48 protein-coding genes, 1 tRNA gene and 3 rRNA genes (2 of these 52 cut by a window edge) are annotated in these 57,671 nt (G+C 59.6%); 32 read left to right on the forward strand and 20 right to left on the reverse strand.

The genetic code is table 11. The features are described 5' to 3' along the window. The 6 genes from murJ to ispH form a co-directional block, all read left to right on the forward strand. Positions 1-315, forward strand: the 3' end of a protein-coding gene (gene murJ, locus FBAL_RS04025) for a murein biosynthesis integral membrane protein MurJ (protein ID WP_041251177.1). The gene continues 1,242 nt to the left of window position 1, outside the view; the window shows 315 of its 1,557 coding nt (coding positions 1,243-1,557); its start codon lies off the left edge, out of view; it ends in the stop codon at positions 313-315. Positions 316-376: 61 nt separating this feature from the next. Beyond that, on the forward strand, positions 377-1,324 hold the full coding sequence (ribF, locus tag FBAL_RS04030) for a bifunctional riboflavin kinase/FAD synthetase (RefSeq protein WP_013344297.1): 948 nt from the start codon (positions 377-379) through the stop codon (positions 1,322-1,324). A 14-nt stretch (positions 1,325-1,338) separates the two neighbouring features. Beyond that, a complete protein-coding gene (ileS, locus tag FBAL_RS04035; RefSeq protein WP_013344298.1) occupies positions 1,339-4,161 on the forward strand; it encodes an isoleucine--tRNA ligase in 2,823 nt (940 codons plus the stop codon). Then, on the forward strand, positions 4,154-4,678 hold the full coding sequence (gene lspA, locus FBAL_RS04040) for a signal peptidase II (RefSeq protein ID WP_013344299.1): 525 nt from the start codon (positions 4,154-4,156) through the stop codon (positions 4,676-4,678). Before ileS ends, lspA begins: the two co-directional genes overlap by 8 nt. Further along, positions 4,675-5,124: an FKBP-type peptidyl-prolyl cis-trans isomerase gene (gene fkpB, locus FBAL_RS04045; protein ID WP_013344300.1), complete on the forward strand. Its 450-nt coding sequence runs from the start codon at positions 4,675-4,677 to the stop codon at positions 5,122-5,124. The genes lspA and fkpB overlap by 4 nt, the downstream gene beginning before the upstream one ends. Beyond that, a complete protein-coding gene (gene ispH / locus FBAL_RS04050) occupies positions 5,124-6,053 on the forward strand; it encodes a 4-hydroxy-3-methylbut-2-enyl diphosphate reductase (RefSeq protein ID WP_013344301.1) in 930 nt (309 codons plus the stop codon). The genes fkpB and ispH overlap by 1 nt, the downstream gene beginning before the upstream one ends. A 54-nt stretch (positions 6,054-6,107) precedes the next feature. On the opposite strand, the gene FBAL_RS19485 is transcribed toward ispH, so the two are convergent. Then, entirely contained in the window at positions 6,108-6,620 is a 513-nt protein-coding gene (locus FBAL_RS19485) for a GspH/FimT family pseudopilin (RefSeq protein ID WP_013344302.1), read from the reverse strand. Between the two features lie 139 nt (positions 6,621-6,759). Between FBAL_RS19485 and pilV the strand changes: the two genes are divergently transcribed. The 11 genes from pilV (at position 6,760) to FBAL_RS04110 (ending at position 20,162) form a co-directional block, all read left to right on the forward strand. Continuing rightward, a complete protein-coding gene (gene pilV, locus FBAL_RS04060) occupies positions 6,760-7,311 on the forward strand; it encodes a type IV pilus modification protein PilV (RefSeq protein WP_013344303.1) in 552 nt (183 codons plus the stop codon). Next, positions 7,308-8,282, forward strand: a complete 975-nt coding sequence (locus FBAL_RS04065; RefSeq protein WP_013344304.1) for a PilW family protein — start codon at positions 7,308-7,310, stop codon at positions 8,280-8,282. Before pilV ends, FBAL_RS04065 begins: the two co-directional genes overlap by 4 nt. After that, positions 8,279-8,725, forward strand: a complete 447-nt coding sequence (locus FBAL_RS04070) for a hypothetical protein (RefSeq protein WP_013344305.1) — start codon at positions 8,279-8,281, stop codon at positions 8,723-8,725. The genes FBAL_RS04065 and FBAL_RS04070 overlap by 4 nt, the downstream gene beginning before the upstream one ends. After that, positions 8,725-12,273 carry a pilus assembly protein gene (locus FBAL_RS04075; protein WP_013344306.1) on the forward strand — a complete coding sequence of 1,183 codons (3,549 nt, stop codon included), beginning with the start codon at positions 8,725-8,727 and terminating at the stop codon, positions 12,271-12,273. Before FBAL_RS04070 ends, FBAL_RS04075 begins: the two co-directional genes overlap by 1 nt. Then, positions 12,273-12,668, forward strand: a complete 396-nt coding sequence (locus tag FBAL_RS04080) for a type IV pilin protein (RefSeq protein WP_013344307.1) — start codon at positions 12,273-12,275, stop codon at positions 12,666-12,668. The genes FBAL_RS04075 and FBAL_RS04080 overlap by 1 nt, the downstream gene beginning before the upstream one ends. Then, positions 12,668-12,961, forward strand: a complete 294-nt coding sequence (locus tag FBAL_RS04085) for a TapY2 family type IVa secretion system protein (protein WP_013344308.1) — start codon at positions 12,668-12,670, stop codon at positions 12,959-12,961. Before FBAL_RS04080 ends, FBAL_RS04085 begins: the two co-directional genes overlap by 1 nt. Before the next feature lie 91 nt (positions 12,962-13,052). Further along, positions 13,053-14,672, forward strand: a complete 1,620-nt coding sequence (locus tag FBAL_RS04090) for an NAD+ synthase (RefSeq protein ID WP_013344309.1) — start codon at positions 13,053-13,055, stop codon at positions 14,670-14,672. Positions 14,673-14,677: 5 nt separating this feature from the next. Next, on the forward strand, positions 14,678-15,016 hold the full coding sequence (locus FBAL_RS04095) for a P-II family nitrogen regulator (protein WP_013344310.1): 339 nt from the start codon (positions 14,678-14,680) through the stop codon (positions 15,014-15,016). Positions 15,017-15,849: 833 nt separating this feature from the next. Continuing rightward, complete coding sequence (locus tag FBAL_RS04100) at positions 15,850-16,296, forward strand: hypothetical protein (RefSeq protein ID WP_013344311.1); 447 nt, start codon at positions 15,850-15,852, stop codon at positions 16,294-16,296. Next, positions 16,296-19,847 carry a pilus assembly protein gene (locus FBAL_RS04105; protein WP_013344312.1) on the forward strand — a complete coding sequence of 1,184 codons (3,552 nt, stop codon included), beginning with the start codon at positions 16,296-16,298 and terminating at the stop codon, positions 19,845-19,847. Before FBAL_RS04100 ends, FBAL_RS04105 begins: the two co-directional genes overlap by 1 nt. 24 nt (positions 19,848-19,871) lie before the next feature. Next, positions 19,872-20,162, forward strand: a complete 291-nt coding sequence (locus FBAL_RS04110; RefSeq protein WP_013344313.1) for a TapY2 family type IVa secretion system protein — start codon at positions 19,872-19,874, stop codon at positions 20,160-20,162. 94 nt (positions 20,163-20,256) lie between these two features. On the opposite strand, the gene FBAL_RS04115 is transcribed toward FBAL_RS04110, so the two are convergent. Next, the gene (locus tag FBAL_RS04115) at positions 20,257-21,027 is read right to left on the reverse strand and encodes an outer membrane protein assembly factor BamD (RefSeq protein ID WP_013344314.1); all 771 of its coding nucleotides are present in this window, start codon (positions 21,025-21,027) and stop codon (positions 20,257-20,259) included. Between the two features lie 121 nt (positions 21,028-21,148). Between FBAL_RS04115 and rluD the strand changes: the two genes are divergently transcribed. The 11 genes from rluD to FBAL_RS04170 all read left to right on the forward strand — a co-directional run bounded on the left by rluD (position 21,149) and on the right by FBAL_RS04170 (position 37,025). Then, the gene (rluD, locus tag FBAL_RS04120) at positions 21,149-22,120 is read left to right on the forward strand and encodes a 23S rRNA pseudouridine(1911/1915/1917) synthase RluD (protein ID WP_013344315.1); all 972 of its coding nucleotides are present in this window, start codon (positions 21,149-21,151) and stop codon (positions 22,118-22,120) included. Then, positions 22,120-22,851 carry a peptidoglycan editing factor PgeF gene (gene pgeF / locus FBAL_RS04125; RefSeq protein ID WP_013344316.1) on the forward strand — a complete coding sequence of 244 codons (732 nt, stop codon included), beginning with the start codon at positions 22,120-22,122 and terminating at the stop codon, positions 22,849-22,851. Before rluD ends, pgeF begins: the two co-directional genes overlap by 1 nt. Positions 22,852-22,925: 74 nt before the next feature. Next, entirely contained in the window at positions 22,926-25,499 is a 2,574-nt protein-coding gene (gene clpB / locus FBAL_RS04130; protein WP_013344317.1) for an ATP-dependent chaperone ClpB, read from the forward strand. A 136-nt stretch (positions 25,500-25,635) separates the two neighbouring features. After that, complete coding sequence (locus tag FBAL_RS04135; protein ID WP_013344318.1) at positions 25,636-25,968, forward strand: hypothetical protein; 333 nt, start codon at positions 25,636-25,638, stop codon at positions 25,966-25,968. Between the two features lie 500 nt (positions 25,969-26,468). Then, positions 26,469-28,021: ribosomal RNA gene (locus FBAL_RS04140) — 16S ribosomal RNA — on the forward strand. 368 nt (positions 28,022-28,389) lie between these two features. Then, a 23S ribosomal RNA gene (locus FBAL_RS04145) occupies positions 28,390-31,278 on the forward strand. Positions 31,279-31,369: 91 nt separating this feature from the next. Further along, positions 31,370-31,484 (forward strand): 5S ribosomal RNA (gene rrf, locus FBAL_RS04150). The 16S, 23S and 5S rRNA genes sit together here with 1 tRNA gene alongside, the layout of an rRNA operon. 357 nt (positions 31,485-31,841) lie before the next feature. Next, positions 31,842-31,918: transfer RNA gene (locus FBAL_RS04155), tRNA-Trp, on the forward strand. A 210-nt stretch (positions 31,919-32,128) separates the two neighbouring features. Further along, on the forward strand, positions 32,129-33,727 hold the full coding sequence (locus FBAL_RS04160) for an arylsulfatase (RefSeq protein ID WP_013344319.1): 1,599 nt from the start codon (positions 32,129-32,131) through the stop codon (positions 33,725-33,727). Positions 33,728-33,790: 63 nt separating this feature from the next. Continuing rightward, the gene (locus FBAL_RS04165) at positions 33,791-34,765 is read left to right on the forward strand and encodes an HAD family hydrolase (protein ID WP_013344320.1); all 975 of its coding nucleotides are present in this window, start codon (positions 33,791-33,793) and stop codon (positions 34,763-34,765) included. Beyond that, positions 34,743-37,025 (forward strand): tetratricopeptide repeat protein, encoded by a 2,283-nt coding sequence (locus tag FBAL_RS04170; RefSeq protein ID WP_013344321.1) that lies wholly within the window; start codon positions 34,743-34,745, stop codon positions 37,023-37,025. Before FBAL_RS04165 ends, FBAL_RS04170 begins: the two co-directional genes overlap by 23 nt. 10 nt (positions 37,026-37,035) lie before the next feature. Here the strand turns inward: FBAL_RS04170 and FBAL_RS04175 are convergent, their stop codons facing one another. The 3 genes from FBAL_RS04175 to FBAL_RS04185 form a co-directional block, all read right to left on the reverse strand. Continuing rightward, on the reverse strand, positions 37,036-37,668 hold the full coding sequence (locus tag FBAL_RS04175) for a c-type cytochrome (protein WP_013344322.1): 633 nt from the start codon (positions 37,666-37,668) through the stop codon (positions 37,036-37,038). Continuing rightward, positions 37,668-38,978, reverse strand: coding sequence for a molybdopterin-dependent oxidoreductase (locus FBAL_RS04180; RefSeq protein WP_013344323.1), 1,311 nt, complete (start codon positions 38,976-38,978; stop codon positions 37,668-37,670). Before FBAL_RS04180 ends, FBAL_RS04175 begins: the two co-directional genes overlap by 1 nt. A 218-nt stretch (positions 38,979-39,196) precedes the next feature. Then, on the reverse strand, positions 39,197-39,646 hold the full coding sequence (locus FBAL_RS04185) for a cupin domain-containing protein (protein ID WP_013344324.1): 450 nt from the start codon (positions 39,644-39,646) through the stop codon (positions 39,197-39,199). 242 nt (positions 39,647-39,888) lie between these two features. Here FBAL_RS04185 and FBAL_RS04190 point away from each other — a divergent pair, with 242 nt between their 5' ends. Together FBAL_RS04190 and rimI are read left to right on the forward strand one after the other, a co-directional pair. Next, a complete protein-coding gene (locus tag FBAL_RS04190; protein WP_013344325.1) occupies positions 39,889-40,227 on the forward strand; it encodes a hypothetical protein in 339 nt (112 codons plus the stop codon). Then, positions 40,218-40,661, forward strand: coding sequence for a ribosomal protein S18-alanine N-acetyltransferase (gene rimI, locus FBAL_RS04195; protein ID WP_013344326.1), 444 nt, complete (start codon positions 40,218-40,220; stop codon positions 40,659-40,661). The genes FBAL_RS04190 and rimI overlap by 10 nt, the downstream gene beginning before the upstream one ends. Here rimI and lipA read toward each other — a convergent pair. The 14 genes from lipA to leuS all read right to left on the reverse strand — a co-directional run bounded on the left by lipA (position 40,654) and on the right by leuS (position 54,419). Next, positions 40,654-41,622 (reverse strand): lipoyl synthase, encoded by a 969-nt coding sequence (gene lipA, locus FBAL_RS04200; protein ID WP_013344327.1) that lies wholly within the window; start codon positions 41,620-41,622, stop codon positions 40,654-40,656. The genes rimI and lipA overlap by 8 nt on opposite strands. Continuing rightward, positions 41,622-42,269 (reverse strand): lipoyl(octanoyl) transferase LipB, encoded by a 648-nt coding sequence (lipB, locus tag FBAL_RS04205; RefSeq protein WP_013344328.1) that lies wholly within the window; start codon positions 42,267-42,269, stop codon positions 41,622-41,624. The genes lipA and lipB overlap by 1 nt, the downstream gene beginning before the upstream one ends. A gap of 76 nt (positions 42,270-42,345) precedes the next feature. Beyond that, entirely contained in the window at positions 42,346-42,609 is a 264-nt protein-coding gene (ybeD, locus tag FBAL_RS04210) for a DUF493 family protein YbeD (protein WP_013344329.1), read from the reverse strand. Positions 42,610-42,725: 116 nt separating this feature from the next. Continuing rightward, positions 42,726-43,889 carry a serine hydrolase gene (locus tag FBAL_RS04215; protein WP_013344330.1) on the reverse strand — a complete coding sequence of 388 codons (1,164 nt, stop codon included), beginning with the start codon at positions 43,887-43,889 and terminating at the stop codon, positions 42,726-42,728. 103 nt (positions 43,890-43,992) lie between these two features. After that, positions 43,993-44,787 (reverse strand): septal ring lytic transglycosylase RlpA family protein, encoded by a 795-nt coding sequence (locus FBAL_RS04220; RefSeq protein ID WP_013344331.1) that lies wholly within the window; start codon positions 44,785-44,787, stop codon positions 43,993-43,995. Continuing rightward, on the reverse strand, positions 44,780-45,739 hold the full coding sequence (mltB, locus tag FBAL_RS04225) for a lytic murein transglycosylase B (RefSeq protein ID WP_013344332.1): 960 nt from the start codon (positions 45,737-45,739) through the stop codon (positions 44,780-44,782). Before mltB ends, FBAL_RS04220 begins: the two co-directional genes overlap by 8 nt. Before the next feature lie 15 nt (positions 45,740-45,754). Then, positions 45,755-46,864: a rod shape-determining protein RodA gene (rodA, locus tag FBAL_RS04230; protein ID WP_013344333.1), complete on the reverse strand. Its 1,110-nt coding sequence runs from the start codon at positions 46,862-46,864 to the stop codon at positions 45,755-45,757. After that, the gene (gene mrdA / locus FBAL_RS04235) at positions 46,864-48,753 is read right to left on the reverse strand and encodes a penicillin-binding protein 2 (protein WP_013344334.1); all 1,890 of its coding nucleotides are present in this window, start codon (positions 48,751-48,753) and stop codon (positions 46,864-46,866) included. The genes rodA and mrdA overlap by 1 nt, the downstream gene beginning before the upstream one ends. After that, positions 48,750-49,217 carry a 23S rRNA (pseudouridine(1915)-N(3))-methyltransferase RlmH gene (gene rlmH / locus FBAL_RS04240; RefSeq protein ID WP_013344335.1) on the reverse strand — a complete coding sequence of 156 codons (468 nt, stop codon included), beginning with the start codon at positions 49,215-49,217 and terminating at the stop codon, positions 48,750-48,752. Before rlmH ends, mrdA begins: the two co-directional genes overlap by 4 nt. After that, complete coding sequence (rsfS, locus tag FBAL_RS04245) at positions 49,218-49,550, reverse strand: ribosome silencing factor (RefSeq protein WP_013344336.1); 333 nt, start codon at positions 49,548-49,550, stop codon at positions 49,218-49,220. Positions 49,551-49,587: 37 nt separating this feature from the next. After that, the gene (gene nadD / locus FBAL_RS04250; protein WP_013344337.1) at positions 49,588-50,256 is read right to left on the reverse strand and encodes a nicotinate-nucleotide adenylyltransferase; all 669 of its coding nucleotides are present in this window, start codon (positions 50,254-50,256) and stop codon (positions 49,588-49,590) included. Further along, the gene (gene holA / locus FBAL_RS04255) at positions 50,253-51,287 is read right to left on the reverse strand and encodes a DNA polymerase III subunit delta (protein WP_013344338.1); all 1,035 of its coding nucleotides are present in this window, start codon (positions 51,285-51,287) and stop codon (positions 50,253-50,255) included. Before holA ends, nadD begins: the two co-directional genes overlap by 4 nt. Next, positions 51,287-51,790 (reverse strand): LPS-assembly lipoprotein LptE, encoded by a 504-nt coding sequence (locus FBAL_RS04260; protein WP_013344339.1) that lies wholly within the window; start codon positions 51,788-51,790, stop codon positions 51,287-51,289. The genes holA and FBAL_RS04260 overlap by 1 nt, the downstream gene beginning before the upstream one ends. Before the next feature lie 49 nt (positions 51,791-51,839). Further along, positions 51,840-54,419, reverse strand: coding sequence for a leucine--tRNA ligase (gene leuS, locus FBAL_RS04265; protein WP_013344340.1), 2,580 nt, complete (start codon positions 54,417-54,419; stop codon positions 51,840-51,842). Positions 54,420-54,843: 424 nt separating this feature from the next. On the opposite strand from leuS, the gene FBAL_RS04270 reads away from it, so the two are divergent. Next, the gene (locus FBAL_RS04270; protein WP_013344341.1) at positions 54,844-55,350 is read left to right on the forward strand and encodes a zinc ribbon-containing protein; all 507 of its coding nucleotides are present in this window, start codon (positions 54,844-54,846) and stop codon (positions 55,348-55,350) included. Between the two features lie 64 nt (positions 55,351-55,414). Here FBAL_RS04270 and ettA read toward each other — a convergent pair whose 3' ends face one another. Further along, positions 55,415-57,079, reverse strand: a complete 1,665-nt coding sequence (gene ettA / locus FBAL_RS04275; protein WP_013344342.1) for an energy-dependent translational throttle protein EttA — start codon at positions 57,077-57,079, stop codon at positions 55,415-55,417. A gap of 343 nt (positions 57,080-57,422) precedes the next feature. Here ettA and FBAL_RS04280 point away from each other — a divergent pair, with 343 nt between their 5' ends. After that, positions 57,423-57,671, forward strand: the beginning of a protein-coding gene (locus tag FBAL_RS04280) for a TonB-dependent hemoglobin/transferrin/lactoferrin family receptor (RefSeq protein ID WP_013344343.1). 2,052 nt of this gene lie beyond the right edge of the window; only the first 249 of its 2,301 coding nucleotides appear in the window; the start codon lies at positions 57,423-57,425; its stop codon lies beyond the right edge, outside the window.

The raw sequence follows: 57,671 nt of genomic DNA on the forward strand, positions 1-57,671 counted from the left end.
GGTTACGTCGGGCTGGCTCTGGCCACCTCCGCGTCGGCCACCCTGAACGCCTTGCTGCTCTACCGTGGCTTGCGCCAGCAGGGGGTGTATCAACTCAGTGGCCAGACGCTGGCGCAGATTGCCCGGATGGCCCTGGCCGGTGGCGTAATGGCAGCGATGTTGCTCTGGTTGTCACCGTCGGAAGCGGGCTGGCTGGCACTGAGCTTCAGTGAGCGGGTGATGACCCTGTTCGGGCTGATTGGTCTGGGGGCGGTCAGTTACGGCGGGAGCCTGCTGTTGTTTGGCTTGCGTCCACGGCAGTTAAAGAGCCTGTGATCTGGCCCCTCGGCTGGGGTATAATCCGGCGATTTTCGAAGCAAAGACAAGCAACAGGTTCATGGAGTTAATTCGCGGGATCCACAACCTGGCCGATCGGCATCGCGACTGCGTGCTGACCATCGGCAATTTTGATGGGGTGCACCGGGGCCATGCTGCGGTGATCAACCGACTGGTGTCGCTGGCCCGACAGTACGGGGTACCGGCGACGGTGATGGTGTTTGAGCCCCAGCCCCAGGAGTATTTCCGTGGCGAGGCGGCCCCGGCGCGCCTCAATCTGTTGCGGGACAAACTGGACCGTCTGGCCGAGCTGGGCGTGGACCGGGTGCTGTGCGTCCGCTTTGACGCGCGCTTTGCCGGCTGGGAAGCGGAGGACTTTGTCCAGCAGTTGCTGGTGGATAAGCTGGCCATCCGTTACCTGGTGGTGGGCGATGATTTCTGCTTTGGCCGGGCGCGTCGTGGTAACTTTGCTTTTCTGCAGGCGGCAGGGGCCAAACATGGCTTTGCCGTGGAAGATACCGCCAGTTGCCGGTTGGGGCAGGAGCGGATCTCCTCTACCCTGATCCGTAATGCACTGGCCAGTGGTGAATTGGCGAGCGCTGAGCGGATGCTGGGCCATCCTTACCAGATAAGTGGCCGGGTGGCGCACGGCGATAAGCTTGGGCGCACCATCGGTTTTCCCACTGCCAATATTCTGCTGAAGCGCACTGTGGTGCCGATCAGCGGTGTATTTGCCGTCAGGGTTCAAACCGAGGACGGCCAGTGGCACGATGGGGTCGCCAATGTGGGCCGTCGGCCCACGGTGTCCGGCCAGCAATGCCGACTGGAAGTCCACCTGTTTGATTTTAACGCTGACCTGTATGGTCAGCATCTGCATGTCCGGCTGCACAGCTGGCTGCGAGACGAACACGCTTTCCCCTCTCTTGAGGCGCTGAAAGCCCAGATCCGACTGGATGCGGAGCGCGCTCAAACCGCCCTGCGTGTCCCGGAATATACTGAAAACCGATGATGGTGTAAGGATCGATGGTCGATTACAAAACTACGCTGAACCTTCCTGAGACCGATTTCCCGATGCGCGGCAACCTTGCCCAGCGGGAGCCGGAAATGTTGAAACAGTGGAATGAGAAGGGGCTGTACAAGGCGATCCGTGCCAGCCGCCAGGGCGCCAAGCCCTTCATTCTGCACGATGGCCCTCCGTACGCGAATGGCGACATTCACATCGGCCACTCGGTCAACAAGATCCTCAAGGACATCATCATTAAGGCCAAGACGCTGTCTGGCTTTGACGCGCCCTACATCCCGGGTTGGGATTGCCACGGCCTGCCGATCGAACTGAAGGTTGAGCAGAAAGTGGGCAAGCCGGGCCAGAAGGTGTCTGCCGCCGAATTCCGTCAGAAATGCCGCGAGTACGCCAAAACTCAGGTGGAAGGCCAGAAAGCCGACTTTATCCGCCTTGGTGTACTGGGTGAGTGGGATAAGCCCTACCTGACCATGGATTTTGGCACCGAAGCCAACATCATTCGCTCCCTGGCCAAGATCATCGACAACGGCCACCTGCACAAAGGTGCGAAGCCGGTGCACTGGTGTACCGATTGTGGTTCCGCCCTGGCGGAAGCCGAGGTGGAGTACGAGGACAAAACCTCTCCGGCCATCGACGTGCGCTTCAAGGCGGACGACGCCAAACTGGTGGCGGACAAGTTTGATTGCGCCGAAGGCCACCAGGGCCAGGGTCCGATCTCAACCGTGATCTGGACCACCACCCCGTGGACGCTGCCGGCCAACCGCGGCATCGCCGTACACCCGCAGGTGCAGTACGCGCTGGTGCAGGTGGAAGGCGACCAGCCTGAGCGCCTGATCCTGGCCGCTGATCTGGTGAAGTCCGTGATGGACCGCGCCGGCATCGAGCACTTCCACAACCTGGGCTACTGCCTGGGTGCCGACCTTGAGCTGCAGCAGTTCCACCATCCGTTCTACGACATGATGGTACCGGTGGTACTGGGCGACCACGTCACCACCGATTCCGGTACCGGTGCCGTGCACACCGCCCCTGGCCACGGTCAGGACGACTTCGTGGTGGGCAACAAGTACAACCTGGAAGTGGCTAACCCGGTCGGCAATAACGGTGTCTACCTGCCGGATACTCCGCTGTTCGCGGGCAAGCACGTTTTCAAAGCTAACGACGACGTGATTGAGGTACTGAAGGAGAAGGGCGCGCTGCTGCACCATGAAGCCCTGCGTCACAGCTACCCGCATTGCTGGCGCCACAAGACCCCCATCATCTTCCGTGCCACCCCGCAGTGGTTTATCTCCATGGATCAGGCTGGCCTGCGCAGCCGCTCCCAGCAGGAGATTGACCAGGTGCAGTGGATTCCGGATTGGGGTCAGGCCCGCATCCAGACCATGGTGGAGAACCGTCCGGACTGGTGTATCTCCCGTCAGCGCACCTGGGGTGTGCCGATCGCCCTGTTCGTCCACAACGAGACCCAGGCCCTGCACCCGCGCAGCGTTGAGCTGATGGAGCTGGTGGCCCAACGGGTGGAAGCCGAAGGCATCCAGGCCTGGTGGGATCTGGACGCAGCGGAACTGCTGGGCGACGAAGCCGAGCACTACAGCAAGGTTCAGGACACCCTCGACGTGTGGTTTGACTCCGGTGTGACTCACCACTCCGTAGTCGACGCCCGTGAAGAGTTCCATGGTCACAGCCCGGATCTCTACCTGGAAGGTTCCGACCAGCACCGCGGCTGGTTTATGTCGTCACTGATCTCTTCCGTGGCGATGAAAGACGCGGCCCCCTACAAGCAGGTGCTGACCCACGGCTTCACCGTGGACGGCAAAGGCCGCAAGATGTCCAAGTCTCTGGGCAACGTGATGAGCCCGCAGCAGGTGGTCAACAAGCTGGGTGCCGACATTCTGCGTCTGTGGGTGGCCTCTACCGATTACACCGGTGAGATGACCGTTTCCGACGAGATCCTCAAGCGTTCCGCGGACGCCTACCGTCGTATCCGTAACACCTCCCGCTTCCTGCTGGCTAACATGAGCGGCTTCAACCCCGCGACTGACATGGTAGCGCTGGAAGAGATGGTGGCGCTGGACCGCTGGATCGTGGCCCGTGCCCACGCCCTGCAGGAAGAGATCGTGGCGGCTTACGAGTCCTACAACTTCCACCAGGTCAGCCAGAAGCTGATGCACTTCTGCTCCATCGAGCTGGGCAGCTTCTACCTCGACATCATCAAAGACCGTCAGTACACCGCCAAGGGCGACAGCCTGGCGCGCCGCTCCTGTCAGAGCGCGTTGTACCTGATCACCGAAGCGATGGTGCGCTGGATGGCGCCGGTAATGAGCTTTACTGCCGACGAGATCTGGCAAGCCCTGCCGGGCGAGCGCGAGCCCTTCGTGTTTACCCAGGTATGGTTTGATGGCCTGGCGCCGATGGCAGAAGACGCTGCGGTCAGCAACGCCCAGTGGGACCAGCTGGTCGAGGTTCTGGCTGAGGTGAATAAACGTCTTGAGCAGGCTAAGTCCGAGGGCATCAAAAACCGCCTGGAAGCGGAAGTGACCCTGTACGCCGATGGTGAGCTGCTGGCGCTGCTGGAGAAACTGGGCGACGAACTGCGCTTCGTTCTGATCACCTCCGAAGCCCGGGTGCGTCCGCTGGCGGAAGCTGGCGATGCCGCAGACACCGCCATCGAAGGCGTTAAGCTGGCTCTGACCAAAACCGAGGCGGCCAAGTGTGAACGCTGCTGGCACCACCGTGCTGAAGTGGGCACCATCGACGCCCACCCGACCCTGTGTGGTCGCTGTGTGAGCAACGTAGACGGCGAAGGAGAGCAGCGTCAGTATGCTTAAAGAACTGTGGGCCAAGCGGCCGCAATCGTGGCAGGCGTCCGGATGTAAGTGGGTGTGGGTCGCCGTGGTGGCTCTGGTGATCGATCAGGTCACCAAGATCTGGGCCAGCACCAGCCTGACCTACATGGATCCGGTGCCGCTGATGCCCTACCTCAACCTCTTCTACGTGCATAACGAAGGGGCCGCGTTCAGCTTCCTGGCCAACGCCGGGGGCTGGCAGCGTTGGGGCTTTGCGGTGTTCGCCCTCGCGGTTTCCGCTGGCCTGCTGTTTATGCTTCGCACTCAGAGTGCGGGGCTGAAGCGACTGAATCTGTCTTACGCCCTGATCCTGGGCGGTGCCATCGGCAACCTGATCGACCGGGTGCTGTACGGCTACGTGATCGACTTTATCGACTTCTACGTCGGTAACTGGCACTGGCCGGCGTTCAATATCGCCGACAGCGCCATCTGTGTGGGGGCGGGCCTGATGATTCTGGACGCCTTCCTGCAGCCGAAACACACGGAGGAGGCCAAATGAGCCAAGTGGTAGTGGGCCCTGGCGCCCAGGTATTTATGCATTTCACCGTTGAGCTGCCGGATGGCAGCGTGGCGGACAGCACCCGTGCGCATGGCAAACCGGCGCGCCTGACCCTGGGCGACGGCAGCCTGAGCCCGGGTATGGAAGCGGAACTGATGGGTCTGAGCAAGGGCGATAAAAAGCGCTTTTCTCTGGCCCCGGAGCACGCCTTTGGCCACGCCAACCCGGACAACATCCAACATCTGGATCGCAGCCAGTTTGCGGCTGATGCGGATCTCTCTGAAGGCACCATCATGGCCTTCACTGCGGCCGATGGTAACCAGTACCCGGGCGTGATTCGGGCAGTGGAAGGTGACTCTGTCACCGTGGATTTCAATCATCCGCTCGCCGGTCAAACCGTGCTGTTCGATGTTGAGATCCTCGACATCGTGTCCAAGGAGGCGTGATGAAAGTCCTGCTGGCTAACCCGCGCGGCTTCTGCGCCGGCGTGGACCGCGCCATCAGCATCGTTGAGCGTGCGCTGGAACTGTTCGAAAAGCCGATCTACGTTCGTCATGAAGTGGTGCACAACCGCTACGTGGTGGATGGCCTGCGCCAACGGGGTGCGGTGTTTGTGGATGAGCTGCACGAAGTGCCGGATAACGCCATCGTGATCTTCAGTGCTCACGGGGTGTCCCAGCAGGTACGGGAAGAGGCCAAAGATCGCGGCCTTAAGGTATTTGACGCCACCTGTCCGCTGGTGACTAAGGTGCACATGCAGGTCACGCGCGCCAGTCGCAAGGGCATCGAGTGTGTTCTGATTGGCCACGCCGGTCACCCTGAGGTGGAGGGCACCATGGGGCAGTACGACAATGCCGATGGCGGCATCTACCTGGTGGAGTCGCCCGAGGATGTGGCGGCGATGCAGGTTAAGGATGAGCGTAACCTGACCTTTGTTACTCAGACCACCCTGTCGATGGACGATACCGCCGAAGTGATCGATGCGCTCAAGCGTCGCTTCCCGGAAGTGGAGGGGCCGCGTAAGGATGACATCTGTTACGCCACCCAGAACCGACAGGATGCGGTGCGTGAACTGGCACTGCAGTGTGATCGGGTGCTGGTGGTGGGGTCGAAAAACTCCTCCAACTCCAACCGTCTGCGCGAGTTGGCTCAGAAGTCCGGTACGCCGGCCTACCTGATTGACGGTGCTGAGGACATTCAGCCGGAGTGGCTGGAAGGCGCAGCCCGAATCGGGGTCACCGCGGGGGCATCCGCTCCTGAGGTGTTGGTTCAGGGGGTGATTGATGCCCTGAAACAGCAGGGCGCCGAAGCGGTGGAAGAGGCCAGTGGCCGGGAAGAGAATGTGGTGTTCCACGTTCCGGCTGAATTGCGCTAACCGCTCTCCTGTCTTGTCTGAAACGCCGCCCTCGAGGGCGGCGTTTTTTTATGTTCAGTCGCAGTCTTCGGTATCGCTGTTGTAGCGGATCTGACCGGTATTGCTGATGCTGAGCTTGAGGCTGTACTCGCTGGTGGGACTGGCGGGGCAGTAGATCATCGAACCGCTATGGGCGGAGAAACCGTCGGCGCTGAAACGCACCTGATTCAGGGAGCTGCTGATCTTAAGGTGGTCTTGGTCATCGATGCCCTGGCGCTGCTGAAGGCGTTCTTCACCCGCATCCAGGGCATTATCTGCGTCGGTGTCGACAAAGATGTCGTAGCCCAGGTTCCACTGGCCGTCGCAGGCGTTTTCGGCATCAAGATGGCAGACCGTCACACTGGTCTGGTAGGCCGCCGCCATCTGGCGGGCGTAATTCAGGTCGGTATACCAGGTCGCGACCGCATCCTGAGCGCGGCTGCGGTTACTCAAGTCGGTCAGGGCAGGAACGCCGATCCCCAGCAGAATGGCGGCAATGACCAGTGCCACCATCAGTTCCACCAAAGTTAATCCTCTATTACGGCGCATTATGACTTCACTCCGTTGTGGTTGCCCAAACTGTCCATAGTGATTTGTAATATTATATATTTGTCGGTTGAAATGTTATCATGGCGTGTCATTTTTGGCCGTTGGGCCAAAGCCGCCAGTGAGCAGGGATGCAACACAGATGCGACGTCAGCAAGGGATTACACTTATTGAAGTGCTGGTTGCTGCGGTGGTGATCACCGTCGGCCTGCTGGGTGTATTTCAATTACATCTGACCGCCAAGCGCGGCAGCTTTGAGTCATACAACTATACCCAGGCCCTATCGCTGGCCAGCGACGTGATTGAACGCATCCGCGTTAACCCCTCCCGTCTCGCCAACTACGCCGCCATCAATTACGGCAGTGGCAGCTACACCCTGCCATCGACCCCCTGCCACGAGAGTGGTGGTGCCATCAATCGCTGCACCCCGGATCAAATGCTGCTGTGGGATCAGTATCTCTGGGATCAGCAGTTACTTGGAACTGATGAGCGAATTGGGGAGCGAAACCTTGGCAGCCCCGCCAATATGACCGGCTGCATCTATGTCTCCGGCAACGATGTTGAAGTCGTGGTGAGCTGGCGCGGGATGAACGCCACCCGTGATGGCGCCGGTGAGGACAGCAGTAACTGCGGTAGCGCCGATAACCACCGCCGTATGGTGCGGGTCGAAACCGTTATCGTGGAGGGGGTATGAATCAGCAACGTGGCTTGACCCTGCCGGAGCTGATGGTGGCGATGGTGATCGGTCTTTTTATCACCGGTGCCAGTCTGTCGGTGTTTGTGATGTCCTCGTCCAGTGTTCAGTCTACCGGCCAGTACAACCAGTTGCAGGAGAGTGCTCGTCTGGCGCTACGCCTGCTGGAAGAGGACATTGCCCAGGCCGGATTCTTCGCGGATCTGACCGGGGTTGACCTGATTGGCGGCGCCAACGTCACCGTGCCCGGTAGTATCGTGGGTACCGATTGCGTCGGTGATGGCCTTAACAACGGCACCTTCCCCAATGGCATGGGCCACTTCCGCACACTGTGGGCCTTTACCAAGGGCAGCGGCGGCAGCCTCACCTGCGAAAACGGGGCCCTGAGTGGCTCCGACGTGATTCAGATTAAACGCCTGGTGGGACCGGAGGTGGTGGGCAGCACCGCCAGCGGGCGCTACTACATGACGCTGAACGTCAATGAGGGCCAGTTTTTTGATGGGGCCGGCACCGCCCCCACCCTGACCAGCGGACGGGTTTACCAGTATCAGCACCGTGTCTACTACGTACGTAATAACGTCGGGGGCATTCCATCGTTGTACCGCCATACCCTGTCGACCGCCGATATGCTGGCAGGCCCTCAATCCTTGGTTGAAGGCATCGAGTCGATGCAGTTCGAGTTCGGGGTCGACTTTGATGAGGACAGCACGGTGGACAGCTACCTGACCTCCTCGCAGGTGACGGATGACATCTGGGACAGCCGCAATGATGTGCGCATTCTGGCGGTTCGGGTTCACCTGTTGCTGCGGGCTCTTGAGTCGGACAGCAGCTATGACACCGGTGACACCGTGCAGTACCGCATGCCCAACGGCACCATCCGTGCCGGGGACGATGGGTTTCGTCGCAAGCGGGTGTCCACCACCATCATGTTGAATAACCCGCTGCTGATCAGCCACCGGAGCGCAGAATGAACCGACAACAGGGCATGGTGCTGGTGGTCAGCATCCTGATACTGCTGGTGTTGACCCTTATCGCGGCAGGATTGGCCAGTCGGGCCACGATGACCACCCAGATGGCATCGGCGTCCAATGCCCGGGGCACCGCACTGCACCTGGCCAATGGTGCGCAGGCCGGCTATGTCGAACAGCAACGGTTGGCTCGGGGAGCCAGTTTGCTGATCACCAATAACGGGGTTAATACCACCGTTGACGCGGGCACCGGTGCCAACAACCAGCTCACTTTTCGGATTGAAACCCAATGTCGTCGTTCTCGCACCGCCACCGCATCCAGTGTGATGGCGTGCCGTCAGAATGAATTGGAAAGTACGGTTAATTTTGGCAAGAACCAGCGCGGCCAACTGTCGGTTGTGGCAGGGGTTGAGCAGCCGGTTCTCTACAGTTCGGGGGGATTGTAATGCTTTGCCAGGGACGGGCAGTGGTGTTGGCCGCCAGCCTCAGTGCGGCCATGGGAATGGCCATCGCGGACGACACTGAGCTTTATGTGGCCGGAGGGTTGGCGACGGGAGCCGGACGTCCTCAGGTCCTTATCATTTTTGATAATTCCGGCTCGATGGACACCGAAGAGGCGGTGGCTGCGGCGCCCTTTGATCCCACTTATGACTACACCGGCGATAATGGCGACCGCATCTATTACATCAAAGGTTCCGCGGATCCGGATGAGTACCCTGACCCCCTCGACAGTGATGAGGAGCGCTACTTCTCACCCCAAATCAACGGCTGTGAAAGCAGCAAGCGGGTGGTGTCCAGTGGCCTGACGGTATTGGAACAAGAGGGTTATTTCACCAGTAACTTCCGCCGCTTCCAATACAACCGTAAGGCCAGCGACTCCGGGCATTACTGGCGTAAGCTGCCCAGCGAATTCAAAGACAACATTCGCGATAAAACCGTCGTGGATTGTCTTGCGGACCTGCAGGCGGGATTGGCTCAGAACGCCCCCAACCACCCCCATTCTGATCTGCGCGGCACCGGTTTCCCGCGTAATGACAGCAAAACTCAGCCCTATGACGGCACCTCCCCATCGGCGTCGCAATCAACGCTGGATGCGGCAGCGGAAAATGCCATGGACGTGACGGCGTTTGGTAATGGCGATGCGGTGACCCTGTTTACCGAGAACTACCTGACCTACCTGCATCACCACAGCAGCAACACCAAGCGGCAGCGCATCGCGATTGCCCGGGACACCATCATCAGCCTGATCAATACCACCCCTGGGGTGGATTTTGGCCTGCAGGTGTTCAACCAGAACACCAATTCCGGCAGCACCATCGGCAGTAATGATGGTGGGCGTATCGTGGCGGGCATCAGGGAGATGACCGACAGCAACCGCAACAGCCTGACCAGCACCGTAGCCAGCCTGACGGCGGACACCTGGACACCATTATGTGAGTCGCTGTTTGAAGCCTACCGCTACTACTCCGGTGGCGCGGTACTGGGGGGCAATAAAGGCGGCAGCCTGACTCCGGCGGCGGACAGTTCGGTGGTCAGTGGCAGCAATTACATCAGCCCGATGTCCTCCTGCCAGCCGCAGTCCTACGTCATTCTGATCACCGATGGTGAACCCACCCGGGACGGCAGCTACAACAGCCTGATTGAAAGCGAATTGGGCCTCGGCAGCGATGACAAGGTGGACAGCAACTACCTGGCCGGCGTGGCGGGATGGATGTACAACAATGACGTCAACGAGACCCTGCAGGGGCGTCAGCGGGTTGCCACTTACACCATCGGCTTCTCCGAGGGGGCGACCGGAGCTGCCGGGTTGCTGGAGCAAACGGCACTGCAGGGCGGTGGCTCCTACTATGCGGCAGCGGATGCGTTAGCGTTGCAAAGCTCGTTGCAGCAGATCTTCAGCGAGATTCTGGCGGTCAACGCCAGCTTTACCTCGCCCTCTATTGCCGCCAACAGCTTTGACCGTACCCAAACCCTGGACGCGGTCTACTACGCCATGTTTCTGCCCTCGGACCGTCCCCGCTGGATGGGCAATCTGAAGAAGCTGAAGATCACCAGCAGTGGCAGCGTGGTGGACCAGAGTTCGGTATCCGCCATTGATGCCCAGGGCAACATCAGCGATCGGGCCTGCACCTACTGGACCAGCGCACAAACCTGCAGTGGCGCATCCAGTGGCGGCGACGGCAATGATGTCACCGTCGGCGGGGCGCTGGAGCAACTGGGATTACAGGCGACCCGACAGGTTCTGACCGACCCGGCAACCGGCGATGGTGCCCTGGTGGCGCTGAACCGTACCAGCCTGGCCAGTGCGGTGGGCAGCGAGGCGGAGCTGGTCAGTCGGATTGGTGCCGCTGGCAGCAATGAGCTTGATGGTTACGTCAGCTGGCTGCAAGGGCTGGACCCGGATGATGAGGATGAAGACGGCGCCAGCAATGACCGTCGGATTGACCTGATTGGCGACCCGCTGCACTCCAAGCCGCTGGCGATCAGCTTTGGTGGCACCAAGGGCGTCCGCATCCTGATGGGCACCAACCAGGGTTACATCCATATGTTCAGGGATGACGATACCCGCATCAGCGAAAGCTGGGCCTACTACCTGCCTGACATGCTGGGCACTCTGGATGAACTGCGCACCAATGCGCAGACCGGCGGCCATACGGTCTACGGCGTTGATGGCGCGCCATCCGCGTATGTCCATGACGTGGACGGAGACGGCAATATCGAAGCGCCCACCGATTCGGTGTACGTCTACTTTGGTTTGCGTCGAGGTGGGCGGGCTTACTACGCCCTGGATGTGTCGGACCCGGATAACCCCCGTCGGTTGTGGAAACTCAGCAACCAATCTCCGGGCATGAGTGAGCTTGGCCAAAGCTGGTCTGAGCCGGTGGTGACCACAATCCCGGCTAATGACGGGAACCCGGTGGTGATCTTTGGCGGTGGCTACGACCTTAATAAAGACAGCAACGGTGTTGGTTCCGCCGACAGCATGGGCCGCGCCATCTACATCGTGGATGCGGCCACCGGTGATCTGGTGCATCGATTTGAAGCTGGAGCGACGGCGGCGGAAGGGGTGACACCGCTGCCAGCCGAGGATGGCATCGCGGCAAAAATCAGTGCGCTGGACAGCGATGGTGACGGCCTGACGGATCGCCTCTATGCGGTGGATACCGGTGCCAACATCTGGCGGGTGGACATGCCGGGTACCGACCGGGATGGCTGGTCGGTTCATCAATTTGCCGAGCTGGGGGGCGATACCCTGGCGGATGATCGCCGATTCTTCGGTGAGGTCAGCGTGGCGCAAACCAGTTTTGAGCTGGTGGAAAATCTGGTGATGAATGAGGGAGAAGAGGACGAAGCCACCCTGACCACCTCGGTGGAGGTGCCCTATGACGCGGTGGTTGTGGGGTCCGGGAATCGGGCCCACCCCAACGCCAGTGGCACTCAGGACTACCTGTTTGCGCTGCAGGATCGCAATATTCAGACCCAAACCTTCGGTACGACCGAGAACCCGGCACCGGCACCGATCACCCCCGGTAACCTCTACAGTGTGTCCGGCGATCCCTTTGGCAACGCCAGCACCGACAGTGAACGGCTGAACCAACAGTTGGCCCTCGGCCAGAAGCTGGGGTGGTATTACCCCCTGGCACCGTCGGAGAAAGCCTTGTCAGCGCCGGTGGTGGTGGCGGGGGTGGCTTACTACGCCACCTTCCTGCCGGGAACCGTGGCAGAGGCCAACTCCTGTGTGGCTGCCGGGGAGGGCTTTTTCTACGCCTTCTCGCTGCAGGAGGGGATCAGCATCAACAACTTCAGCGTCGGGGCGCGACTGCCGGATACACCCCAGATTTTGGTGCCTCCCGCACCGGAACCGGTGCCGGAAGATTGGGACCCTCAACTTTATCTGGTGGGGGTGGGCGCCGGTGAAGACCGTACCGGTACCGTGGCCACCAACCAGACTCTGACCCCGCAGCGGGTGTATTACCACTATGGAGCGCAGTAATGAGCCATCGTAAGGAAGCGGGTTTAACCCTGGTTGAGTTGATGATTGTGGTGGTGGTGCTGGCCATCCTGGTTGGCATCGCGTACCCCAGTTACCAGGGGTATGTGGGCCGAAGCTATCGGGCGGAAGCCCACGCTGACCTGCATAAGCTGGCCAACCTTCAGGAGCAGTATTATCTGGACCAGCGTCAGTACACCGCCAATATGACCCAGTTGGGCATGGGGGCAGACCCGATGGTGTCGGACAGTGGCCGCTACAAAATCGATGCGACGGTCACCACGACCGGCTTCACCCTGACCGCCACTGCACAGGGGAGTCAGGCCTCCATCGACAGTGACTGCCGCGCTATGACCCTGAGCGATACCGGGGTGATGACCCCTCAGGAGTGTTGGTAATGCGCACGATGCTGATGTTGATGGTACTGGTCAGTGCCAACGCGGTCCAGGCCGACGACTGGCAGGACTATAAGTGCTATCTCACGGACAGGGATGGAGAGGCCTGGGTAAAGCTGTTTGAGATGCAGCCGCAAAACCGCCATAAGCAGCAGGCCAGCTTGGTGGGCGCACCGATGCTGGACAGCTTTGGTCGGCCAACCGGCTACATCAAAGCGGTGATGGAATGCGTTGGTGTGCGTGACACCTTCACTGACCCTCATGCCCGCTTGCTGGATGAACAAACCCCTAAGTAAATCGGCGTAACGGCGCGGACGCCCCGTTTCACCCGGGCCGCAGATCCGCTACCATGCTGCGATCCGATTCGAAGTAAGGAACGCGCGACGCATGAGCAAGCAATTGGTGGTGGCACTGGCCCAGCTGAACCTGACCGTGGGGGCCATTGAAGACAATGCCCAGAAGTGTCTGGAGTGGGCCGCCAAGGCGGAACAGCAAGGCGCCGACCTGGTGTTGTTTCCGGAACTGGCACTGACCGGCTACCCGCCGGAAGACCTGCTGCTGCGACCGGACTGTCAGGCTCGCGTGGATGAGGCGCTGGCGCAATTACAAGCCTATTCCGGCGACATCGCCATTCTGGTGGGTCACCCGGCCATGACGGAAGAGGGGCTGCGCAACCGAGCTTCTCTGATCCACCAGGGAGCGATCCTTGGTCATGTCGATAAACAGCGCCTGCCCAACTACCGGGTGTTCGATGAAGAGCGTTACTTCGAGCCCGCTGACCACAGTGCGGTGATCCCCTTTAAAGGCCATCAGCTCGGTGTGCTGATCTGTGAAGACATCTGGCATCCGGAACCGGTGAAACAGGTGACTGATCAGGGCGCGGACCTGCTGCTGACCCTCAACGCATCCCCCTTCGACATGTCCAAATTGACCGAGCGTCTGGACGTGTTGGAAGCCTGCACCGCCGAATCCGGCCTGGCGGTGGTGTACCTGAACCAGGTGTGTGGTCAGGATGAACTCATCTTTGATGGCCACTCACTGGTGATGGATGCCACCGGTCACATCTGTCACGAATTGCCGCAGTTTGAAGAATCGCTGCAACTGGTCCGCTTTACCGATGGCCAGCCTGATCAGGGCGAGCGCCATCCGCTGCCGAGTCAGGACGCTCAAGTCTATAACGCGCTGGTGCTGGCGGTGCGGGATTACGTGGGCAAGAACGGCTTTAAGGGCGCGGTTCTGGGTCTGTCCGGCGGCATCGACTCCGCCCTGACTCTGGCCATTGCCGCCGATGCCCTGGGGGCGGACAAAGTGCAGGCGGTTATGATGCCGTTCAAGTACACCTCCTCCATGAGTGTTGAAGATGCCCGCGCTCAGGCCGAAGCCCTGGGCGTGACCTATGACGTGGTTTCCATCGAGCCGATGTTTGACGCCTTTATGGGCCAGTTGGCCCCGATGTTTGAGGGCACTCAGAAGGACACCACCGAAGAGAACCTGCAGGCGCGGGCCCGTGGTGTGTTGTTGATGGCGTTGTCCAACAAGAGCGGCAAAATCCTGCTGACCACCGGCAACAAGAGCGAGATGGCGGTGGGTTACTGCACCCTGTATGGAGACATGTGTGGCGGTTTCGCGGTGATTAAGGATCTGCCGAAACTGCTGGTTTATCGCTTGTCACGCTACCGCAATACGCTCTCTGAGGTGATCCCGGAGCGGGTGATCACCCGTCCGCCGTCTGCGGAGCTGGCACCGGATCAGGTGGATCAGGACAGTCTGCCTCCGTATGATGTGCTGGATGACATCCTTGAGAGATATGTCGAGCGCGATCAAAGCCTTGAAGAGATCGTCGCGGCCGGTCACCGGGAAGCCGATGTGCGTCGGGTGATCCGTCTGACCGACATTAATGAGTACAAGCGACGCCAGGCTGCGGTCGGGCCCCGTGTGACTCCACGGGCGTTTGGTAAGGATCGTCGATACCCCATTACCTCTGGATTTGGCAAACGGAACTGGTAACGAAGATGAAAAAGCTGGAAGCGGTGATCAAGCCGTTCAAACTGGACGACGTGCGTGAAGCGCTGGGCGAAATTGGCATCACCGGCATGACCGTTCAGGAGGTCAAAGGGTTTGGCCGCCAGAAGGGACATACTGAACTGTACCGCGGTGCTGAGTACATGGTGGACTTCCTGCCCAAGGTGAAGATCGAAGTGGTGATCGCCGATGAACTGCTGGATCAGGCCATCGAAGCGATTGTGGATACCGCCCGAACCGGCAAAATTGGCGACGGCAAGATCTTTGTCACTGACATCGAACGGGTGATCCGCATCCGCACCGGTGAAGAGAACGAAGACGCCATCTGATTTCGCCACATCCCCTCCTTGTCGTTGGCAGGGAGGGGAGTCATGCCCCCACAGTTGTTTCTCCATCCCGCCACTTTCTGCTCCTGACCTTAACGCCACCCCGGTATCCCCCCGGTCAACTCGACGCTTTTGCGGATTATCTGATTCCGGTTGCCGCGCCGGCCTATGGCATTGATCGACCCGGGTTGCTGAACCGCCCCCGCCATCCTGGATTAATACCCGGTGCAGTCAGCCCCGCATTTACCGCAAACAATGCCCCGCTAATTCGATGAAAATGCAGCACTTATGGTGTCCATCGCTGACGCTTTATCAGCGCTCCGCCCAGCAGCAATGGGGTAATGAGGCTGACGGTCTGGGGCAGATGTTTTTCAATTCCGTTGTTTTGCAGATTGACCTGTCCAGCCGTATCTCTGGTCTGCAATCGCCCTCTGAACCGCGCGCGACGATAACGCTTATGCCCCGACGGGCTGGTGTGTCGGATGGTTGGAGTTGGCGCCGCCCGCTTTCACTCTGATCCAGTTGCTGGGGCGGCTTTGCACAGGCTCTACTATCGGCAGGTTTTTCAGGTCGAATGGGTGTTTGGGGGTCTCTCTATGGGCCAAGGCCGGGCCGCCTTATCGCGTGACACACAAGGGCTCTTCCGGGCCTCATATCGGACTCCAATCCCCCTGACTTTGCATCGTCCCGCTTTGTCAGCCCGCGAGTTCGTGCTCGACCGACAACCTGCCATTTTGGACCGCTATCTTTGCGGCACCCCCCAGGGTTCTTCAGTCCCGTGGGATGTCGAAGGGGGCCCTCCATCCAATCCGATAGTACTGCCGCAGGAGCGCAGGATGAATCGACAACAGGGCATGGTGCTGGTGGTCAGTATCCTGCTGTTACTGATGCTGACCTTGATTGCTGTGGGGTTGGCTTACCGGGCCAAGATGACCACTCAGATGGCATCCGCTTCTAACGCTCGCAGTACCGCACTGCACCTGGCCAATGGTGCCCAGATCCGTTTTGTGGAACAGCAGCGATTGGCTCTGGGTGGCAGCTTGTTGGTCACCAATCGTGGCGTCAGCACATCGATGGACGCCACAACAGGCGCCCGGCATCAACTCAGCTTTCGCATCGAAACCCAGTGTCGACGCTCCCGGACGGCAACCGCGGCGAGCGTTATGGCGTGTCGTCATAACGAACTGGAAACCCGGGTTAACTTCGGAAAAAACCAGCGAGGTCAGTTGTCCGTGGTGACAGGGCTGGAACAACCGGTGTTATCCAGCTCGGGGGGATTGTGATGCAGAAATACCGATACCGCGGTGTGCTGGCGGCGGCTTTTAGTGCCATTGCGGTCGTGGTCTCCAATGCAACGATGGCAGATGATACCGAGCTTTATGTGGCAGGCATTCAGGACGAAGACGCGTCGCGACCTAAGGTACTGATCATCTTTGATAACTCTGGCTCTATGTTGGAGCTGGAGTGGGTGGAAGCTGGCCCTTATGACCCTAACCATGACTACACCGGAGAGGGCGGCAATCGCCTCTACTATGTCAAAGGTGCCGTATCCACCGATCAATATCCGGACCCACAGGACAGCAACGAAACACGCTATCTCTATCCGCAAAACAACGCCTGTGCTGCCAGCTTGGCGCTGCATCCCAGCAGCGACACCCTGTCGATATTGCAGTACGAAGGGCGCTTTACCAGTGGGGTAAGACACTTCTCGGTATCTTACCCCCAGTGGCGGAGACTGCCTGACTCCATCCAGTCCGAGCTCGTACGCAAGCATTCGATATTCGATTGTGTCGCCGACCTGGACAATGCCAACCCCAACAATGCACCCGCCGCCCTGAGTCCTCTTTTTCGGGGGGAGGGCTTTCCTCAGAACCGTTTTATGAGATCGCCCTATGATGGCACATCGCCTTCTGCCTCACTTAGCGAGCGGGAGAGGGCCGCGGATGATGCAAGGAACTCAACGCAGTTTGGCCAGAATGACGTGGTTACCCTGTTCACCGAAAACTACCTGACCTACTTGCATCATCACAGCGGCTCGGTTCAGCGTCAGCGGATTACCATTGCCCGAGAGACGACCAACAGCTTGATCAACACGACGACGGGGGTCGATTTCGGTTTGATGGTGTTCAACAGGAACCGCAATTCCGGTAACACCATTGGCAGTGACGATGGCGGGCGCATTGTTGAAGGCATTCGAGAAATGACGGAGAGCAATCGGGCCGATTTGGTGAACACCGTGAGCAGCTTAGAAGCGACGTCCGACACGTCGTTATGCGAGTCACTGTTTGAAGCTTATCGTTACTTCTCAGGAGGTGCGGTACTCGGCGGCAACAAAGGTGGCGCGCTACTGCCAGCAGCGGACGATAGCGTTGTCAGCGGTGATAACTACATCAGCCCTCTCTCATCCTGTCAGGCGAACTCGTACGTCCTCCTGATGACTGATGGCAGCCCATACCGGGACAATAGCCTGAATACGCTGATCGAAAGCGAGTTGGGGTTGACCGCCGCAGATAAGCACAACGGCAGTCATCTGCCGGGTGTGGCGGAGTGGATGTACCAGAATGACATGAATACCTCCGCGACAGGCCACCAAAAGGTCGTGACCTATACGGTTGGTTTCTCTCAAGGCGCCGTCGATGCCGCCGAGTTGTTGGAGCAAACGGCACATCGCGGCGGAGGGCTCTATTACCCAGCGAATGACGCTGCAGCTCTGCAAAGCTCCTTACAGCAAATTGTCAGCGAAATCCTGTCGGTCAATACCAGCTTTACTTCGCCCTCGGTCGCAGCCAATAGCTTTGATCGCACTCAAACTCTGGATTCACTCTATTACGCGATGTTTCTGCCCTCGGACCGGCCTCGCTGGATGGGGAATCTAAAGAAACTGAAGGTCAACAGCGAAGGTCTGGTGGTGGATCAAAATGGTGTGCTGGCGATCAATGCCCGGGGCAACATCAGTGATGGGGCCTGTACCTACTGGACCCGCGCACAAACCTGCAGTGCGACCGATGGTGGGGGCGATGGCAACGATGTCACCGTTGGAGGCGCACTGGAACAGCTTGGGGTACAGGCGGTTCGCCGAATCCTGACGGACCCGGCCAGCGGCAATGGTGCCTTGGTTCCACTGACTCGTGCCAGCCTCAGCAGCGCCCTGGGCAGCGAGAGTGAGCTGATCAGCCGGATAGGCGCAGCGGGAGCCGGCGAGTTGAATGGCTACGTCAGTTGGTTGCAGGGGCTGGACCCGGATGACGAGGATGGGGATGGCGCCAGCAATGATCGCCGGGTGGACCTGATTGGGGATCCTCTGCACTCCAAACCGTTGGCGATCAACTACGGCGGCACCAAAGGGGTACGTATCCTGATGGGCACCAATCAGGGTTTCGTCCATATGTTTAAAGATGAGGATACTGCCATCAGTGAAAGCTGGGCCTATTACCTGCCCGATATGCTTGGCACGCTGAATGAACTGCGCACTAACCCTCAAACGGGTGGCCATACCGTGTATGGGGTCGATGGTGTTGCTGCCGCTTATATTAACGATGTGAATGGCGACGGCATTATCGAAGCATCCACGGATTCGGTGTCCCTGTACTTCGGGCTGCGCCGAGGGGGGCGGGCGTACTATGCCCTTGACCTCTCGGACCCGGATAACCCGAGCCGATTGTGGAAGCTCAGTAACGAGTCCACTGGCATGGACGAGCTTGGGCAAAGCTGGTCTGAGCCAATCATTACCAGAATCCCGGGTAACAATAACAAACCGGTGGTGATATTTGGGGGAGGGTACGACCTCAATAAGGACGGCCGGGCAGTTGGCTCTGCCGACAGCATGGGGCGCGCCATCTACATTGTGGATGCGGCTACGGGCGCTCTGGTACACCGCTTTGAAGCGGGAGCCGCGCTGGCCGAAGGGGTGACGCCGCTGCCGGCCGAAGACAGCATTGCCGCCAAGATCAGCGTGCTCGACAGTGACGGTGATTCAGTGACTGACCGCCTCTATGCGGTGGACACCGGTGGCAATATCTGGCGCGTTGATATGCCGGGTACCGACAGCGGGGACTGGTCCGTTCATCACTTTGCCGAGTTAGGCGGTGATACCCAGGCCAACGACCGTCGCTTTTTCGGCGAGGTCAGCGTGGCACAGACCAGCTTCGAGCTGGTGGAAAATCTGGTGGTGAATGAAGGGAAAGAGGGGGAGACCACCGTGACCGCCTCCAGCGAAGTCCCCTATGACGCGGTATTGGTAGGCTCAGGAAACCGTGCGCATCCAAATGGCACTGGTACTCAGAATTACCTGTTTGCCTTGCAGGACCGTAATATCCGAACCCAAACCTTTGGCACCGAGAGTAACCCGGCGCCCGAGCCGATCAGGATCAGTAACCTTTACAGCGTTTCTGGCGATCCCTTCGGCAGTGCGGATGGCGAGGAAGCGCTGCTGGCCGAGCAGCTGGCCCTTGGCCAGAAATTGGGGTGGTACTTTCCATTAGCGCCCTCCGAAAAGGCATTGTCGGCGCCACTGGTGGTGTCGGGCGTGGCCTACTACACAACCTATGTACCGGGCACAGTATCGGCCGCAAACTCTTGCGTGGCGCCGGGAGAGGGCTTCTTCTATGCCTTCTCACTGCAGGACGGGATCAGTATTAATAAGTTCAGTACGGGCGAAGGCGTGCCGGATACCCCCCAAATTGTCGTGCCGCCGGATCCGGACCCGGATACCGAGGGCTGGAATCCGCAACTGCACTTGGTTGGGGTTGGGGCCGGTGATAAGGGAGCGGGGACGGTAGCGACCAATCAGACTCTGACCCCGCAGCGGGTGTATTACCACTATGGCGCCCACTAAGGCGTGAGCAAAAGGAGATGGGCGATGCGAAGAACACTGATGTTGGTGGCGCTTTGTGCCAGCCCTGTGCTGGCGGACGAGTGGCGTGACTACAAGTGTTATCTCAAGGACAGAAGTGGCCAAGCCTGGGTTCACCTGCTGATGATGCAGCCGGAAAATCGTTACCGGCAGCAGAACCAGCTGCCGGGGCAGCCGCTCTTGGACAGCTTTGGGCAACCCCTGGCGTACATCAACAAAGTGATTGAATGCGTTGGTGTGGATGAGCGCTTTACCCGTCACGACGCTCGTCTGTTGGATGAGCAAACTCCTAAGTAGGTGCGCCTGGTCATCCGGGGGCGGATGACGGGCACAGGCCCATCAAGCACAAAAAAAGGCGCCGAATGGGCGCCTTTTTGCTGTCTGCGTACACTCAGTAACGACTGGCGACGCGGTTATCCGGGAAGGTGGCTTTCAGCACGCTGACGCTGTGATCCCGCATCGCTTCCTGACCCAGCTCATCGTAGCTGGTGATCATGATCTCCAGCGCACGCTCGGTGGCGGGGGTGCCAGGGTAAGTTTCCAGTACCTGTTGTGCGCGGTTGGCGGCACCCACCCAGGCTTCCATGGTGACGTAGTACTCAGCCACCTTTAGGGAGAACTCGGCGAGGCGGTTCTTCAGCATGATCATGCGACGCTGGGCATCTGGCGCATAGCGGCTGTTCGGGTAACTCTTAACCAGGGTTTCAAAGTCGCGGAACGCGGCAACGGCGTTGCTTGGGTCACGGTCGGTGCGATCGATGCCCAACATGTCGTGGAACAGATAGCTGTCCGCCTGCATGTTGACCAGGCCACGCATATAGTAGACGTAGTCGATGTCCGGGTGAGTCGGGTTAAGACGGATAAAGCGGTCGACGTTGGCCAGTGCGCTGGCGCTGTCATCGAGCTTGTAATAGGCGTAGATCAAGTCCAGCTGAACCTGAGTCTTGTGGGGCCCGAAGGGGTAACGGCTGTCCAGCGCTTCCAATACCTGGGACGCTTTGGTGAAGTTGCCCAGTTCCATGGCTTGACGCGCATCGGCGTACAGGGCTTCCGGAGTGCGGTCTTCCACCACATAGCCGGAGCGGTCGCCGGTGCTGGAGCAGGCGGACAGGGCAAAAACGCTGCTCAGAGCGAGCAACAGCGAACCTGTGATCTTGCGCATGCTAAGTTGAGATCCCTTATCTGGCCGTGCGTGACGAGGTCAAAACACGATAAAATGCAATCTGAGCGATTCTAACAGAACTGATATTGATTTCGAGCCTTTGTGGCCTGAGCCCAACACTATGACGCAACAACTTGAACTTGAAGGAGTTATCTCCGACAGCCAACTGGGTCAACGACTCGACCAAGCGCTGGCGGAGTGCTTCCCTGATTATTCTCGCAGCCGGATCAAAGAGTGGATCCTGGCGGAGCGAGTCAGCCTGAATGGCAAAACCGTGGCCAAGCCGCGGGAAAAAGTGATGGGTGGCGAAGCGGTCCTTATCCAGGCCGAATTCGAAGAAGAGGTGGCGGCCAAGCCGCAAGACATCGCCCTCGACATCGTTTACGAAGATGACGACATCCTGGTGATCAATAAGCCGGCGGATCTGGTGGTGCATCCCGGCGCCGGTAACCACGACGGCACCGTACTGAATGCCTTGCTGCACCACTGCCCGTCCATCGCCAACGTGCCTCGGGCCGGCATCGTGCACCGTCTGGATAAAGACACCACCGGTTTGATGGTGGTGGCGAAAACCATCCCGGCGCAGACCCACCTGGTGGCACAACTGCAGGCCCGTGAGATCACCCGTGAATACGAAGCGATCGCCCTGGGCGTGATGACCGCTGGTGGCCATGTTGATGAGCCGATTGGCCGTCATCCGCAGCGCCGCACCCATATGGCGGTGACCGAGCTGGGCAAACCGGCGGTGACGCACTATCGCATCCGCGAGAAGTTCCGAGCCCACACCCGCCTGCGCCTGCGCCTGGAAACCGGCCGGACTCACCAGATCCGTGTGCACATGGCCCACCTGGGTCATCCGCTGGTGGGTGATCCGCTGTACAGCGGTCGTCCTCGCCCGGTAAAAGGCTGGAGTGAAGAGTTGCGTGAATTCCTGCGTCGCTTTAACCGTCAGGCCCTGCACGCTGCAATGCTGCGTCTGGAGCATCCGATCACCGGTGAGATGATGCAGTGGACTGCCCCTATCCCGGACGACATGGTGCGCCTGACTGAACTGCTGCGCCGCGATACTGAAGAGCACGGATTCGACTACTGATGTGGTTTGCGGTGGATTGGCCGGCACCGGCCAATGTTCGGGCCATCAGCACCGACCGCCTTGGCGGCGAGTCGGTGGCGCCCTACGAGAGCCTTAACCTGGGTGGCCATGTCGGTGATGAGGCCGCGGTGGTGCTGGCCAATCGGGCCGCATTAAGCCGTGACGCCGGATTGCCCAATGAGCCCGCCTGGCTGAACCAGGTGCACGGCACTGACGTGGTTTGCCTGCCGCTGACCCTGGCGGCCCCCGATGCCGATGCCAGCTACAGTGCTCAGGCTGATCAGGTCTGTACCGTGATGACGGCGGATTGTCTGCCGGTGCTGTTCTGCAATGCCGATGGCACCGAGGTGGCAGCGGCCCATGCCGGCTGGCGTGGATTGCTGGATGGCGTACTGGAAGCCACCCTGTCACGGTTTCAGGCATCACCGGATGCCATCATGGCCTGGATGGGGCCGGCAATTGGCCCGAAGGCGTTCGAAGTCGGGCCCGAAGTTCGGGCGCAGTTTATTGCCCGTGAAGCATCGGCTGCCGAAGCCTTTGTGGCGCAACCCAATGGCAAGTACCTGGCGGATCTTTATGTGCTCGCCCGGCAACGTTTGCTGCAGGCTGGCGTCACCCGTGTCTATGGCGGTGAGGCCTGCACCTTCAGCGAGCCTGAGCGTTTCTTCTCCTACCGTCGTGATGGCCAAACGGGCCGTCAGGCCAGCCTGATCTGGTTTACCACCCCTTGAAATTGGTCGCCGGGGCCCCCAAATAACGGATAACCGCCCACAAGGGCATTAGACGTTTTAAAGGGGGGCTTCATATGCGACTTGACCGTATGACCAGCAAGTTCCAGCTGGCGATCTCCGACGCTCAATCCCTGGCCCTGGGCCGGGACCATCAATACATCGAACCGACGCATCTGATGCTGGCCCTGTTGAATCAGGATGGCGGCACCGTGCGTCCGTTGTTGCAACTGTGCAACGTCGACCTTAATACCCTGCGCAGCAAACTGACCCAGGCTCTGGACGCCATGCCTAAGGTGACCGGCGGCGATGCGGAAGTGCAGTTGTCCCGGGAATTGGTCAAAGTGCTGAACCTGTGCGACAAGCTGGCGCAGAAACGCAAAGATCAATACATCTCCAGCGAGCTGTTTGTGCTGGCGGCGGTGGAAGCCCGTGGTGCCCTGGGGGAGACCCTGCTGCAGTTGGGCGCCGACAGCAAAAAGATTGAAGCCGCCATCGAGCAGGTGCGCGGCGGCGCCAAAGTGGATGACCCTGGTGCCGAAGACCAGCGCCAGGCGCTGGACAAATACACCATCGACCTGACCGAGCGGGCCGAGCAGGGCAAGCTCGATCCGGTGATCGGCCGGGACGATGAGATCCGCCGTACCATTCAGGTGCTGCAGCGCCGGACCAAAAACAACCCGGTGCTGATCGGTGAGCCCGGTGTGGGTAAAACCGCCATCGTCGAAGGGCTGGCCCAGCGCATCATTAATGGTGAAGTGCCGGAAGGGCTCAAAGATAAGCGGGTGCTGTCCCTGGATATGGGCGCCCTGCTGGCGGGCGCCAAGTACCGTGGTGAGTTTGAAGAGCGCCTGAAAGCGGTGCTGAACGAACTGTCGAAAGAGGAGGGTCGGGTGATTCTCTTTATCGACGAGTTGCACACCATGGTCGGTGCGGGTAAAGCCGATGGCGCCATGGACGCGGGCAATATGCTTAAGCCGGCGTTGGCCCGTGGTGAGTTGCACTGCGTGGGGGCCACCACCCTGGATGAATACCGCCAGTACGTCGAGAAAGACGCGGCACTGGAGCGACGCTTCCAGAAAGTGCTGGTGGATGAACCCAGTGTGGAAGACACCATCGCCATTCTGCGTGGCCTGAAAGAGCGCTATGAGCTGCACCACAGTGTCGAGATCACCGATCCGGCGATCGTTGCGGCGGCGACTCTGTCACACCGCTACCTGTCCGAGCGTAAGTTGCCGGATAAGGCCATCGACCTGATCGACGAAGCGGCCTCCAGCATCCGTCTGGAGATCGACTCCAAACCGGAGCCGCTGGACAAACTGGAACGTCGCATTATTCAGCTGAAGCTGGAGGAGCAGGCGCTCAGTAAAGAGACCGACGAAGCCAGCCACAAGCGACTTGAGCTGCTGAAAGAGCAGCTGTCGGATCTGGAGCAGCAATTCCGTGAGCTGGATGAGATCTGGAATACCGAGAAAGCCGCTCTGGCGGGAACTCAGCACATCAAAGCGGCACTGGAGCAGGCGCGTCAGGATCTGGAAGTGGCCCGTCGCGCCAGTGACCTGAACCGGATGTCCGAGCTGCAGTACGGACGCATCCCGGAGCTGGAGAAGCAGCTCGACCTTGCCGCTCAGGCGGAGATGCAGGAGATGACCCTGCTGAAGAACCGGGTCACCGACGCCGAGATTGCCGAAGTGCTGGCCAAGGCGACCGGCATCCCGGTGGCCAAGATGCTGGAAGGTGAGCGGGACAAACTGCTGCGTATGGAAGAGGCGCTGCACCGTCGCGTGGTCGGGCAGGATGAAGCGGTCGATGCCGTTTCCAATGCCATTCGACGCAGCCGTGCCGGCTTGTCAGATCCGAACCGGCCCATTGGTTCCTTCCTGTTCCTGGGCCCGACCGGCGTCGGTAAGACCGAGCTGTCCAAAGCGTTGGCCCACTTTATGTTCGACAGTGCCGACGCCATGGTGCGGATCGACATGTCCGAGTTTATGGAGAAACACTCCGTGGCTCGCCTGGTGGGTGCACCTCCGGGTTATGTCGGCTACGAGGAGGGGGGCTACCTGACCGAAGCGGTTCGTCGTAAACCCTACTCGGTGATCCTGCTGGACGAAGTGGAAAAGGCGCATCCGGATGTGTTCAACATTCTGTTGCAGGTGCTTGACGATGGCCGCCTGACCGACGGTCAGGGCCGTACCGTCGATTTCCGTAACACCGTGATCATCATGACGTCCAACCTGGGCTCCGATCAGATCCAGCAGCACTTCGGTGAGCTGGCCTATCCGGAGCTGAAAGAGTTGGTCTATGGCGTACTGCTGCAATCCTTCCGCCCCGAGTTTCTCAACCGGGTGGATGAAACCGTCGTGTTCCATCCGCTGGCGCAGGAGCAGATCGCCGAGATTGCGCGAATTCAGCTGAAAGGGCTGGAGAAGCGGTTGGCGGAAAAAGAGTATGAACTGCGCATCAGCGACGAGGTACTCGCCAGCCTGGCCACTGCCGGTTTCGACCCGGTGTTTGGCGCGCGGCCGTTGAAGCGGGCCATTCAGCAAAAGCTGGAGAACCCGTTGGCGCAGCAAATCCTGGCGGGCAAACTGCTGCCGGGGCAGCCGATCGAAGTGGTTCAGCAAAGCGACGGTCTTGGCTTCATTCAATAAGCCGAGGCGGATCGGAAAGGAAAAGGAGGAGCATGGCTCCTCCTTTTTTGTTATATGCCCCGGGCCAAGCGATCTAAAAGCCACGGCGCACAACTGCTATCTGTTATCAGGAAGCCCAACGATTTGAGAGGGACTTATGAAACGACTGGCAATAGTGGCGTTGGCGTTATGGGCGTTACCGGTGGCGGCTAACTATTACGGAGGGGTACGCCTGTCCGAGCTAGTGCAGCAATCTCAGGATAAACCCACGGTACTGGCACAGGCCGACAGCATTGATGCGTTGCAACAGCAGTTGGCCGCTCAAGGGGAAGCGGTTGCTGACATCAATAGCCTGATCAGTGACTCCCCAACCGCTGCGGGGGGCACCGAAGGCCCTCGAATTGAAGCGCGAACCGTAGTGGACCGGTGCTACTTCAGCTATCAGGCCACCGCCTGTAGCACCAAAGTGGTGTATCAACTGATTGAGTAATAGAGCAAAGCGTTCCTTGATTCGGTTTTAATAGAACCGACTGCTCTGTAAAAACGCCGCCATGCGGCGTTTTTTTGTTCTAGAATGTGCAGTCCGTGCCGAGAAACGCTGAGAAAGCCAGCGGGTTGTTGGTTATCTGGGCAGTCGGTGCGTGGGGGCGATAAAAGGGGTTGCGGACTGAAAACGCCGCCCTATAATGCGCTCCCTGTCGACGGGGCAAGGCGGAACACAAAACGCTGAGCCACCAAGGCCTCCAAGAGGTTCTGGTTAAAACTTAGACGGTCGGAAAGGAAAGTTGAAAACGCCCTTGACGATGACGGAGAAACGCGTAGAATGCGCCTCCTGCCTCGAGTGAGGCAACGCTCTTTAACAAGTTATCAGACAATCTGTGTGGGCACTCACGCAGTGTTGAGAAATCATCATTTTCTCGATGCTACTGAGTGACACCAAGTTAATTCAGTATTCATTGAGTGGCTTCTACGGAAGCAAATCAAAATCTTTAATTGAAGAGTTTGATCATGGCTCAGATTGAACGCTGGCGGCAGGCCTAACACATGCAAGTCGAGCGGCAGCGACAACATTGAACCTTCGGGGGATTTGTTGGGCGGCGAGCGGCGGACGGGTGAGTAATGCTTAGGAATTTGCCCAGTCGAGGGGGACAACAGTTGGAAACGACTGCTAATACCGCATACGCCCTACGGGGGAAAGCAGGGGCTCTTCGGACCTTGCGCGATTGGATAAGCCTAAGTGAGATTAGCTAGTTGGTGAGGTAATGGCTCACCAAGGCGACGATCTCTAGCTGGTTTGAGAGGATGATCAGCCACACTGGGACTGAGACACGGCCCAGACTCCTACGGGAGGCAGCAGTGGGGAATATTGCACAATGGGCGAAAGCCTGATGCAGCCATGCCGCGTGTGTGAAGAAGGCCTTCGGGTTGTAAAGCACTTTCAGCGAGGAGGAAAGGTTAGCGGTTAATACCCGCTAGCTGTGACGTTACTCGCAGAAGAAGCACCGGCTAACTCCGTGCCAGCAGCCGCGGTAATACGGAGGGTGCGAGCGTTAATCGGAATTACTGGGCGTAAAGCGCATGCAGGCGGCCAAGTCAGTCAGATGTGAAAGCCCCGGGCTTAACCTGGGAATTGCATTTGATACTGCTTGGCTAGAGTCCTTGAGAGGGGGGTAGAATTTCAGGTGTAGCGGTGAAATGCGTAGAGATCTGAAGGAATACCAGTGGCGAAGGCGGCCCCCTGGCAAGAGACTGACGCTCAGATGCGAAAGCGTGGGGAGCAAACAGGATTAGATACCCTGGTAGTCCACGCCGTAAACGATGTCTATTAGGAGTCTGTGACCTTGAGTCGTGGGTTCCAAAGCTAACGCATTAAATAGACCGCCTGGGGAGTACGGCCGCAAGGTTAAAACTCAAATGAATTGACGGGGGCCCGCACAAGCGGTGGAGCATGTGGTTTAATTCGATGCAACGCGAAGAACCTTACCTACCCTTGACATCCAGAGAACTTACCAGAGATGGTTTGGTGCCTTCGGGAACTCTGAGACAGGTGCTGCATGGCTGTCGTCAGCTCGTGTTGTGAAATGTTGGGTTAAGTCCCGCAACGAGCGCAACCCTTGTCCTATGTTGCCAGCGCGTAATGGCGGGAACTCATGGGAGACTGCCGGTGATAAACCGGAGGAAGGTGGGGACGACGTCAAGTCATCATGGCCCTTACGGGTAGGGCTACACACGTGCTACAATGGTCAGTACAAAGGGTTGCCAACTCGCGAGAGTGAGCCAATCCCATAAAGCTGGTCGTAGTCCGGATTGGAGTCTGCAACTCGACTCCATGAAGTCGGAATCGCTAGTAATCGTGGATCAGAATGCCACGGTGAATACGTTCCCGGGCCTTGTACACACCGCCCGTCACACCATGGGAGTGGGCTGCAAAAGAAGTGGGTAGTTTAACCTTCGGGAGGACGCTCACCACTTTGTGGTTCATGACTGGGGTGAAGTCGTAACAAGGTAGCCCTAGGGGAACCTGGGGCTGGATCACCTCCTTAACGACATGAATTCTTGCCTGCGTCGAGTGTTCACACAGATTGTCTGAGTCAATGCGAAAGTGTTGATTTGGAACCGTTCTTTAACAATTTGGATAAGCTGATAAATTTCTCGAGAAATTGTAAGAGTAAACTTCTTGCAAGTGTCTTGATATCCGGCGATTCAGCGTAAAGCTGAATAACGAAACATTTGGTTGCGTCATATGCGTAATGCGCTTTGCAAAGCTCATTACGGTTGCGACGGGATTTGGGTTTCGGTCTAGGCGAAGCTGGAACGAGCAAGGGAGTTAACTTCGGTTAATGACCGCGTGAGTGACAGGTTCAACGACGAACGAAAGCCAAAGAACAAGCAAGACCCCTTGGGGTTGTATGGTTAAGCGACTAAGCGTACACGGTGGATGCCTTGGCAGTCAGAGGCGATGAAGGACGTGCTAACCTGCGAAAAGCTCAGATGAGGCGGTAAGAGCCACTTGAGTCTGAGATGTCCGAATGGGGAAACCCGGCACCATAAGGTGTCATCAGTTACTGAATACATAGGTAACTGAGGCGAACCTGGGGAACTGAAACATCTAAGTACCCAGAGGAAAAGAAATCAACCGAGATTCCCTTAGTAGCGGCGAGCGAACGGGGATTAGCCCTTAAGCATTGAGGAAGTTAGTGGAACAAGCTGGAAAGCTTGGCGACACAGGGTGATAGCCCCGTACATGAAAACGACCACAGTGTGAAATCGAGTAGGACGGGACACGTGTTATCTTGTCTGAACATGGGGGGACCATCCTCCAAGGCTAAATACTCCTGACTGACCGATAGTGAACCAGTACCGTGAGGGAAAGGCGAAAAGAACCCCTGTGAGGGGAGTGAAATAGAACCTGAAACCGTGTACGTACAAGCAGTAGGAGCCCTTCGAGGGTGACTGCGTACCTTTTGTATAATGGGTCAGCGACTTACATTCTGTAGCGAGGTTAACCGAATAGGGGAGCCGTAGGGAAACCGAGTCTTAACTGGGCGAATTAGTTGCAGGGTGTAGACCCGAAACCCGGTGATCTAGCCATGGGCAGGTTGAAGGTGCCGTAACAGGTACTGGAGGACCGAACCGACTAATGTTGCAAAATTAGCGGATGACTTGTGGCTAGGGGTGAAAGGCCAATCAAACCGGGAGATAGCTGGTTCTCCTCGAAAGCTATTTAGGTAGCGCCTCGTGTCTCACCATTGGGGGTAGAGCACTGTTTGGGCTAGGGGGTCATCCCGACTTACCAACCCCATGCAAACTCCGAATACCAATGAGTGCAATCACGGGAGACACACGGCGGGTGCTAACGTCCGTCGTGGAGAGGGAAACAACCCAGACCGCCAGCTAAGGTCCCAAAGTTATCGCTAAGTGGGAAACGATGTGGGAAGGCTTAGACAGCTAGGAGGTTGGCTTAGAAGCAGCCACCCTTTAAAGAAAGCGTAATAGCTCACTAGTCGAGTCGGCCTGCGCGGAAGATGTAACGGGGCTAAGCGATACACCGAAGCTGCGGAAGCACACTTGTTGTGCTTGGTAGAGGAGCGTTCTGTAAGCGGTTGAAGCGGAATTGAGAAGTTCCGTGGACGTATCAGAAGTGCGAATGCTGACATGAGTAACGTTAAAGCGGGTGAAAAACCCGCTCGCCGGAAGACCAAGGGTTCCTGTCCAACGTTAATCGGGGCAGGGTGAGTCGGCCCCTAAGGCGAGGTCGAAAGACGTAGTCGATGGGAAACGGGTTAATATTCCCGTACTGCTGATTACTGCGATGGAGAGACGGAGAAGGCTAGGCCAGCACGGCGTTGGTTGTCCGTGTTTAAGGTAGTAGGCGGTGAACTTAGGCAAATCCGGGTTCACATAACGCTGAGAGCTGATGACGAGTCACTACGGTGATGAAGTGGTTGATGCCATGCTTCCAGGAAAATCTTCTAAGCTTCAGGTAATTAGCAACCGTACCCCAAACCAACACTGGTGGTCAGGTAGAGAATACCAAGGCGCTTGAGAGAACTCGGGTGAAGGAACTAGGCAAAATGGTACCGTAACTTCGGGAGAAGGTACGCTCCTGCCGGTGATGAGACTTGCTCTCTAAGCTAGTGGGAGTCGCAGATACCAGGTGGCTGCAACTGTTTATCAAAAACACAGCACTGTGCAAACTCGTAAGAGGACGTATACGGTGTGACGCCTGCCCGGTGCCGGAAGGTTAATTGATGGGGTTAGTTTTCGGACGAAGCTCTTGATCGAAGCCCCGGTAAACGGCGGCCGTAACTATAACGGTCCTAAGGTAGCGAAATTCCTTGTCGGGTAAGTTCCGACCTGCACGAATGGCGTAATGATGGCCACGCTGTCTCCACCCGAGACTCAGTGAAATTGAAATCGCTGTGAAGATGCAGTGTACCCGCGGCTAGACGGAAAGACCCCGTGAACCTTTACTACAGCTTGGCACTGAACATTGAACCTACATGTGTAGGATAGGTGGGAGGCTTTGAAGCAGTGACGCCAGTCGCTGTGGAGCCGTCCTTGAAATACCACCCTTGTATGTTTGATGTTCTAACGTTGGCCCCTTATCGGGGTTGCGGACAGTGCCTGGTGGGTAGTTTGACTGGGGCGGTCTCCTCCCAAAGAGTAACGGAGGAGCACGAAGGTTGGCTAATCATGGTCGGACATCATGAGGTTAGTGCAAAGGCATAAGCCAGCTTAACTGCGAGACAGACACGTCGAGCAGGTACGAAAGTAGGTCTTAGTGATCCGGTGGTTCTGAATGGAAGGGCCATCGCTCAACGGATAAAAGGTACTCCGGGGATAACAGGCTGATACCGCCCAAGAGTTCATATCGACGGCGGTGTTTGGCACCTCGATGTCGGCTCATCACATCCTGGGGCTGAAGTCGGTCCCAAGGGTATGGCTGTTCGCCATTTAAAGTGGTACGCGAGCTGGGTTCAGAACGTCGTGAGACAGTTCGGTCCCTATCTGCCGTGGGCGTTTGAGAATTGAGAGGGGCTGCTCCTAGTACGAGAGGACCGGAGTGGACGAACCTCTGGTGTTCCGGTTGTCACGCCAGTGGCATTGCCGGGTAGCTAAGTTCGGAATCGATAACCGCTGAAAGCATCTAAGCGGGAAGCGAGCCTCAAGATGAGTTCTCACTGACTCCTCGAGAGTCCTAAAGGGCCGTCGAAGACTACGACGTTGATAGGCAGGGTGTGTAAGCGTTGTGAGGCGTTGAGCTAACCTGTACTAATGACCCGTGAGGCTTAACCATACAACACCCAAGTGGTTTTGTGAGTCGGATATCCGACCTTGTAAGAAGACCTTACATCGAGAAACAGCTTTTCCGAATTGTACGATTTTTGCCTGGTGGCAATAGCGTCGTGGCCCCACCTGATCCCATGCCGAACTCAGAAGTGAAACGCGACCGCGCCGATGGTAGTGTGGCAGTTGCCATGCGAGAGTAGGTCACCGCCAGGCTCCTAATTAGAACGAACCCCGTCTCGAAAGAGGCGGGGTTTTTTCGTTTTGGTGGCATGTCGTCGGCCAAATTGTGATTCAGTGTTTGCTGGAATCCGAATCCTGAAAGCTGGCGATGATGTGCTTCATTGTCTGGAACGTTCGCTGAAGTTTCAGTGGCTATTTCGGGACAGAGAACGGCAGCATAGCGCCACTCCTTCGGCAGCGGGTGCCGATGAGTGTCTCGAGATTCAGCGATTTTGGTATGGCATTGAATGCCAATTCGCCGAACAGGGCAAATCATCACCAAACGGATCTTTCTGGATGAAAAAGCCCTTTACCTTTCATCGGGCATCCGTATAATTCACCTCGTTCGCTAGGGGCATAGCTCCAATTGGTAGAGCACCGGATTCCAAATCCGGGTGTTGGGGGTTCGAGTCCCTCTGCCCCTGCCATCTCTAGCGAAGAACCCCGCCTTGTGCGGGGTTTTTTGTTTTTACCCTCCCGGCTTTTTTCTCTCTCCCATCGCACGCCACACGTTACCGACTTATCGGCTTACACCCGCTGCGACCTGACAGTCTCTGAATCTCTCCTATACTCCAACAGCACGTTCGTGCACTTCCCTGAATCATTCCCCCTTTTCCAGTGTGTGAGGAGACCTGCTGATGGAACCCCGAGTGACGTCAATTGCACGCAACCGCTGGGCCTTGTCCTGGTTGACAGCATTGTTGCTTATTGCCGCTTTCCCTCTGGCCGTTCAAGCCAATGAGGAGGGAGGGAAACCGAACATCCTGGTGCTGTGGGGGGACGATATTGGCCAATCCAATATCTCGGTCTACTCCCACGGTCTGATGGGTTACCAGACGCCCAATATCGACAGCATCGCCGATCAGGGGATGATGTTTACCGATTACTACGGCGAGCAATCCTGTACCGCCGGACGCTCCTCCTTTATTACTGGCCAAAGTGTGTTTCGAACCGGCCTGTCTAAAGTGGGCATGCCCGGGGCAAAAGAGGGGCTGAGTGAGGAAGACCCGACGTTGGCGGGTCTGCTGAAGGCGGAGGGTTACGCCACCGGCCAGTTTGGTAAGAACCACCTGGGGGATCGGGACGAGCATCTGCCCACCAATCATGGCTTCGATGAGTTCTTTGGCAATCTTTACCATCTGAATGCGGAAGAGGAGCCTGAGCTGCCGGATTACCCCGGTGACATGAAAGTGGGGGATGGCAAAACCTTCCGCGAGCGGTTCGGCCCCCGTGGCGTGATCCACTCCTACGCTGACGGCAAAATCGAAGACACCGGGCCGCTGACCCGGAAGCGGATGGAAACCATCGATGATGAAACCGCCGAGGCGGCACTGAGCTTTATTGAGCGTCAGACCAAGGCGGGCACCCCATGGTTTGTCTGGTGGAACGCCACCCGAATGCACTTCCGCACCCACGTTAAAGAGGAGCTGCGCGGCATCTCGGGCCAGGATGAATATGCTGATGGCATGGTCGAACACGATCGTCATGTCGGCTTGTTCCTGGCCAAGCTGGAGGAGCTGGGGGTCGCGGATAACACCATCGTGTTTTACTCCACCGATAACGGCCCCCATATGAACACCTGGCCCGATGCGGCGATGACCCCATTCCGTGGTGAGAAGAACACCAACTGGGAGGGGGGCTGGCGCGTGCCGGCGATGGTGCGCTGGCCCGGCAAGATTGAGGCGGGTTCGGTGTCCAACACCATCATGCACCATATGGATTGGATCCCTACCTTCCTGGCGGCTGCCGGCAACGACGAGGTTAAGGCGTCGTTGATGAAGGGGGGTGTTAAGGCCATCGGCCGGAGCTATAAAGTGCACCTGGATGGCTATAACTTCCTGCCCTACCTGACCGGTCAGAGCGAGGAGGGGCCGCGTAATGAGATCTTCTACTTCTCCGACGATGGTGACCTGACTGCGCTGCGTTACGGTGACTGGAAGCTGCTGTTTATGGAGCAGCGTTCCACCGGCACCCTCGAGGTGTGGGCCAACCCCTTCACGCCGCTGCGGGTACCGCTGATCTTTAACCTGCGCCGTGACCCCTATGAGCGCGCACAGATCACCTCCAACACCTACTATGACTGGCTGCTCGACCACGCCTTTATGCTGGTTCCGGCGCAGGCTTATGTCGGAAACTTCCTGGCCACCTTCGAGGAGTACCCTCCGCGGATGAAAGCCGCCAGCTTCAGTCTCGACAAAGTGATGGAGCAACTGGAAAACGGCGGCGCCTCGCGCTGAGAGGCTGAGCCTGAAAGGATGCCCCGGTCATCGGCCGGGGCTTCGTTATGCGTGGAGGACGCGATGATCACCTCGACACTTCGCCGTGTGCTGTTCTGGATGGTGCTGTTGCCTGGCATCGTCTGCGCCGACCCGCTGCCCTCCTGGCAGCCTGGTGACACCAAGCGGGCCCTTATCGAGTTTGTGGAGGGCACCACTACGGTGGGCAGTGAGGATTACCTGCCTCGCTCGCAGCGTATCGCAGTATTCGACAACGACGGCACCCTGTGGGCGGAGCAGCCCTATTACTTCCAACTGGCCTATGCGTTGGAACGCGCTGAAAAAGCGGATCACAGTGAGCTGCCTGAAACCCTGGCCAAGGCACTGGAGCGCGGCGACATCGCCACGGTGCTGGACAGTGGTGTTGAGGGGCTGACGGCGCTGCTGGCCCTCAGCCATGCCAACCTGAGCGTGGCAGACTTCCAGGCGGATGTTGGCCAGTGGCTGGGCACTGCCCGCCACCCGCAAACTGAGCGGCCTTACACCGCAATGGTGTATCAGCCGATGCTGGAGCTGCTCAGTTACCTGCGTGATAACGGCTACCTCACCTACATCGTCTCCGGTGGCGGCGCCGACTTTATCCGGGTGTTTGCCGAGCCGGTGTACGGCGTCCCTCCCTGGCAGGTGATAGGCAGCCTGGGGGAGCTGGAACTGGTTGAGGAGGCGGGGCGGTGGGTCACCATGAAGCGGCCGGGCGTGGCCTGGCTCGATGACGGAATGAATAAACCGCTGTCGATTGAGCGGGTTATTGGCCAACGCCCGGCGATCGCGGTTGGTAACTCCGACGGGGATTACCCTATGCTGGTATGGACAACACAAGGAGCGGGTCCTCGGCTTGGGATACTGGTACACCATACCGACAAGGCACGGGAATTCGCTTATGACCGGGAGAGTCATATTGGCAAGCTGGACAAGGCACTGGATGAGGCGGGTCCGCGGGGGTGGATTCGGGTCGATATGGCAAGGGATTGGCGGCTTGTGTTCCCACCGCAGCCCTGACGGGTGTGCGCTGGCTCTGCTGATATGGCTGCTGCCCGGTGCGGCACTGGCGACACCGCCGGAACTGGCCAGCACGTCGGACGGCTATGCCCCCGAGGGCCATTGCGATGGGTGCCATCAGACTCAGGCGCAGAACTGGCAGCAATCGGACCACAGCTGGGCCATGCGGCCGGCGGCGGAGGGCAATGTCCTTGGCGACTTTTCCGGGGCGGAGTTCAGTGAGGCGGGCGTGCGTGCCCGCTTTTTTCGTGAGGGGGAGCGCTATCGGGTCAGCCTTGCGGGGCCCGCTGAGCCGAAGCGCCACTGGACCGTTGAATACACCTTTGGCCACTACCCACTGCAGCAGTATCTGGTCGCCCAGCCTGGGGGGCGACTGCAGGCCCTGACCGTCGCCTGGGACAGCCGCCCGGCGGCGCAAGGCGGGCAGCGCTGGTTTTCGCTCTACCCCGGCCAATCATTCCATCCCGATGACCCACTGCACTGGCAGGGGCGTTACCAGAACTGGAACGCCATGTGCGCCGACTGCCACTCCACCAATCTGGATAAGGGTTATCAGGCAGCCGACGACAGTTTCGCCACCACCTGGCACGAACTGAGCGTGGGCTGTCAAAGCTGCCATGGGCCGGGGCAGGCCCATATCGACTGGGCCGGGGAAGAAGCGGAGAAGCGGGCTCAGGCCCCCGATAAGGGCCTTTCCCTGTCTTTGGGGACGATGCCCGGCCCGCAACTGGCCGAACAGTGCGCCCGCTGCCACAGTCGCCGCCAGACGCTCGGCGTCGGGCCTCAGCCCGGGCAACCGTTACTGGACAGTGCCTTGCCCAGCTTGCTCAGTCCCGGGCTTTACCATGCGGATGGGCAGATCCAGGGCGAAGTTTATGTCTATGGCTCCTTTGCCCAGAGTCGTATGCACCAACAGGGCGTCAGTTGCACGGATTGCCACGAGCCCCATACCAGCGCGTTGCGGTTTGAGGGCAATGCACTCTGTACCCAGTGTCATCAGGCCGCGCCACCGGAGCGATTCAGCACACTTAAAGCGGCGAACTACGACACTCCGACGCACCATCATCACCCGCAGGGGTCGTCAGGGGCACAGTGTGTGAACTGTCATATGCCGGCAACCACCTATATGGTGGTCGACCCCCGCCGTGACCACAGCTTTCGCATCCCCCGCCCGGATCTCTCAGCCCAAACCGGCAGCCCCGATGCCTGTACCGGGTGCCACGATGGTATGACGCCACAACAGGCGGCTACCGCCATCGATCGCTGGCGCCCGGAGAATCCGGCACCGGCGCCACATTATGGGCAGGCCCTGGCGATGGCGCGGGCCGGGGAGGCAGAGGGATTGCCGGCGTTGCAGCAGTTGGTCGATGCGCCACAGCAGCCTGCAATCGTGCGGGCTAGTGCCGTCGCGGCGTTGATCGATTATGGCGCGCCGGCATTGTCGACGCTGGACGCGGCGCTGTCTGACCCGTCCGCTTTGGTGCGGGCCTCTGCGATACCGGTGTTTGCCCAGGCACCGGACGCGGTGCGGACCGCACGTCTTATCCCCCTGCTGGATGACCCGACACTGGCGGTACGGGATGAGGCGGTCAAAGCCCTGGCCGGAGTGCCATTGGCGCAGTTGGGGCAAGCTCAGGCGGGCTATCAGGCGGCGCTGGAGGATTATCTGCAACGACTGGAACAGAACGCTGACCTGCCCGGAAACCGCCTGAATCTGGCGGTGGTGCTCACCCGCATCGGTCAGCCGCAGCAGGCGGTGGCCCATTACCGGGCCGCACTGGAGATGGATCCACGCTTTCTCCCGGCCCGGCTGAACCTGGTGACTCTGCTGAGCCAGATGGGCGAAACGGCGGAGGTCAGCGGGTTACTGGATCAAGGTCTGGCGTTGTCCGATGTGGCGGATGCGGATCGCGCTCAACTGGGCTACCTCAAGGCATTGGCCCTGGCTGAGTCGGGTCAGATTGAAGCGGCGCTGGTGTGGCTGGATCGCACCCTGAAGTGGCAGCCGACGCATCTGCGTGGCCACTACAACCGGGCACTGATTCAGGATCGCCTCGGCCGTAAAGAGGAGGCGCTGGCGGCGCTTCAGCAGGGGCTGGTTCTGGCCCCGGCGTCACCGGACCTGCTCTACGCCTCGGTCTACCTCAATGCGACGCTGGGAAATCTGCCACAGGCCCTGTCCGATCTGGCCACGCTGCGCCAACTGCGTCCGGATGACCCTAAGCTGCAGCGCCTCGAGTCCCAACTGCGGGGACAGTAACCGCGTTGGGTTACTCCAGACCGTAATGCGCGGCCAGGTAGTCGAGTACGCGCTGCAGGTCATCTTCCGGGAGCGGTGCCATGCCCTGCTCATCAATCATCCAGTCGAGTGTCTCCTGCCAGCTGTCGCGGCTCAGCCCCTGTTGGGTCACCAAATGCAGGGAGTGGCAGCCGGAGCAGACTGCGGCCACGAGTTCGGCGCCATTCCCCGGTTTCAGAGGACCGACGCTGACCGCCGGGTCTGCAGGCTGCGCGGATTGCCAGTCCGGGGGCGTTGGATTCTGACTCGCCAACCAGGCGATCAGTACTGCGCGGGAGGCGGGATCAGGCACCCCCGCAAACACCATCTTCGTGCCCGGAGCAAAGCCATTGGGATCGGCCAGAAAACGGTCCAGTCGCTCGGCGTTCCACTGGCCCTGATGCTGTTTCAGGGCGTCGCTGTACTCAAACCCCGGATAGGAGGCGATGCCACGTTCAGCCAGCCCCCAGAGCGGCGGTCCGATGGCGGGTTTGGCATCGGGGCCCACCTGATGACAGGCGGTACACGCCAGTGCTTGAGGGGGAGTCGCTTCCGCCACCGCTTGACTGACGCCTCCCCCAAGCAGCCCCAACAGGGCCAGAGTGACAAGGGTTCTGTTGTGCATCAGCCCACCATCAGCGCGATTCGGTGGTAACTGTTGTTGAGGTAGCCTTTGGGGTTCCAGGCGATGGCGAATGGTTGGCTGATCCCCTGATCATCGGTCGCTTTGGCCCAAACCTCGTAATAGCCCGCTTCAGGAAAATCCACTTTGGCGGTAAAGGTCTGCCAGGCCCCCTCGTTAACGGGCGGGTTCAGCGTGGCTTTTTCCCAGGTGGCACCAAAGTTTTTCGAGACTTCGACGCTTGCTACTTTGCGGTCGCCGGACCAGGCATGGCCCCGAATCGTCACCTGCTTGCCTGACACCTTGCTGTTGGTCTGGGGCGCGGTGATCAGGGATTTCACTGGCATCCGCTCGATGATCACAAAGTCCTCTTTGGCCACCTTTTCACCCGGGGCCACCGGACGGTTGGGAACGCGGTAGGCGGTGCCGGTCATCTTGGGGCCATCGTGTACTTGATCCCGGATCTCGATGCGGGTCAGCCATTTTTGCGAACAGGAACCCGGCCAGCCGGGCACCACAAGGCGCAGCGGTGCCCCATTCATGGGGTGCAGAGGTTCACCGTTTTGCTCGAACGCGACCAGGATGTCGCCCCGCATCGCCTTCTCAATCGGTACCCCACGGGAGATCGGCAATTTATCGGGTTGGCCGGAAAGGTGTTTGTCAGCACCATAGTGGGCCGTATACACCGCCCCGGATTTGACGCCCGCTTTTTTGAGCATGTCTGAGAGGCGAACGCCGCTCCATTGCGAGCAGGCGACGGCGCCGTAGGTCCACTGATTGCCTTTGGCCTTGGGGTCAAAAAAAGCCCGGCCATTGCCGCCACACTCAATCAACAAGGCTTCGGTCACCACCTCGAACTCTGACTTGAGCTGAGCCAGAGTGAGGGTCATGGGTTGCTCCACCAAACCATCAATGGTGAGGGTCCAGTTGTCGGCATCCACCTCGGTGGGGGGCAGGCCATTATTGCGGATAAAGTGGCGGGCGGTTGGGGTGATGTCGTCATCCAGCAGGTGCGGCGGCGTTTCGGCGTTGACCGGACGGTCATTCAGCACGGTCAGCCCATCCTTACCCTCTATCACCACATCCTCCAGTCCTTCAGCGAAGGCCGCTGGAATAATGCCTGACGGCATGGAGCGGTGGAACGGGATGGCTCCGCCCAGTACCGCCGCCATGGTGGCCAGACCTGCGCCTTTCAGAAAGCCACGACGGTCCGGATAACTTTGCCGCCCAAACACCTTTTCGTCAGCGTGATCGGGGTCGTTCTGATACAGCTCATACAGCCCTTTGGGCTGGTTGGGTTTGCGATCAGACATAGAGAACTCTCCTGCTGAGTCATTGCCGCTGGCTGAGATTTGACGTTCTCCTGCCCACGGCCGGACATGGGTTTCAGAGGTGAGTATAGAAAAGGCCGGAAAAAGGGGGCGTTAACGCCGAAGGGGCACCGTGGCGCGATGGTGATGTCCCCCCTCCTCAGCAAGCCGGTGCCCGCGGACGCGGGAGGCAGGCCTGGCCTCAGCGTGATGCCGACGGCTTATGGGGATTCGTCGGCCTCAAAGGCATCCACCGGCGCTTCAAAGGCGATCACCAGTATGCAGGGCTCGCTGCTGACGCACTGACCGTGGTGAACCGCTTTGGCCGGGCCATAGGCGTACATGCCGGTTTTCAGCGTGGCAGGCTGCTGACCCTGGTAGGTCAAACTCATCTCGCCGGACACCAGCACCATTCGTTCTGCCGAGGTGTGCCAGTGTGCGGGGAAGGCATAGCCGCCGGGGATCTTAAACAGGATGTCTGCGTTGGGCTTGGCGGGATCGCCATGGATCACGGCCAGTTCGCAACCGTCGGGGAAGAAAGCGGGACAGGGGCCCCACTGCACCACGCTGTCGTCTGGCGACACGGAAAGGGCCAACTCATTGGCCCGGACCGGCGGAGGAGTCAGCAGCACCAGCGCCAGTGCCAGAGAGGTGGTCATCAGTGGCTTCATCGTGCGCTCCTTTGGATGGGTTTCTGAGTGAGAACCACTGTTAGTTATAGCCCTATCGGGCCTCAGGCGGGGCAGGGTGTCATTTGCCCGCATCCGGGGCGGTGATAGAATGGCGCTCGCTTTGGCGCAGTGATGACGCCGCTAAGCCCATTAACGGGGACGCTCCATTATCGCGATACGATAACGAGGGCGTTCCGTCCCGCCAGTGCCCGTCTGGCGCCGCTGTGATACTGTCTTCTGCTATGACCACACTGACACCCCGACAACAAGCCGCGCTGGAGCAGATGGGCATTCGCCCGGTTGCCCTGCGCCGCCCGAAAGTGCCTCTGGCCCTGATCCATCCGGCTGACATGGCGTTGGAGCAAACCCAGCTGGCGCGGGACCTCTTGCTGCTGTTGGAACAATCCCTTGAGCAGTGCCCGGTGGCTCACAGCGAAAATGAGATGCCGGCGCATCGCTACTGGGTGATGGGCACCCCACGTCCGGGCAGCGCAACCCACCTCTTTACTCCCCGGCTGGATAAGCCCCTCAGTGTCGACGACAAGCGTCGCATCTGGCGGAGCCTGCAACGATGGCTGTGACCTTTGTTGATGCGGCTCAGGCACCGTTTGAGGCGTTGTGGACGATAGAGCAGGGTGCCCACGCCATGCCCTGGAGCGAATCGCTGCTCCGTTCCTGTCTGAGCACCCCCTATTGGGGCGAGGCGATGCAGGCGGATGGGGTGGTGGGCTTCTATCTGTTTCAGCAGGTGCTGGACGAAGTGACGCTGATGAACATCTGCATCGAACCGGCGCGTCAGGGCGAGGGGCTGGGCAGCGTATTGCTGCAGCGTGCCCTGAGTCGGGCTGTTGAAGCAGGGGCAGTGCAGTGTTTCTTAGAAGTCAGGGCCAGTAACCTTTCGGCGCTGGCCCTGTATCAGAAGATGGGGTTTGTTGAGGACGGCCGCCGTAAGGGCTATTACCCTACCGCCGACGGCCGCGAAGACGCGGTGTTGATGTCGCGTTCCCTTACTTAACCTCTTTGCCCTGCGCCTGCAGGTCGGCGTGGTAGCTGGAGCGTACCAGCGGGCCACAGGCAGCATGGGTGAAGCCGATCTCATCAGCCACCGCCTTCATCTCATCAAACTCCGCCGGGGTCACGTAGCGTTTCACCGGCAGGTGGTGGCGGCTGGGCTGCAGATATTGACCCAGGGTCAGCATCTCAACGTTATGGGCCCGCAGGTCCTTCAGTACCTCAACGATCTCTTCGTTGGTCTCACCCAGACCCATCATCAGGCCGGACTTGGTCGGTACCTCAGGGTGCATCGCCTTAAACTTCTTCAGCAGGTCGAGTGACCACTGATAGCTGGCACCCGGACGGGCGGCGCGGTAGAGGCGCGGCGCGGTTTCCAGGTTGTGGTTAAACACATCCGGCGGGTTGTCTTTGAGGATCTCCAGCGCCCGGTCGATACGACCACGGAAGTCCGGCACCAGGATCTCAATCTTGATCCCCGGGTTGCGCAGACGGATCTCGCGGATGCAGTCGGCAAAGTGCTGAGCACCGCCATCACGCAGGTCGTCGCGGTCAACGGAGGTGATCACCACGTACTTCAGCTTCATGTCGCGGATGGTGCGGGCCAGTTTGACCGGCTCTTCCGGGTCCGGCTTAAGCGGACGGCCGTGGGCCACATCGCAGAACGGGCAGCGGCGGGTGCAGATGGCACCGAGGATCATAAAGGTGGCGGTACCGTGGTTGAAGCACTCGGCCAGGTTGGGGCAGGAGGCTTCTTCACACACCGAGTGCAGGCCATGGTCACGCATCGCCTGCTTAACCTGATCGATGCGCTCGCTGGAGGCGGGCAGCTTGATCTTGAGCCACTCGGGCTTACGCAGCATCTCTTCCCGCTCGGTGGGCATCACCTTGACCGGGATCCGGGCAACCTTGTCCGCGTCACGGAGTTTTACCCCCGCCTGCAGACGTACAGGACGTTCGGTCATCAATCCAATCCTTCTTTTTCTACGATCGCCTGGTAACCCAGGCGCTGGGGGAAAATCTCACTCAGATGGCGGGCCGCCTCTTCGACGGTACGGGGGCCGCCGATATCGGCAGTCTGCACCATTTCGAGGCCGGCGTAGCCACAGGGGTTAATGCGCAGGAAAGGGGACAGATCCATGTCCACGTTGAGCGCCAGGCCATGGAAAGAACAGCCTTTGCGAATGCGCAGCCCCAGTGAGGCCACTTTGCGCTCATTGACGTACACGCCGGGGGCGTCGCACTTGGCGGCGGCCTCGACCTGATAGCGGGCCAGCAGATCCACCAGGCTCTGCTCAATCTGGGTCACCAGATCGCGCACGCCCAGCTTACGCCGGCGCAGGTTCAGCAAGGGGTAAGCCACCAGCTGGCCGGGACCGTGGTAGGTCACCTGGCCGCCGCGATCCACCTGCACCACCGGAATGTCACCGGTGGCCAGCAGGTGTTCGGCTTTGCCCGCCTGGCCTTGGGTAAACACCGGCGGATGCTCCACCAACCAGAGTTCATCCGGTTGTTGGTCATCACGCGTATCGGTGAAGTTTTGCATCGCATGCCAGACGGTTTCGTATGGCTGGGAGCCGAGATGGCGAATGATGAGGGTGTTGGCAACCAATCTGGACCACTTCTTTGGCTGAAACTGTTGCCCGCATTATACCCGGGCAAAGACAGAATGCCAGATAGGTCACACTTTACAGAACGCCGCGAACCCCATCGATGGCCGCCAGCTCGGTGTAGAGCAGTTCAATGTGCTCTTTGCTGGTGACGGTGGTGGTCACAGTCACGGAGATGTAGGTGCCTTTGCTGGACGGTTTTACGCTCGGCACATAATCGCCCGGCGCGTGCTGCTGCAGCACCACCATCACGCGATCCGGCAGGGCTTCATCAGCCAGGCCAAGAACCTTAAACGGGAATTGGCAAGGAAATTCAAGGTATTCGTCAAACTTGGTATTCATGTTAACTCCAACTGCGGTTATCTAGCCGCTGTACATGGGGGTGATTGTATCAGAAATCAAGCGGCGCAAACGAAAACGGGGTGGCCACTGGCCACCCCGTTTTGCTGGATTCCCGGTCAGAACCAGGACAGGAACAGCAGTTTGAAGTAATCGATCAACTTGGAGAACCAGCTGCCTTCATTAACGTCATCCAGAACCACCAGCGGGAACTTGGCGATGTCTTCGCCGTCCATCTGGAAGTACACGGTGCCAACAACGTCACCACGGCTCAGCGGGGCTTTCAGCTCTTCACTCAGTTCGAAGTTGGCTTTCAGGTTGTCAGACTGACCGCGGTAGATGGTGACCGGAGTGTCTTCCAGTACGCCCAGGCGCACTTCGGATTTGTCACCGTACCAGATTTTCTGGCTGGTGAACTCGTCACCGGCTTTGTACGGGGTGACGGTCTCGAAGAAGCGGAAGCCGTAGTTGAGCAGTTTCTTGCTTTCGGCTTCGCGGGACTGCGGACTCTTGGCGCCCATCACCACGGCGATCAGACGCATGTCGCCCTTGGTGGCGGAGCTCACCAGGTTGTAGCCGGCGCCGTTGGTGTGGCCGGTTTTCATGCCGTCCACGTTCAGGCTGCGGTCCCACAGCAGGCCGTTACGGTTGTGCTGGCGGATGCCGTTAAAGGTGAACTCTTTCAGGGAGTACAGCGGGTAGTACTGGGGGATGTCACGGATGATGGCACGGCCGAGGATGGCCATGTCGTAGGCGGTGGTCACCTGATCGGTGGCGTCCAGGCCGTGGGCGTTGGCGAAGTGGGTATCGGCCATACCCAGCTGACCGGACCAGGCGTTCATCAGGTCGGTGTAGGCGCTTTCGGTGCCCGCCACGTGCTCGGCGATGGCCACACAGGCGTCGTTACCGGACTGCACCACCATACCGCGGTACAGATCCATCAGGTTGACCTCTTTGCCCACCTCGATCCACATCACGGAGGAGCCGGGGAAGTTCTTGGCCCAGGCGTTGTTGGAGATCTTAACCATGTCGGTTTCGCGAACGTTGCCGCGATTCAGTTCCTGACCAAGGACGTAGGAGGTCATCATCTTGGTCAGACTGGCCGGAGCGCGCTGTTCGTAGGCGTTGTTTTCCGCCAGAACACGACCGGTCTTAAAGTCCATCAGCACGTAGGAGCCCGCAGCAACGGTGGGGGCGTTGGGGATCACCGAAGGGGCTGCGGTCACGGAGGCGGACATCAGCACCGCGGCGGCGGTAGCAAGAGTGCGTTTTACCAGATTCATGTCAGATGAGATCGCTTTTGTGAAAATTATTCGTTGGATTGAGACGGTTAGCCATCCATAGCGGCACAGTATATCAACAGACAACCGTGCTATCGCAAAAGTTTCAGTTGGCCTGGGGTTCCACCACTTTAAAAGCTTGCGGATATTCCCCGGCTCGCAGTTCAGTGAGTAATCGCTCCGCGGTGGCAGCGTCGGTCAGCGGGCCCAGTTGCAACTTGTGCAGCTGGCCACTGGTTTCGATTCGAACCGGCTGGCCCAGCTGCTTTTCGAGCGCGGGTTTCAGTCGGTTCAGGGCACTCTGGTCGCCACTGGCCACCAGTTGGATAAACAGCTGGGGCTGGCCCACAAGCGGCGGCAGCGGGCTGTTGGGGCCGTCAAAGTGGTACGCTTCCACCCGCACCGGAGCGGTGCCGGACTTGAGGATATCAAGGTGCCAGGCCGCGGCGTAGGACAGATCGATGATGCGGTCAGAGTGGAACGGGCCGCGATCATTGATGCGCACCACCAAACTTTTGCCGTTGCTCAGGTTGGTGACCTTGGCGTAAGTGGGTAACGGCAGGCTGCGGTGAGCGGCGGAGAAACTGAACATGTCGTAGGTTTCGCCGTTGGAGGTCAGGTGGCCGTGGAACTTGGCGCCATACCAGGAGGCGTTGCCCTCTTCGACATAGCCCTCAGCGCTGGGCAGCACCTGATAGGATTTGCCCCACACCTCGTAGTCGCGGTTGCCGCCCCGGCTTTTCGGCTCGTAGCGCGGCACCGGCGGCTCCAGCTGGTTCAGGTCCGGCGCGCCGTCCGGCGCTTTGTCCTGAGCCATCTGGTAACGGTCGTCCGGGCTGGAGCTGCAGCCCGCCAACCATACGGCCAGCACCAGGCTGGCCAGGCGTCCCGGTTTAATCATCCGCTTTGGCCTGTTTCAGCTGTTGGCTGAACTGCCACACCGCCATCGCGTACAGCGGGCTGCGGTTGTAGCGGGTGATGCTGTAGAAGTTGGGGTGGGCCAGGAAGGTGTCATGCTGGTTCTCAGCCACTTCCAGTTCCACCACGCTGAACGGTCCTTTGGCACCGTCCGGAACGGCCACGCCGCGGGCTTTGAGGGCGGCGGCATCCTGGCTCAGACGCTTACCGTCCCACATCACCCCGTCGAGGTTGGCGTCGGCGGCAACGGTGACCGGCTCAATGGCGATCTGGCCATGCTGCCAGCGGTGTTCAGCGAAGTAGTTGGCCACGCTGCCGATGGCATCGACGGGGTTGCCAATCAGGTCGCGCTTGCCGTCGTTATCGAAATCCACCGCATAAGCCAGATAGGAGGAGGGGATAAACTGGCCGTAGCCCATGGCGCCAGCGTAGGAGCCTTTGATGCTATCCAGTGCCCAGTCCTGCTCCTGGGCCAGCTTGAGGTAGTGGCCGAACTCCTTGCGGAAGAAGGTCTGTCGCGGTGGGTAGTGGAAACCCAGGGTGTAGAGGGCATCCAGCACCTTATGGCGGCCGAGGTGGCGGCCATAATAGGTTTCCACGCCGATGATGGCGACGATGATCTCCGGCTCAACGCCAAAGGTCTGTTCGGCCCGGGCGAGGGTATCCTGGTGCTCGTTCCAGAACGCCAGGCCCGCCTGCAGGCGCTCCTCGGTCAGAAACAGCGGGTAATACTGATACCAGGGTTTGGCTTCCCAGGGCTTCTGGATGGCGTCCAGAACGTCCTGGCTCAGTTCGGCCTGGTCTAAGGCTTGCTCAAGGTAAGCCTTGGACAATCCCTGTTGTTGCCACTCGGCAACAAAGTCGGCTTGCGGGTTGGCCAGGGCCATGGCGCTGCCACACCAAAGTGCGGCAGCAAGAAGGGAGCGTCCAATCATGGGGTTACCACTTACTTACTGGGCGATAAAGCGCCGGTGGGTATGAATGGCCATCAGAATGCCAAAACCGGCCATCAATGTCAGCATCGAGGTCCCCCCGTAAGACACCAGTGGCAGGGGCACCCCCACCACCGGCAGCAGTCCGGAGACCATACCGATGTTAACAAACACGTAGACGAAGAAGGTCAACGTGATGGAGCCGGCCAGCAGACGACCGAAAGCGGTTTGCGCGCGGCTGGCGATCACCAGTCCGCGGCCAATGATGAACAGGTAGATCGCCAGCAGTACGGCGATACCGATGTAGCCAAACTCTTCGCCGAGGACGGCAAAGATAAAATCGGTGTGACGTTCCGGCAGGAAGTCGAGCTGGGACTGGGTGCCCTGCAGCCAGCCTTTGCCCTCAAAGCCGCCACTGCCGATGGCGATCTTGGATTGGATGATGTGGTATCCGGCGCCCAGCGGGTCTTTCTCCGGGTCGAGCAGGGTCAGTACCCGGGTGCGCTGATAGTCCTTCATCAGGAAGAACCAGAGGATGGGCAGAAACGCCAGCACCCCGGCAACGCAGGCGCCTACGACGGCCCAACTCATGCCGGACAGAAACAGCACAAAGACGCCGGAGGCGGCCACCAGAATGGAGGTGCCGAGGTCAGGCTGGGCGGCGATAAGCAGGGTGGGCACCAGCAGCAGTGCGGCGCCCCCCAGCAGGTGGCGTTTCTTCGGCGGCAGCGGGAACTGGCTGATGTACCACGCCATGGTGATGGGGAACGCCAGTTTCATCAGCTCCGACGGCTGAAACTCCATAAAGCCGAGATTCAGCCAGCGCCGGGCGCCTTTGTTGATCTCACCGAACAGGTCCACGGCCACCAGCAGCGCGACCCCAACCAGGAAGATTGGCAGGGCCCAGCGCCGGAAGATCTCCGGATTGATCTGGGCCAGCACAAACATCACCCCGAGGCTCAGGCCGATGCGGAACAGCTGGCGGTCCAGCATCGCCATGCTTTCGCCGCTGGCGCTGTAGAGCACCAGCAGGCCGTACCCCATCAGCACCAGCAGGGCGCTCAGCAAGGGCAGGTCGAGGTGCAGGCGAAACCACAGGTTGGGGCGACTGCCCGGGGCATTACCCATTACTCAGCCTCCTCGGCGTCCTGTTCCCGGCTCTCCGGGTCCAGGTAGAAATCAAACAGCGCACGCGCCACCGGGCCCGCGTTGGCGCCACCCCAGCCGGCGTTTTCCAGCACGATGGCGATGACGATCTGCGGATCTTCAAAGGGCGCGTAACCCACAAACAGGGCGTTATCGCGGAGGTGCTCGGCGATGTTGTCTTCGTCGTACTCCGCGTCCTCAGCCAGGCCGAAGACCTGTCCGGTACCGGTTTTCACCGCCGAGGTGTATTTGGCGTCGTTAAACTGGCGATAGCCACTGCCCATCGGGTTGTGCGCGGTCAGGTACATGGAGCGCTGAATCGCTTTCCACGATTCGGGCTTGGCCAGCACCATCGGCGGCTTGTCGATGATCGGCTGCTCGGTGCGCACCCCATCGGTGGCGGTGGCCGCCAGGAAATGGGGCACGTGGCGGACGCCGGAGTTGGCCAGGATCACGGTGGATTGGGCCAGCTGCAGCGGCGTTGCGGTCCAGTAGCCCTGACCGATACCCACCGAGATGGTGTCACCGATGTACCAGGGTTCTTTGTAACGCAGGCGCTTCCAGTCCCGGGTCGGCATATTACCGGCGGATTCCTCCATCAGGTCGACGCCGGTGCGCTCACCAAAGCCAAACTGGAACATAAAGTTACTGATGTCGTTGATGCCGGTCTTGTAAGCCAGATCATAGAAGTAGGTGTCGCAGGAGGAGGCGATCGCCTTGTTCAGGTCAACCCAGCCGTGGCCCCAGCGTTTCCAGTCACGGTAGCGGCGCTCCACGCCGGGGATCTGCCACCAGCCCGGATCCCAGATTTTGGTGTCCTCGGTGACCACGCCCGTCTCAAGACCCAGCAGAGCCAGGTGCGGCTTGACGGTGGAAGCCGGGGCATACTGGCCCTGGGTGGCGCGGTTGATCAGCGGGCGGTTCTTGTCGTTCAGCAGGGCGCTGTACTGTTTGCCGGAGATGCCGGTAACGAACGCGTTGGGGTCGTAGCTGGGGCTGGAGACCATGGCGAGGATGCCGCCGGTCTTGGGATCCATCGCCACCACAGCGCCACGGCGGCCATCCAGTACGGCTTCCACTTTCTTCTGCAGTGGCAGGTCCAGGGTCAGGTGCAGGTCAGTGCCGGCCTGGCTGGCCTGGGCGCTGAGGGTACGGACGATGCGGCCACGGTTGTTGACCTCCACCTCCAGCATGCCCGGTTCGCCGTGCAGCTGGGATTCATAGAAGCGTTCAATGCCCTGTTTGCCGATGCTGCGGGTGGCGGCGTAACGCGCGTCTTCGTCGTTTTCCTCCAGCCGGAGCTGGTCCTGGCTGTTGATGCGGGCCACGTAGCCGAGCAGGTGCGTCAGGCTGGCGCCATGGGGGTAGTGACGTTTCAGACCCGCCTCCACGGTAAAGCCGGGGAAACGGTGTTGGTTGACGCTGAATGCGGCCACTTCGGCTTCATCGAGCTGGTCCACCAGCACCAGCGGCTTAAAGCGGCGGTGGCCTTTGAGGCGTTCGCGGAAGGTATCCAGCTGTTCTGAGCTCAGCTGCAGCACATCGGCCAGGCCGGCCAGGCTGGCTTCCATGTCGTCCACCCGCTCGGGCACCACTTCAAGGGCAAACACCGGCTGGTTGTCCGCCAACAGAATGCCGTTGCGGTCGTAGATCAGGCCGCGGTTGGGGGCAACCGGGATCAGGCGGATACGGTTGTCATTGGAACGCGTCTGGTAGGCCTGGTGATCGACGATTTGAACGTGATAGAGGTTGCTCAGCAGGACGCCGAACATGATCGCCACGAAGCCAAAGCAGACGATGGCCCGTCGCGTAAAAAGTGCCGACTCTGCGGCGTGATCCCGAAAAGCAACCCGTTGCCGATAACGTCTCATTCGCGATGATAGGGGTGATTGTTGTTGATGCTCCAGGCTCGGTAGAGGCTTTCAGCCATCACAACGCGAACCAACGGATGGGGCAGGGTGAGGTTGGACAGGGACCAACTCTGTTCTGCCGCTTGCTTGCAGGAGGGGGCCAGCCCTTCCGGGCCGCCAATTAGGATGGCGACATCGCGGCCATCCAGCTGCCAGCGGGTCAGTTGTTTGGCCAGGGTGGGGGTATCCCAGGGTTTGCCCGGGATATCCAGCGTCACGATGTGACACCCTTTGGCCGCCGCCAGCATCGCTTCACCCTCTTTGTCGAGGATGCGGTCGATGTCGGCGTTCTTGCCCCGTTTCCCAGCCGGGATCTCCACCAGTTCCAGTGGCAGATCCCGGGGGAAGCGGCGCTGATACTCAGTGAACCCCTTGGTTACCCAGTCGGGCATCTTGGTGCCCACAGCGATCAGCTTCAGTTTCATTTACTGCCCCGGGTGCGCGGCCCAGAGTTTTTCCAGCTGGTACAGATCCCGCACCTGCTCCTGCATCACATGCACGATCACAGAGGAGAGATCCACCAGTACCCATTCGCCGGTATCCTTACCTTCCACGCCCAGCGGCTGCTGGCCAGCATCTTTGGCCTCAACCACCAGGTGCTCCGCGATGGAGCGTACGTGGGTTTTGGAGGTGCCAGTGCACACCACCATAAAATCGCAAACGTCTGAGCGGTCGGAGACATCCAGTACTACGATGTCCCGGGCTTTCAGATCGTCCACCTTGTCTACAGCAAAATCTTTCAGTTCAACAGGTTTCACCCTGAACTCCTCATCTGGACGTTGGCAAAGCGGCGCATTATACCGATTTCGGGCCTTTGCCACCAAGATTGATGCCATACAGGCCGTGTTGCTCAATATACCTGACCACCGGATCCGGCAGCAGGAAGTGCGGAGCGTAGCCCTCGGCCATCTGCTGGCGGAGGGTACTGGAGGCGATCTCCAGCTGGGTGACGGCCAGGCAATGGATAAGTCCCGCCGGCTGTGAATGCAGTTGCGCCGGGTCGTTGCAGCCGTAGCGGGCGAGCCAGGACTGCACCGGAGCGTCGCTGGCCAGCTGGTATCCCGGCCGGTGGCACACCACCAGGTGGGCCAGTTCCAGAATGCGCTCCGGCTGGTGCCAGCGGGGCAGGCTGAGCAGGGAATCCATGCCGATGATAAAGCACAGCGGCGTGTCCGGATGCTCGGCGCGAAGTTCGGTCAGGGTGTCTACGGTGTAGGAGGGCGCATCCCGCTGCAGCTCCCGCGCATCCACCCGCAGTTCGACATGGTCAGCGGCGGCCAGTTCCACCATCGCCAGGCGCTGCTCCGGGCTGACATCCGGGCCGGTTTTGTGCGGCGGGATGGCATTGGGCAGCAGGAAAGTCTGGGCCAGGCCCAGGCGCTGGTGCACCTCATAGGCGCTGCGCAGGTGGCCGTTGTGGATGGGGTCGAAGGTGCCGCCAAAAAAGCCCAGTGCCGGGTTCATAAGGCCACCATCGGCTGGTATTGCGGGTCAAAGCGGGCGCACAGGTCGGCCAGTGCCAGCCACTGTGCGGCGTCGTCCTGATGCTCACCTTTGAGCATCGCTTCCAGGGCGCCGGCGGCGGCCATGGCGGCGCTGATGCGCTCCGGCCCTAACCGGTTCAGGCAGTTCTGGTAGAGGCGCTGGCGCTTCTCCCACACCCGTGCGGCTTTCATCAATTCCGCCATCGACTGGCCATTGGCCTGTCCGGCACAGAACCCCAGCAGCAGGGCCCACTCGCGATTGACAGCCCAGCTGACCAGCGTGGCCGCGGTGCCCTCCTGACGCAGTTGCGACAGGATCTTGAGGGCGCCATCGATGTTGCCGGCCAACAGGGCGTCGGCCAGCTCGAACACGCTGTAGCGGGACTGGTCCTGCAGGTGTTCTGCCAGCGCTTCCTGATTCAGGCGTTGGCCCGGGGCGATCAGGGCCAACTGAGCCATCGCCTGATCGGCGGCCAGCAGGTTGCCTTCAAACAGGCTGGCCAGGTAGTTCTGGCCGTCGCGATCCAGCTGCAGCTGGTGGCGTCGGGCCCGCTCGGCAATCCAACGCTGGTAGTGGGGGCCTTCCGGGGTCAGGGCCTGAACATAGAGGCCGTGCTTATCCAGAGCCTTGAACCACTTGGTGTTGGTCTGGTCGCGGCCCGCCTTGGGGCCATGCAGCAACAGCCACAGATCCTGCTGGTGGGACAGCTCTTCGGCCAGTTCTGCCAAGACTGCGGCGCCATCGGTGCCGGGTTTGAGGCTGGGCAGTTCCAGCTCGATCACCCGGGAGCTGGCAAACAGCGACAATGACTGACACTCCTGGCGCAGTTCATCCCAGTTGAACGGGGATTCCTGAACCAGCGAAAGGCGCTCCTGTGCGCCCAGCCGGTAGCAGGCCTGGCGCAGGGCATCACGACACTCTTCGCGGATCAGCACATCATCGCCAAACACCATCAGAATGGGGGGCAGCTTGTTCAGGTGCTGCCCCAACTGACTGGGAAAGATCCGCATCAGTGGGCGGTCTCGCTGTCGATGCGGGTGGAGGAGAGGGCACGCATAATGCGGTCCGCCGCCTGGGCCCGCATCTCGCCGAGCAGCAGCTCGAGTTCGCGGTTTTTGGCCAGTGCGGTACGGGGGTCATCGAGATAGTCACGACGGATCTCGATATTGAAACTCTGGGGCGCCTGCTCACCGACGGTGATGGAGCTGGTGACGGAGTAGATCAGCTCGTACTCGGCAACCTGGCCGGAGGGGAACAGCGACAGGGTGGAGCGCTCCAGATGATCCTGACCCAGCCACAGGCGCGGGGCGGTGTCGTCCTCGACCACCTCAATGTTGGCGAGGCGCAGGCGCTCTTTCACCAGGCGGTGCAGTTCGCCCTGGTCGTCGGCGCTGTTGAGTTGGATCTGGGCCAGCTCTTCCGGGAACTGGTAGTTGCTCTGCAGGCGGAAACCACAACCGCTGGTGGCGAGCAGAGCGAACAGGGTAAATACGGTAAGAAGGCGTCGGATCACCTTCATCTCCTTATGGTAAAAGGCACCCCGTAGGGTGCCTGAATTGCGCTTAGTTGGCGACGATGTTGAGCAGCTTGCCGGGCACGTAGATCACCTTGCGGATGGTCTTGCCGTCGGTGAAGTTGGCCACGTTCTGCTCGGCCAGGCCGATGGCCTGAACCTGCTCCTGGGTGGCGTCGGCGGCCACGGTAATGCGGGCACGCACTTTACCGTTCACCTGTACCACCACCAGCTTCTCATCTTCTACCATGGCGTCCTGGTCGGCAACCGGCCATTGGGCTTCGTCGACGTTGCCGCTGTGGCCCAGGGCCAGGTACAGCGCGTGGCTGGTGTGCGGGGTGATCGGGTACAGCAGCAGTACCACGGCATCCAGCGCTTCCTGCATCAGGGCGCGATCGTTGTCGCTCTCCTGCGGCGCTTTGGTCAGCTTGTTCATCAGCTCCATCACGGCAGCGATGGCGGTGTTGAAGGTCTGACGGCGGCCGTAGTCGTCGGTGATCTTGGCGATGGTCTGGTGCAGGGCACGACGCAGCGCTTTCTGATCGTTGTTGAGGCTGGCGATGTCCAGTTTCGGCGCCGGGCCTTTGGCCACGTGCTCGTGGGACAGCTTCCACAGACGCTTGAGAAAGCGCAGGGCGCCTTCCACACCAGACTCCTGCCACTCCAGGGTCAGTTCCGGCGGTGCCGCGAACATCATAAACAGACGCACGGTGTCCGCACCGTACTTCTCCACCATCTCTTGCGGGTCGATGCCGTTGTTCTTGGACTTGGACATCTTGGTCATGCCGGCGTGCACCAGTTCACGACCGTCGGCGTCGGTGGCCTTGATGATGTTGCCTTTGCCGTCGCGCTCCAGAGTCACGTCGGTAGGGGCAACCCAGACACGCTGGCCGTTTTCGCCGGTGTAGTAGAAGGCATCACACAGCACCATGCCCTGACACAGCAGGCGCTTGGCCGGCTCGTCGGAGTTAACCAGGCCCGCGTCGCGCAGCAGCTTGTGGAAGAAGCGGAAGTAGAGCAGGTGCATGTTGGCGTGCTCGATACCACCGATGTACTGGTCTACCGGCAGCCAGTAGTTGGCTTTTGCCGGGTCCAGCATCTGGTCATCAGTGCCAACGCTGGTGTAGCGGGCGTAGTACCAGGAGGACTCCATAAAGGTGTCGAAGGTGTCGGTCTCACGGGTCGCCGGTTGGCCGTTGACGGTGGTCTGGGCCCAGGACTTGTCCGCTTTGATCGGGCTGGTCACGCCGTCCATCACCACATCTTCCGGCAGAACAACCGGCAGGTCTTCGGCGGGGATGGTGACGGTTTCGCCGTTCTCCAGGGTGGCCATCGGGATCGGCGCGCCCCAGTAACGCTGACGGGACACACCCCAGTCGCGCAGACGGAAGTTGGTGGTCTTGTGGCCTTTGCCCAGCTCACCCAGCTTCTCGGCGATGGCGTTCAGGGCACCGTCGAAGTCGAGGCCGTCAAACTCGCCGGAGTTAAACAGGATGCCCTTGTCGGTGTAGGCCTGCTCGGAGATGTCCAGCTCGCCGTCCTGCGGCTTGATCACGCCTTCGATGTCGAGGCCGTACTTGGTGGCAAATTCGTAGTCACGCTGGTCGTGTGCCGGTACCGCCATAACGGCGCCGGTGCCGTAGTTCATCAGCACAAAGTTGGCGACCCAGATCGGCACTTTGCGGCCGGACAGCGGGTGCACGGCGTACAGGCCGGTGGCCACGCCTTTCTTCTCCATGGTGGCCAGCTCAGCTTCCGCCACCTTGGTGTTTTTGCACTCGTTGATGAAAGCGGCCAGCTCCGGGTTGGACTCGGCGGCTTTTTCGGCCAGCGGGTGACCGGCGGCGATGCCCACGTAGGTCACGCCCATCACGGTGTCCGGACGGGTGGTGTAGATAGCAAAGGATTCGTCCATGCCGTCCACATCGAAGGTCATTTCGATCCCTTCGGAGCGGCCGATCCAGTTGCGCTGCATGGTTTTCACCATCTCCGGCCAGCCTTCCAGCTGGTCCATGTCGGACAGCAGTTGGTCAGCGTAGTCGGTGATCTTGATGAACCACTGCGGGATCTCCTTCTGCACCACCGGGGTGTCACAGCGCCAGCAGCAACCGTCGACCACCTGCTCGTTGGCCAGTACGGTCTGGTCGTTTTCACACCAGTTCACGGCGCTGGTCTTCTTGTAGATCAGGCCCTTGTTGTACAGCTCGGTGAAGAACCACTGTTCCCAGCGGTAGTAGTCCGGCTTACAGGTGGCCAGTTCACGGCTCCAGTCGTAGCCAAAGCCCAGCATCTTCAGCTGGCCTTTCATGTATTCGATGTTTTCGTAAGTCCACGGACCCGGCGCGCTCTTGTTTTTGATCGCGGCGTTTTCGGCCGGCAGACCGAAGGCGTCCCAGCCGATGGGCTGCAATACGTTTTTACCCTGCAGACGCTGGAAGCGGCTGATCACGTCACCAATGGTGTAGTTGCGAACGTGGCCCATGTGCAGTCGACCGCTGGGGTAGGGGAACATGGAGAGGCAGTAGAACTTCTCCTTGCTCGGGTCTTCCTTGGCAACAAAGGTCTGGTTGTCGTCCCAGTGCTTCTGCACCTGGGATTCGATCTGGGCGGGATTGTATTGCTCTTGCATCGGCACGTCGGGAATCCAAGATTGAAATTTGAGGTTTGGGCCTGAATTGGCCCAATGGCGATCTCCATAGAATAACGCAGGAGCTTCAATGGCAACAAGGCCCGAACGGTGCGGTTCCATGGCGGTGGGGGAACCGTGCCCAGCGGCGGGCGCCAGTGCGGGCAGAAAGGCCATCAGTGCGGCCCCTCGGGGAGGGCCCGATCCGCACAATAATGACCAGCCCCGGGGCGCGTCGTCAACGCCCCGGCAATCCCTTCGCCGACCCTGTTTGCCATTTACTTGATCTGGGATCAGGCTTTGGTTTGAAGGTGGTCTTTACGGCCCGGTTTCCGCGCCGGGGTGGGTGCGGTTAACGTCGCCTTATGCGATAACTGGTTTAAGCTCAACAGAATCGCTTATCCCTCATCAGCCTGAGGAGGACATTATGGGGATGGAATCTAGCCCGATGATCCGACAATACGAACAACTGCTCAGCGAGATCGAACGCCGCTACCGGGATGACCCGGACCTGACCCTGGGACAGCTGGACGCGGTATTGAAACAGAGCCGCACCTACCTGGCCATGGAGTCGACCCTGAGCGACCAACAGATGGACCTGGTGGAGCAGTTTTTGCGACGGGATTTGGCGGAATACGCGCGTCAGCTGGAGAGCGGTGACGAGCCGGAAACCGACAGCGTCTTTACCCTCGGCCTGGAGAACAGCATCTGGAGTTGGTTGGTGGAGATCACCGATCGCAGCCAGATGGAGTGGCACGAGCTGAATGAGGAGTTACGCCACCACGGCACCTTCCAGGCCGGAGAAGTGGTTGGGTTAGGTGAGCTGGTGTGCGACCAGTGCGGCCACAGCATGTCCTTCTTCCACCCGGACACCCTGCCGCGTTGTCCCAAGTGCGATGGCGAACTGTTCTCCCGGCGGCCACTGGAACCCTGAGTCGGCATGGCCAACTGGATAAAAAAAGCCGGGCTTAGCCCGGCTTTTTTTATCGGTGTCGCTATCAGTCGATGCGCTTGTACTTGAGACGGTGCGGTTCGCTGATGTCGATGCCCTGTTCCTTCTTCATCCAGTCGGCGTACTCGTTAAAGTTACCTTCGAAGAAGTTGACCTTGCCCTCGTCACGGTAGTCGAGGATGTGGGTGGCCACACGGTCAAGGAACCAACGGTCGTGCGAGATCACCATGGCGCAGCCCGGGAACTCCAGCAGGGCGTTCTCCAGTGCACGCAGGGTTTCCACGTCCAGGTCGTTGGTCGGTTCGTCGAGCAGCAAGAGGTTGCCGCCGGCCTGCAGCAGCTTGGCCAGGTGCAGACGACCACGCTCACCACCGGACAGTTCGCCGACGCGCTTCTGCTGGTCGGTGCCCTTGAAGTTGAAGCGGCTGACGTAAGCACGGGCCGGGATTTCGAAGCTGCCGATCTTGAGGATGTCCTGACCGTTGGACACTTCCTGGAACACGGTCTTGCTGTCGTCCATGCTGTCGCGGAACTGGTCCACGGACGCCAGCTGAACGGTATCACCCAGCACGATCTCACCGGAATCCGGCGTCTCCTGACCGCTCAGCATGCGGAACAGGGTGGACTTACCGGCGCCGTTCGGGCCGATGATGCCGACGATGGCGCCCTTGGGCAGGGTGAAGGAGAGGTCATCAATCAGCACGCGACCGTTGTAGGATTTGGTCAGGTGGTTGATCTCCAGCACCTTGTCACCCAGGCGCGGGCCCGGCGGGATAAACAGCTCGTTGGTCTCGTTACGCTTCTGGTAATCGGAGCTGTTGAGCTCTTCGAAGCGGGCCATACGGGCCTTGGACTTGGCCTGACGTCCTTTCGGATTCTGACGAACCCATTCCAGCTCTTTCTGGATGGACTTCATGCGGGCCTTCTCCTGAGCGGCTTCCTGCTCCAGACGGGCCTCTTTCTGCTCAAGCCAGGAGGAGTAGTTGCCTTCCCACGGAATGCCTTCACCACGGTCCAGTTCCAGGATCCAGCCAGCGGCGTTGTCGAGGAAGTAACGGTCGTGGGTAATGGCCACTACGGTGCCCGGGTATTCCACCAGGAAGCGTTCCAGCCAGGCCACGGACTCGGCGTCCAGGTGGTTGGTCGGTTCGTCCAGCAGCAGCATGTCCGGCTTTTCCAGCAGCAGACGGCACAGGGCAACACGGCGGCGCTCACCACCAGAGAGGTGCTCAACCTTGGCGTCCCAGGCCGGCAGACGCATGGCGTCGGCAGCGCGCTCCAGGGCGTTTTCCAGGTTGTGGCCATCTTTGGCAGCAATGATGTTTTCCAGCTCACCCTGCTCTTTGGCCAGGGCGTCGAAGTCGGCGTTCTCGTCGGCGTAGGCCGCGTAGACCTCGTCCAGGCGAGTCAGTGCACCTTTCACGTCGGAAACCGCTTCCTCAACCACCTCACGGACGGTCTTGGACAGGTCCAGCTGCGGCTCCTGCGGCAGGTAACCCACCTTGATGCCGGGCTGAGGACGGGCTTCACCTTCAAATTCGGTGTCAACGCCAGCCATGATCCGCAGCAGCGTGGATTTACCGGCACCGTTCAGACCCAAAACACCGATCTTGGCGCCAGGGAAGAAGGAGAGAGAGATGTCTTTAAGGATATGGCGCTTGGGCGGTACCACCTTGCCCACGCGCAGCATGGAGTAGATAAACTGAGCCATTTCCGGGATTAGCTTGTGTGAAAAACAGGAAGCTGATTGTACCTCAAATCCGGCCTTGGTGTGTGCTGGCGTGATACCGAGGATTTTTGGGCCCCGCCCTGGCTGAGACCACAGTAGGATTTTCAGCGGTTTTGTGAGGCTAAGTCGCCGAACCCCGGTGAAAGTGCATGTTATAGGAGTTAAGTGGATGAAAAATGCACAACAAATGCGTTGAAACCTTATTAAAACGAGACCCTCCGCACCTTTTTCCCTGTTGCCCGTTGATACACTCCCTCCCGCTTAAAATTCAAAAAATAAGAATCATTATCATTTAATTCTTGATGACGACAGGGTGGTTTACACGATGAAGTCCCTTCCTTTTAATCTGGTCAGCCTGGCCGTGGTGTCTGCAATGGCAGCGCCGGTCGCGGCAGAAGAGTCCCAAACCGAGGTGCCGGCCCATCGCCAGGCCCAGGAGGTTATGGTGGTCTCGGGCTCCCGTCTGGAGCAGAGTCTGGACCAGGTTGCCGGTTCCGTTGTGGTGATCGACGAAGAAGCGATCGCGCGCAATATGAGTACCGATTTCTCCTCACTGTTCCGCAATGAGGCCGCC

The sequence above is a fragment of the Ferrimonas balearica DSM 9799 genome (assembly GCF_000148645.1).
GTDB lineage: Bacteria > Pseudomonadota > Gammaproteobacteria > Enterobacterales > Shewanellaceae > Ferrimonas > Ferrimonas balearica.

Bases quoted from the DNA above. Each gene is read 5' to 3' on its own strand.
- ribF (WP_013344297.1), top strand. From the start codon at position 377: ATGGAGTTAATTCGCGGGATCCACAACCTGGCCGATCGGCATCGCGAC.
- ileS (WP_013344298.1), top strand. From the start codon at position 1,339: ATGGTCGATTACAAAACTACGCTGAACCTTCCTGAGACCGATTTCCCG.
- lspA (WP_013344299.1), top strand. From the start codon at position 4,154: ATGCTTAAAGAACTGTGGGCCAAGCGGCCGCAATCGTGGCAGGCGTCC.
- fkpB (WP_013344300.1), top strand. From the start codon at position 4,675: ATGAGCCAAGTGGTAGTGGGCCCTGGCGCCCAGGTATTTATGCATTTC.
- ispH (WP_013344301.1), top strand. From the start codon at position 5,124: ATGAAAGTCCTGCTGGCTAACCCGCGCGGCTTCTGCGCCGGCGTGGAC.
- FBAL_RS19485 (WP_013344302.1), bottom strand. From the start codon at position 6,620: ATGCGCCGTAATAGAGGATTAACTTTGGTGGAACTGATGGTGGCACTG.
- pilV (WP_013344303.1), top strand. From the start codon at position 6,760: ATGCGACGTCAGCAAGGGATTACACTTATTGAAGTGCTGGTTGCTGCG.
- FBAL_RS04065 (WP_013344304.1), top strand. From the start codon at position 7,308: ATGAATCAGCAACGTGGCTTGACCCTGCCGGAGCTGATGGTGGCGATG.
- FBAL_RS04070 (WP_013344305.1), top strand. From the start codon at position 8,279: ATGAACCGACAACAGGGCATGGTGCTGGTGGTCAGCATCCTGATACTG.
- FBAL_RS04075 (WP_013344306.1), top strand. From the start codon at position 8,725: ATGCTTTGCCAGGGACGGGCAGTGGTGTTGGCCGCCAGCCTCAGTGCG.
- FBAL_RS04080 (WP_013344307.1), top strand. From the start codon at position 12,273: ATGAGCCATCGTAAGGAAGCGGGTTTAACCCTGGTTGAGTTGATGATT.
- FBAL_RS04085 (WP_013344308.1), top strand. From the start codon at position 12,668: ATGCGCACGATGCTGATGTTGATGGTACTGGTCAGTGCCAACGCGGTC.
- FBAL_RS04090 (WP_013344309.1), top strand. From the start codon at position 13,053: ATGAGCAAGCAATTGGTGGTGGCACTGGCCCAGCTGAACCTGACCGTG.
- FBAL_RS04095 (WP_013344310.1), top strand. From the start codon at position 14,678: ATGAAAAAGCTGGAAGCGGTGATCAAGCCGTTCAAACTGGACGACGTG.
- FBAL_RS04100 (WP_013344311.1), top strand. From the start codon at position 15,850: ATGAATCGACAACAGGGCATGGTGCTGGTGGTCAGTATCCTGCTGTTA.
- FBAL_RS04105 (WP_013344312.1), top strand. From the start codon at position 16,296: ATGCAGAAATACCGATACCGCGGTGTGCTGGCGGCGGCTTTTAGTGCC.
- FBAL_RS04110 (WP_013344313.1), top strand. From the start codon at position 19,872: ATGCGAAGAACACTGATGTTGGTGGCGCTTTGTGCCAGCCCTGTGCTG.
- FBAL_RS04115 (WP_013344314.1), bottom strand. From the start codon at position 21,027: ATGCGCAAGATCACAGGTTCGCTGTTGCTCGCTCTGAGCAGCGTTTTT.
- rluD (WP_013344315.1), top strand. From the start codon at position 21,149: ATGACGCAACAACTTGAACTTGAAGGAGTTATCTCCGACAGCCAACTG.
- pgeF (WP_013344316.1), top strand. From the start codon at position 22,120: ATGTGGTTTGCGGTGGATTGGCCGGCACCGGCCAATGTTCGGGCCATC.
- clpB (WP_013344317.1), top strand. From the start codon at position 22,926: ATGCGACTTGACCGTATGACCAGCAAGTTCCAGCTGGCGATCTCCGAC.
- FBAL_RS04135 (WP_013344318.1), top strand. From the start codon at position 25,636: ATGAAACGACTGGCAATAGTGGCGTTGGCGTTATGGGCGTTACCGGTG.
- FBAL_RS04160 (WP_013344319.1), top strand. From the start codon at position 32,129: ATGGAACCCCGAGTGACGTCAATTGCACGCAACCGCTGGGCCTTGTCC.
- FBAL_RS04165 (WP_013344320.1), top strand. From the start codon at position 33,791: ATGATCACCTCGACACTTCGCCGTGTGCTGTTCTGGATGGTGCTGTTG.
- FBAL_RS04175 (WP_013344322.1), bottom strand. From the start codon at position 37,668: ATGCACAACAGAACCCTTGTCACTCTGGCCCTGTTGGGGCTGCTTGGG.
- FBAL_RS04180 (WP_013344323.1), bottom strand. From the start codon at position 38,978: ATGTCTGATCGCAAACCCAACCAGCCCAAAGGGCTGTATGAGCTGTAT.
- FBAL_RS04185 (WP_013344324.1), bottom strand. From the start codon at position 39,646: ATGAAGCCACTGATGACCACCTCTCTGGCACTGGCGCTGGTGCTGCTG.
- FBAL_RS04190 (WP_013344325.1), top strand. From the start codon at position 39,889: ATGACCACACTGACACCCCGACAACAAGCCGCGCTGGAGCAGATGGGC.
- rimI (WP_013344326.1), top strand. From the start codon at position 40,218: ATGGCTGTGACCTTTGTTGATGCGGCTCAGGCACCGTTTGAGGCGTTG.
- lipA (WP_013344327.1), bottom strand. From the start codon at position 41,622: ATGACCGAACGTCCTGTACGTCTGCAGGCGGGGGTAAAACTCCGTGAC.
- ybeD (WP_013344329.1), bottom strand. From the start codon at position 42,609: ATGAATACCAAGTTTGACGAATACCTTGAATTTCCTTGCCAATTCCCG.
- FBAL_RS04215 (WP_013344330.1), bottom strand. From the start codon at position 43,889: ATGAATCTGGTAAAACGCACTCTTGCTACCGCCGCCGCGGTGCTGATG.
- FBAL_RS04220 (WP_013344331.1), bottom strand. From the start codon at position 44,787: ATGATTAAACCGGGACGCCTGGCCAGCCTGGTGCTGGCCGTATGGTTG.
- mltB (WP_013344332.1), bottom strand. From the start codon at position 45,739: ATGATTGGACGCTCCCTTCTTGCTGCCGCACTTTGGTGTGGCAGCGCC.
- rodA (WP_013344333.1), bottom strand. From the start codon at position 46,864: ATGGGTAATGCCCCGGGCAGTCGCCCCAACCTGTGGTTTCGCCTGCAC.
- mrdA (WP_013344334.1), bottom strand. From the start codon at position 48,753: ATGAGACGTTATCGGCAACGGGTTGCTTTTCGGGATCACGCCGCAGAG.
- rlmH (WP_013344335.1), bottom strand. From the start codon at position 49,217: ATGAAACTGAAGCTGATCGCTGTGGGCACCAAGATGCCCGACTGGGTA.
- nadD (WP_013344337.1), bottom strand. From the start codon at position 50,256: ATGAACCCGGCACTGGGCTTTTTTGGCGGCACCTTCGACCCCATCCAC.
- holA (WP_013344338.1), bottom strand. From the start codon at position 51,287: ATGCGGATCTTTCCCAGTCAGTTGGGGCAGCACCTGAACAAGCTGCCC.
- leuS (WP_013344340.1), bottom strand. From the start codon at position 54,419: ATGCAAGAGCAATACAATCCCGCCCAGATCGAATCCCAGGTGCAGAAG.
- FBAL_RS04270 (WP_013344341.1), top strand. From the start codon at position 54,844: ATGGGGATGGAATCTAGCCCGATGATCCGACAATACGAACAACTGCTC.
- ettA (WP_013344342.1), bottom strand. From the start codon at position 57,079: ATGGCTCAGTTTATCTACTCCATGCTGCGCGTGGGCAAGGTGGTACCG.